The organism is Butyricimonas sp., from assembly GCF_019423355.1.
GTDB classification, from domain to species: Bacteria; Bacteroidota; Bacteroidia; order Bacteroidales; family Marinifilaceae; genus Butyricimonas; species Butyricimonas faecihominis.
Genome location: NZ_JAHZBP010000004.1, coordinates 57672 through 115342 on the forward strand (window position 1 = coordinate 57672; position 57671 = coordinate 115342).

The following is a 57671-nucleotide window of genomic DNA, read 5'->3' on the forward strand; positions in this document are numbered from 1 at the left end:
ACATAGTCGTTCCATCATTACCGCTAATATTGAAGTATTTTTGAATCATTGTGTCCGCTTTTACGATCGGCAATTTATAACTCGTAAGGATGTGAATAAGGATATTCTTACCCGGTTTGAAGATTTGTTGAACGGTTATTTCGAGTCGGATGCCCCGGTTTCTTACGGATTGCCTTCTGTTGCTTTTTGTGCTGATAAACTTAATCTTTCTGCGAATTATTTCGGAGATCTGATAAAAAAGGAAACAGGTAAATCCGCTCAAGAGTATATTCAGTTTACCATTATCGATAAGGTCAAAGAACGTTTTACCGATACTTCCAAGTCCGTGAGTGAGATTGCTTACGAGATGGGTTTCAAATACCCTCATCATTTGAGCCGCTTGTTTAAGAAAATGGAGGGGTGTTCTCCTAACGAGTACAGGGTGACATTGAATTAATCATGCCGCCTTGTTATTCTAGATTTTTAATGATCTCAGTAAAGTGTTTTCAATATCTACGATAATCCCCTCGTACCAAGCATCTAATCCTGTTAAGTCGGGGGATACTTTTACTCTTTCACCAACTTTCATAAAGATATTTTTTACCGCATAAAGATACGGAGATCAGGAATATAAACAAAGAAGCATATAAAAAGATGAGGTATTTGTGGGATAATTCTTGTATGGTTAAGAGATTTTGTCAATGGTTATATGAAGAGTGGTCGGAAAATTTTATTTTTGTTTGCCAAGAAGAAATGGTAAAGGGTACTTATGTTAGATTTGAATATAAATTGAGATTTATGCGGGAAGTCATGGTTCAATATCTGCAACATCGTTTGTTGAAGTGGTTTGACGAGAACCAGAGGATATTCCCGTGGCGGGAAGATCGGGCGACGAAGTACCAGCAAATTGTTTCTGAGATCTTGTTACAGCGCACGAAAGCGGAGACGGTGGCAAAGTATTACGATACTTTTTTCTCTAAATTTCCCGATTGGAACACTTTGGCTAATGCTTCGCTTGAAGAGTTGGAAGAGATTATGAAACCTTTGGGATTATATCGTCACCGGGCTCGACGGCTGTATAAGCTGGGGGAAGATATTCGCCGACGGGGTGGGAGGATCCCGGGAAACGAGAACGAGTTGAGGGATTCCGGTTTTATCGGGTTGTACGTGACCAATGCGTTCGAATTGTTTATCTTGAGGAATCGTAAACCGCTTTTAGACGTGAACATGTCCCGGTTGCTGAAACGTTATTTTAAACCGGGAGATTTTATTGACGTGCGGCATGATAAGGAGATTCAGGAGTTGGCAAATGATATTATCGAGGTACGTCGATGCAAGGAATTGAACTGGGCTATTCTGGATTACGCGGCATTGGTGTGTAAAACTCGGAATCCGTTATGTGGGGAGTGCGTTCTTAATAAGCATTGTAAGTATTATGAGTTATCCCAAGGTGATGTAACCGAAGAGTCGGAGTAATAATCTCCTGCCATCTTTGTAACAAGTTTCCTTCGCTCTTGTTCGTATATTGGCGAAGGGCGATGAAAGGGCGATGAAAGGGAGGTGAAAGGGTAATGGGAGATGATTACTCTGATAAAAAGCAGGCTTTACACTAGCTTTAGGCTATGTCAACCTAGCATTCTCTTGATATTTTCTTGATAGTTCATTTAGATCAAGGAGCATTCAACAAGCATTCATCTTGCATTTATCTTCGATAAAATTGATTTTTGATACGATTATATTTGCAAGTTAGGTGTGTCGTGTAGTATTTTAGCTATCGGGTGGGATATGCTCTTGTTTGAAAAAAGGGATGGGGAGTGACGAGGGAGTTCAAGAGAGGGATTAGATCGGTAATAAAGCTAAAGAGACTTTAGAATGTATCAGAAGTCTCTTTAGTTTTATAATGGAACTTATTGTTTGATTAGTTCGCTGTCGTTACGATTTCCTGTCATGTTTTCGTACCAGTCTTTATGTTGTTCCCCGCCTGAAGTAGCCCAGTCTTTGAAATGGGGATAAGCTTTCAAAAAGTCTGCTTTTTCATGAGTATGAGGAATGTCGGTAGGGATATTGATCGCCCATACTAGGTTAGTGTTGGAATTGTAGTAGATCCCGCTTTTCCCGATATAGGAATTCCCTTCTTTCGTTTGTTCGTATGTGCTTTGTCCGAATTCTTCTGTCGGAGCGTAACCTCTCGTGTGGATTTCTTGCCATTGAGAGGCTCCTTCCTTTACAGGTTTAGCAATGAAAAAGTCAAATGCGTCAAGGGTAAGATCTGCTTGAGGAATTGAATTGCGGAATGCAATATAAAAGGTGATGTTTACCATATCGCCTTTTTGTATTCGTGCTTTGTTATCCGGATCTGTGTTAAGGAAAGCGAAACCTTTAGGAGCCTTCGTGTTGGTTCGGATGTTATCGAACCTGAATATAGGTGTATTTTTCACGCTATTACCCGGATTGAGTAACTTCATATCGGCCTCTTCCAAGGCATTGTAGGATTCTTGTTTTTCGCATTCTTCTATTTCCCCGGCTTTTATACCTTTTATAGCAAGACATAAGTCATAAGGTAGAGAGCCTCCAATGGCTTTGACGCGGATTCCGAGGATCATTTCCTTTACCATGTTTTTGTTATTGGGGTAAAGTTGCATCTTATAATTGACAACAAAGTCGTTAAAGTCATAATCCCCATAGGCCGGCCAAAGATCTTCGAACATCAAGGTCCCCCAACCGTTTTCTTGGGCAGGATAAAAAATAACTGCTTGACCATTTGCTCGGCTTAAGTTTGTTTTTGCTGAGTAGGCAAGAGGCGTTTCCATTTCTTTACTATCAGCGGGAACTGTATAAGTCACGGTATTATTGGTTATATCAAGAGATTTAGCTGCTGATAATCCTGCTTCCGTTTCGTATTTAACGTAAAGCGTGTTGATGTAGGTCGGTACGTTCAATTTGACTTGATCTATATCCTGTCCGACATAGAACGAGGCAAAAGGAGCCGTGTTTGCTCCAGTGGAAACGTACACTTTAGAGGCATGTTCCGAAGTGAAATTACAGGTCACATTTTCGGACATTTTCCATTCGAAATCAGCAGGAACGACTAATTCCGTGAATCCTGTTGTTTCTTTTTCCTTATGCTCGATATCTTTCTTGACACAACTGCTTACAATTGCAGATAAGAAGAATAAGGCCAAAATTAAGACTTTTGTTCTCATGATTAAATTTTTTGTTATTGCAACTAGACGCCGATATTGCATTATATTGCTATAATGTTGGTGTAAAGGTATGGTCTATTTTTCGAAATTCAAACTATTTAGCAATAAAAGTGCTGGATTTGTGCTTTTTTATCTGATCGTGATGAGTAATTTCAAATAAATGCAGGTGTTTGGCATGGAGAGGGGAAGGGAAAATAAAAAAACAGTTTGAGATTGCTCCCAAACTGTTTTGTATGATGTAGGTGTTATCTTCTTATTTGATAACGCCCAATTGTTTACCGATCTTGATGAAGGCAGCCAATGCGCGATCCAGTTGTTCACGCGTGTGAGCGGCAGACAATTGGATACGAATACGGGCTTGTCCTTTCGGTACAACCGGGTAGTAGAATCCGGTAACATAGATGTTTTCTTTCTGTAATTCGGCAGCGAATTGTTGAGAAAGAACTGCATCGTAAAGCATCAAGGCACAGATAGCTGATTCTGACGGTTTCAGATCGAATCCGGCCTCGGTTAATTTTGCACGGAAATAGTTGGCATTATCCATGACACGGTCTCTTAATTCGGTACTCTTTGACAACATATCGAACACGGCGATAGATGCACCGCAGATTGCCGGAGACAAGGAGTTGGAGAACAAGTAAGGTCTTGAACGTTGACGCAACATGTCGATGATTTCTTTTTTACCGGTAGTGTAACCACCCATAGCCCCACCAAGAGCTTTACCTAGGGTACCCGTGAAGATGTCTACACGATCCATGCAGTGATGGTGTTCTGCAGAACCACGGCCTGTTTTGCCGATAAAGCCGGCAGCGTGACTATCGTCAACCATTACCAATGCGTTGTATTTTTCTGCCAAGTCGCAGATTTCGTTCATCTTGGCAATATCCCCGTCCATAGAGAACACACCATCGGTAACGATAATCCGGTAACGTTGAGCTTGAGAAATCTTCAATTGTTCTTCGAGGTCAGCCATGTTGGCGTGTTTGTATCTGTAGCGTACGGCTTTACAAAGACGAACACCGTCAATGATAGAAGCGTGGTTCAATTCATCAGAGATGATGGCATCTTCCTGACCGAATAACGGTTCGAATACACCACCGTTAGCATCGAAACAAGCGGCGTAAAGAATGGTATCTTCCGTTCCGAAGAATTGAGAGATTTTAGCTTCCAGTTCTTTGTGAATATCTTGGGTTCCGCAGATGAAACGAACTGAAGACATCCCGTATCCACGGCTGTCCAATGCTTTCTTTGCTCCTTCGATCACCGTCGGGTTAGAAGAAAGTCCTAAGTAGTTGTTTGCACAAAAGTTTAATACAGTTTCTCCCGTGGCAAGTTTGATTTCAGCATCTTGCGGGGTAACGATAATTCTTTCGCTCTTGTATAAGCCGGCGTCTTTTATGGACTGCAATTCAGTCTTTAAAAAGTCTTGAAATTTTCCGTACATATAACTAATTTTTTTGTTTGTTTTAATGGCCTCAAAAGTAATGAATTTTTGATTATGGCGTACTCGAAAATGAATATATCGTGTTTTATTTGGTAAATAAGTTTTGAAGTATTATTATTCGGGGATAAAAACTTAGAATTCTTTATAAATTGGGGTTATCTAAAAAGTCTTTTTTCAAACTCCCTCCCCCCTTCGGGGTACTCCCTCTATAAACAGAGGGAGAGCTGAAATACTCCCTGTCTTCGGGAAGAGTCACCAGCTCCTCCTCTGTTTATAGAGGAGGTGGCACGAAGTGACGGAGGAGTTTCTGAAATAAATGACTTTTTAGATAGCCCCTCGTCGATTAATTTCTAATGGCGGCAATCTCTTTCACGGCCTCGATGGCGGTGTTGACGTCTTCTTCTGTCGTGAAAGCACCGATGCTCATGCGGACGGTTCCATGAATGTCGAAGGTACCGATGACCTCGTGTACTTTCGGAGCGCATTGTAGTCCCGTACGTACGGCGATGTTGTAATCCACGTCAAGCATGGTTCCCACGTCTCCGGAATCGAATCCGTTGATGTTGAAACTTAATACCGGATTCTGGTTTTCGATGCTATGGGCGCAATAGGTAGTTACACCTTCGATGTTTTGTAAAGCTTTGCGAAGTTTATCCCAAAGTAGGATTTCCCGGTGATGGATGTTCATGATTCCTTGTTCTTGAATCCATTTTACCCCGGCATTCAGTCCGGCAACTCCTAGCAAGTTAAGGGTTCCGTATTCCAAGCGGTAAGGATATTCATCCAGATGTACGGGATAAGCGGAGCGAACCCCGGTACCCCCGGCACGGGTATGTTTGATTTCGATACCTTTGCGTACATACGAACCACCGATTCCTGTCGGTCCCATGAGGCATTTGTGACCAGTGAAACAATACACGTCGATACCGGAGGCTTGCATGTCGAGATCAACGGCCCCGGCACCTTGACTACCGTCAACCACGAAGATAACGCCTTTCTCTTTACAGATTTTCCCGATTTCGGTCAACGGCTGAATCGTTCCCAGCACGTTGGAACAATGGGTTACGACAACAAATTTCGTGTTCGGACGGATGGCGTTCTTTATGTCGTCGGGATGTACATAGCCGTGTGCATCAAAAGGCACGTAAGTTAAATCGATGGTTCCGTTTTGGTGGTGCATGTTAAGCGGGCGCAACACGGAGTTGTGTTCCAACATGGTAGATACCACGTGAATGCCTTTCTCCACCAAACCGTTAATGATCAGATTCAAGGAGTCCGTGGCGTTATAACTGAACGTTAGCCTGTTATGATCATTCCCGCCGTTGAATAGCTTGGTTAGCATTTTGCGGGTCGAGTTCACGACTTCCTCTGTCTCGACGGCAGCATCAAACCCGGAACGCCCGGGATTTACACCATGTTTGCGATAAAAGTCGTTCATGAAATCATAAACTACATCCGGCTTCGGAAAGCTGGTTGCTGAATTGTCTAGGTAGATTAATTTGCTCATAAGATTTATAAATTTTAGGTTTTAAATTTTAAATTGAAAAATCAAGTGAATTGTTTTTTTCATTTTCAATTCTCCATTTTCAATTTTCAATTACTAGGGCATCAGCGACCAATTCCGCCACTGTCTTTATGGTGATACCCAGTTTGTACGTGTGATTAATTTGAGTTAGCTGGTCCACGCAATTGTGGCACGGGGTCACGACGATCTCGGCTTTCGTTGCGGTGATTTGGTCGGCTTTGATTTTGCCGATTTTGAGACGACGTTCGTTGTATTCGCTCATTGCGAGGGCTCCGCCACCGCCACCACAACAGAAGTTGTCCGTGCCGTAGGGTGTCATTTCCACCACATTTGCTGCCGCAGCATTGACCACGAAACGGATTTCATTGAGAAGTCCCCCGTTTCGAACCAAGTTGCACGGGTCATGTATGGTGACAACCTTGCTATTCAGCGTTTTGTCGAGTTTTATTCTTCCACTCCGGATATATTCCCCGATGAGTTCAACCACCGTGAGAGTGTCAAAATCATACTGTGTTTTGAGATAATTGGGGCCTTCCCAGCGCATGGCTCTCGAACCGTGGCCACATTCACCGAGTACGAGGCGTTTGCCGTGCAGGCGGTGAATCTCGTCGTAAAGATTCCGGGCAATTTGAGTTGCCTCTTCATTATTACCGTTGAAATACCCGTAGTTGGTCACGTCGTAGTATTTAGACGAGAGGGTCCACTCTTCTCCTGCGGCGTAGAATACTTTTGCCATGGCAGAGATGGAAAGCGGGAAGAATTTCGGTTCCCGGGGGTTCAAGGTGTAAAAAACGTTCTTGTCGGGCTGATCCAGAAAGATTCCGGCTTTCTCGTCTTCCAGTTCGTCTTGGAGTTCCTCTTCCATCCATTGGATCGTGTCAACAAACTCTTCCGTGGGAATACCCATGTTGTTCCCTGTGTTGACCGCCGCGTCGACAGTTGCTTGGAGGGTTTTGGGTACGAGTCCCATGACCGCAAGCATTTCACGTCCTTTTTTCACGAGGAAGGGAATGTCCACCCCGATAGAACAGTGTTTCACGCAGCGTCCGCACATGGTACAAGCCCCGAACAGGGAGTCGACCATCTCGTCGCATGTCTCTTGGTTCAGTTCCCGGGCATGGAATAACGACGGGAACATGGCCCCTTGCCAAGTCTTGTAGCGTCGGTAAATGGAACTGACGAGGTCAACCTTTCGTGCCGGGATGTATTTGCCCTCTTTCATCGTGAGGTAGTACATACAACTCGATGCACACAAACCACAACGTACACAAGCGTTTAGATGGGTCTCCAGCTTGCTGTCATTCGTGTTTGAAATGATGGCGAGGGCTTTGGCTTTTTGTTCGTTCGTGATATTATTTGTCATATTGAATCGCTTTTTTAGGAGGCCATGTTCCACGCCAGCCGTAGAAAAAGCCCAAATGATACCTTGCAAAGAAAAAGTAAAGCACGTGTTTGATTTTGCCCAAGGGCATCCACACGAAAAGAAGTGCCATTATAACATAATACGCTGCCCCGAATTGTAAGGTCAGCAGGGAGTAGGTCGTCAGGAAGAGCATGATGGTGCAGAGAAGATTAGAAATGTAATCATCTGCGCACGATAGGTCTCTCAGCTCTTTTTTGGCTAGTCGCTTGATGAATAAAGCCAACCCGCAAACGGCAGCAATAAAGATGATTGCAGCCAAGATCATGACGATGAGGTTTGTTGTGCTTTCAATAGGAATCTGAAAGTTGAAAATAACCGCAAGCGTGAAAAGAAGGTACACGGCTATTGTCAGGAAGTTTCCTATATGAAAAAATATACCTGCCGTGTAAGTGGGCAGGTGTAAGTATGCTGATTCTTTTTGCATAGGTGACATAGCTCCGATACAAGAGTAACAGACTGCCTGGGTAATATTCCCTGACTTTTGCGAAAGGTCCTTGGGAGAACCGTGTTTTAAAAGTCGTACAAAATATCCCCCCAGTAGTACTACACAAAAAAGAAGTGCAGCTAACGAGGTCCAAATATACCAAGACATGGTCGTGGGTATTAGACGCACCCGTCGGGTTTCGGTAACCCGGCCACCCGACACGCTCCTCGGGCTGGTCCTAATGGGAACAATTCATAAATGTCTTTCAATTTTAATCCGGTCTCTTTACAGATGGTACGAACCATCGGGGCATTCCCCTTTTCTTCAAAATTATCACGAATGATTTTGATAATTGCCCAATGTTTGTCATTTAATTCTGTGATTCCATCTGCCTCGGCAAAGAGTTTTGCCACGTCTTCATTCCAGATTGAAGGATCGGTGAGGAAACCGTCTCCGTCCACTTCGAACGTCTTTCCTTGAATTTCTAGTGTTGCCATAATGTTTATTGGTTTTAGATTGATTTGCAATATAATAAATATTTGAAACAACAACAATGATTTTTATCGGAGTTTGACGAAATTATGCGTGGTAGTAGTTTTTCTTGCATGGCGATGAGAATTTGCGGATGAATATTGGAAAATAGTAATTGAATATTGGATGATTTTAAGGTGTAAATGTAGCAAAATAGTAAAATTTATGTCTTGTTTTGTGGCAAAAGTATTATCTTTACAATCTATAACGTATGTTTGGTTGCGAAAAATACATGAGTGTATGAAAGTCTTGCAAATTCTTATATTGCTTTTTTTGAGTGGAATGTTGGGATGTGTTCGAAATGCTAGGAGTGAGACGGCTGCACCCCCGGAAATCAAACAAGTTTTGTTTGTCAGCTCCTATCATTCCGAACAGATTTGGGGACGAAAGGTGTTGAATGGAGTGAGAAAGCAGTTGGAAAAGATGCGCTATAACGTGGATCTAAGGGTGATTTATTTGGATTCCAAGCGTTTGACGAATTTGGAGGTGAGAGAATCTTTACTGGAAACGCAATTACGGGAAATACAGGGTAAATTGGATTTGATTATCGTTTCGGATGAGGAGGCGAATAATGCACTTTTTGCGTTGGATATGCCCTTGCTGGAAGAGACTCCTATCGTGTTTTGTGGGGTAATGGCGTATACAGGAAGACCCGGTCGTGACAACGTTACGGGAGTTATTTGTGATATTGATTACGAGAAAGTATTTTTACTAGGGCGGAAGTTGTTCCCGGAAGCTCGTCAGGCATACGTGTTATCGGATCAAACGGGAGCTGGTCAGGCACATCAGGCTTTGGCCCGGAGACAATTAGCCGGGTATGCAGACCGTTTCCCGATCGTTTTCAGTGGAGATACGGCTTTTAGCGTGAATGATTTTTTGGATGAACTTCGGAACGTGTACCCGCTTTCTTTCGTGATCTTGACCACGTGGCAGCAGGAGAAACAGGGAACGTATCTTGATCCGGATATTTACTATTCTATATATGCCAGTGAATGTCCCGTGCCGATTCTCACGGTTATTGATAACGGTTTGGGAAAGGGGATATTCGGGGGGATCGTCACGTTTGCCGACCAGATGGGGAGGCATGCCGGTAGTATTGCGGTTCGGATTCTGAATGGCGAACGGGTGGAATCAATACCTGTTGATACTGTTTGTCCCGAGCCCGTGTTTGACGATAATCAGTTAAAAAGATGGAGGGTTGACCGGGCAGAACTCCCTGCCGGATGTTTGATTTTGAACGAGCATGTGTCGTTCTGGCGTGTTTATGTGAATTACATTATTATTGTCGGGATCGCGTTTGTCCTGTTATTGTTGTTGGTAACATTTTTGATTTTGTCGCATTTGAGATACAGGAGGATGCTCCATAAAAGTGTTTACTTGGAGAAAGCAACGCAGCAGATTGCGGATATGTTGAAGAAGAAAACGGAATTATTGACCAACACGCTGTCTTCTATGAGCGAGGGGATTTTAGTTGTGGACCGGGATTTGCGGATTGTCGAGTTGAATTATGCCTCCTTGGTTGGCTTGGGATGTGGAAGTGACGTTATCGGTAAGCCTTTGAAGGATGTTTGTGAAATAAACCGGAATGGCACGGGGGAGGGAATAGAAGAATTGGCATGGAAGGTTATACAGGATGGGAAAAGGCAGGAGTTGGCGTTAAATACGGTGCTAATCCCGTGTGGTGCCCCCGTGCAACAGGTGGCGGGGAGTATTTCTCCTTTGCTGAACGAGGGGAATGATGTGAATGGGGCCGTGATCATGATTCGGGATATATCTCGTGAGTGGCGGCAACAAACATTTTTAAGAATTTCGATAAATGCTTTGCAGGCATATTCATGGTATTACGATGTTGAACAAGACGTGTTGAGAATGGGGGAAGGTTTCTGGGAGGATGAATCCTTGAAGGAGGGATTGAACACGATTGATAAGCTGATTGATCATATTCACCCGGATGATCGGGATGAGTTGCGTTCGTGTTTGGAAAAGATTAAGAGTCATGATCTTCGGGAATTTGTTGGCGTGTTCCGGGTAGATTATCATCGTACGGGACGGTATCGTTGGTTGGAGAGCCGTGGCATTGTCGAGACGGTGGAGATGAGTAACGGGCGAAAAGCCATGTACGTGTATGGCATGGGGATAGATATTAGTCGTTACAAGGAAACGGAGGAAAAGATGGCATTGGCCATGCGTAAGGCCGAAGAGTCCGATCGATTGAAATCGGCGTTTGTTGCGAATATCTCGCATGAGATACGTACTCCTTTAAATAATATCGTGGGATTTGCCAATTTAATGACGGAAGAAGGGTTTCTGGCGGAAGAAAAGAAAGTATTCAGTGACACGATTGCCCATAATAGCCGGGCATTATTGGGGTTGCTGGATGACGTGCTGGATCTTTCTCGATTGGAAGCCGGGATGGATAAAGTGTTTTTCCGTGTTTGCGATATGTATTTCTTGGTACATTCCATGGTGGATGTGGGGCATTTGAACGTGGCGGAGGGCGTTGAGCTGGTGAACAAGGGGCCGGAAAAGGAGCTGTTGGTCGTTACGGATGAGGTGAAGTTAACGAAGGTGTTTATGAATCTGGTCGGAAATGCCAAGAAGTTTACCACGAAAGGGCATATTGCTATCGGGGCCCGGGTGTCCGAAGATGAAAAATGGATTGAGTGCGTGGTGGAAGATTCCGGGATCGGTATTTCTCCCGAAAATCTGGAACATATTTTCGATCGTTTTTATAAAGTGAACGAGTTTAAACAAGGTACCGGGTTAGGGCTTTCCATTTGCGAGGCTATTATAGAACTTCTGGGCGGTCAGATCCGGGTGGAATCAACTTTAGGCGAAGGCACGACGTTTTACTTTAAAATTCCTTACCGAAAGCCGGAAGAGGAGGATATATGATTGTCCCTGTGAGAATTGTGGTGGTAAGGTTGTGGTTTCGCTTTTATTTCGGCTTCTTTGCCTGTCACTTCCGTATCAAAGACACTCGCTGAACGTTTTTGATACGTCTTTGATACGAGAATGATACGTCATTGATCCCTGTCTTCTACCTGAATTCAACGGGTTTTGTTGGTTTGTTTATACTGAATTCCAGTCGACCTGTTTATGATGTTCGTATTTAAAGAGCTTAAATACAATGATTTATTTTTTAAGATAAAGTGACCACTTTTTGAAGGAGAGGTGACCACTTTGGTGACCAGTTGGTAGCAAATGAAGTGTAAATGATAGCAAATATGATATTTTTATACCTTGTTTGTCTGAATATGCTTATGATTTGAGATGGCGTGTCTAAGTCGTTTTAAAACAAGTGTTTATTTAATAGAAGGCTTAAGTTTTTGCATGAAAATCGAAACTTGCGGGTATGAAAAAAGCCAGTATTTCTACTGGCTTTCAGCTTCTTGGCTCCTCAGGTAGGACTTGAACCTACGACCTACGGATTAACAGTCCGCCGCTCTAACCAACTGAGCTACTAAGGAATTTTCTCAAAAGCGATGCAAATATAGAGGTTTTGTGGAATTCCACAAAATAAAAAGGAAGAAAAAATGGGATAATTGGCTAAAAAAATACGGCGGTAAATGGACATTTTGAAAATCAGAGAATTGGATTTGGTGGCGTAAAGAGAGGATCCGCATTTTGTTTTTTGGAGAGGTGTGAAAAGTGTTGAGTTTTTTAATATATTTGTAAAACATAGAAACGGAAGTGATGGTAGATATAGAATCAAATATACTTCAAAATTTGAACAAGGGTAAAGAAAGTGCGTTGAAAGAGGTTTACCGTTTGTTCTTTCATGCGTTATGTGCGTTTGGAACCCGTTTCGTGAAAGATGATGCGGTGGTGGCGGATATAGTGCAGGAGGTATTTATAAAAGTGTGGGCTAGGAGGACTGATTTTCAGGCTATTTATTCATTACGTTCGTTCATGTATCTTTCTGTTCGCAATGCTTGTTTGAATTATAATCGGGATTGTGCGAGGAAGAGGAAAATTTCTTTTAATGATGCGGAGTCGGAAAAGTTTGCGGAGGAGCGGGAGGACGTTTTTATGATAGAGGAGGACGTGCATCGTCAGATTCGTAACGAAGTGGAGCGTCTGCCGGAGGCGATGCGGAAAGTTTTTAATTTGACATTACTAGATATGTCTATTCCCGAAATTGCAGAGGCCTTGGATATTTCGGAAAATACGGTGCGTAATCAACGGGCACGGGCCAGGGAAATTTTACGGGCTAGGTTGAAGGACAAAATATTCTTTTTGTTCTTGTTATGTGATATTTATTAATCACGATACTCGGAATTGCATTTTTATGGTGGGTTATGTAATTAGCTTCTTTGGCCTACCATAAGGATTTGTCGGTGTTGCAGAATAACAAAATGCTTTTTTTCTCGAAAAAAACTGCATCGGGACTAGTATGCTTTGACAGTTTTCGTGTTATAGGGACAAAAAGAAGTAGATTATGTCAGAAGAAAATTTAAAGATAGCGGATATTATTTTTGCTTATATCAAGGGAACGATCACCGAGAGCGAGCTGGGAGAGCTAACCGAGTGGATGGATGCCGCAGAGGATCATCGGGAATTGTTTCAGCAAATCATAACTTCTGTGTCTTATCAGAATAAGGAAGCCGTGTACCGTCGTTTTGATTCGTATTATGATTTTGACCGTTTGCGGGGTGCTATTCGGGAGAGGAAGCGGAATATGTGGAAATATGTTGCCGCGGCAGCTGTTATAGCATTACCGTTACTGGTCACGCTTTTACTACAGATTAGGCAGGAGGGGATTTTCCCGGAAGGGCGTATGCGGGAAATTTCTTTACTACCGGGTAAATCAATGGCAACATTGACCTTGTCGGACGGGAGTTCTAAGGCGTTGAGCCCGGAGAATTTTGATTTGATGGATGGTTCGAAACGGATCGTAAATGATTCCGGCGGGCTGAATTATCAGGTTGAAGATACGAGTTCGAGTGTAGAGACTGCGTATAATGAGATAACGGTTCCTCGTGGTGGCGAGTATAAGGTGACGTTGGATGACGGAACACGAATATGGGTGAACTCGGAAAGTTACATCCGTTTTCCGGTTGTGTTTCATGGTGACGAGCGTCGGATCTGGGTTTCCGGGGAAATTTTTCTGGAAGTCACAAAAGATGCAAAACGTCCGTTTATTGTAAACACGGACAAGTTGGATATTAAAGTTTTGGGAACGCAATTTAATGTCCGGGCTTATCCGGATGAGAAATGTATTCAGACGACTCTTGTGGAGGGATGTGTACGGGTGGATAACTCATTGGGGAAAGTGGCAGTGTTGGCTCCTTCCGAACAATTGTTGTATAATGCCCAGAATGGAAAACACGAGGTACGGGAGGTTGATACCGAATTGTATGTATCTTGGAAAGATGGGGTGTACGTGTTTGTTTCTCAACGATTGGAGGATATTATGTTGCTAATATCGAAATGGTATGATGTTGATGTATTTTACCAGAATTCCACCGTGAAAGATATTATATTTTCAGGGCGCTTGAAACGTTACGAGAATGCGGAAACTTTGTTAAAAGTGTTCGAACGCTTGGGGGGAGTGAGATTCTCCATTCAAGGTAAGACCGTTATTGTCGAAGACGAGTAAAAATTGAATGGAAAGAAGGTGCAACTGCTTTCCATTCATGTACGAACCTCGACCGGGTGCAACCGGACGAGTATTGTTTAATCATATAATAGTACAAATGTATGAAAAAAATTCGAGGATGTTATCCCCGTTCGTCGGGGGTGCGAAAAATCTTATTGACTATGCGTTTTCTAGCTCTTTTTCTTTTTTGTACGGCCATGCATTTATCTGCATCAGTACATTCGCAAAATGTCGTGTTTAGTTTTAACTTGAAAAATGCCACGTTTGAGGATCTCATGAAGGAGATTCGTCAACACAGCGACTATTATTTTATCTATAAGGATAGCGAGGTGGCTCAGGTGACAAAACTAAATAAACGGTTTAAATCTGTGAGTATCGATGAGGTGCTTAAAGAGTGTCTGAAAGGTACCGGTTTAACTTATTCTGTCGAAGATCAGTTGATTATCATTAAAAAGAATCAGGTTACGACGCCACAAGATACCACGGCGAGAAACGAGGTCCGGTTGATTAAAGGTCGGGTTGTGGATGAGATGGGGAAACCGTTACCGGGCGTGACGGTTGTGCTGAAAGGGACTAACACGGGAGTGGCGACGAGTGCGGAGGGACTTTTTAGCGTGGCTTTGCCTGCCGATACAGCCACGCTGGTGTTTACTTTCGTGGGGATGGAGACACGGGAGGTTAAAATATTACCGTTGAAAACGGGGGAGGCGCATAAAGATTTGCGTGTCGTGATGAAGGAGGATAAGATCGCTTTGGAAGATGTGGTGGTGACCGGCTACGCGAATATCAAGAAATCGAGTTTCACGGGTACGGCCACACAGGTGAAGCGGGAGGATATATTGAAGGTGTCGGGGCGGAACGTGATCGATGCCTTGCAGGTGTTTGACCCTTCCTTGCGAATTATGAAGAATAACCTGATGGGATCGGATCCGAATACCTTGCCGGAGTTCTACGTGCGGGGACGTTCGGGGATTACTGGGGTGAAGGAGTTGGATGCATTGGAGGCTTCCGATGTATCGCAATTCGCAATAACCAATAACCCAAATACTCCGATATTTATTCTGGATGGGTTTGAGGTGTCCGTGGAGAAAGTGTATGACTTTGACGTGAACAGGATCAAGGATATTACAATATTGAAGGATGCTGCCGCCACGGCCATGTATGGTTCTAGGGCTTCTAACGGGGTTGTCGTGATCGAGACAGTTGCTCCCCGTCCCGGGCGCTTCGTGGTGAGTTATAATGGTAATTACGAGATCACGGCTCCGGATTTAAGTAGTTACAATATGATGAATGCTCGCCAGAATCTGGACACGGAATGGGCGGCCGGAATCTATGCAAGCGATCCAGAGAAAAGTAATTATGAGCGAGATAAGGCATACCAGTATGGCATTTACTTGGATAAGAAGAATGTGATTCTGGCGGGAGGAGATTATTACTGGTTGTCACAGCCGTTAACGACGATGTTTAACCACAAGCATAGTGTTTATATCGAAGGAGGGTCTGATGCGATCCGGTTTGGTATCGAGTTGCGCTATGATAACCAGAACGGTGTGATGAAGAAATCTTTACGAGATCGCATCGGTGCCGGCCTGACACTGGAATATCGTTACAAGGGTTTCCAGATGCAAAATAAGATTTCCTATGACATCATGACTTCGAAGGCTTCGCCTTATGGTTCTTTCGGGGATTATACGAATAAACATCCTTATGAATCATGGAAGGATAAAAACGGGAAGTTGATCAAGAAATTGCCACAACGTAATTATGGTGAAAGTTTTATCAATCCTTTGTACGAGGCAACGTTGGGAAATTTCAACAAAAGTAATTACAAGGAGTGGACAGATAATCTAGCATTAAACTGGTACGTGAATGATTATTTACTGGTGAAGGGGCAGTTCGCGATCAGTTATAAATTGGATAAGACCAAGGTGTTTACGGATCCGGAATCGGCCAAGTATGGAGATGGAGTGACAGCATTTTTGCGGGGAGAGTTGACAGAAGCTTCAACAACAACGACCCGGTGGAACACGAATGTGTTTGCCGCTTATAACCGATTGTTCGGGTTGCACAATCTGAATTTCTCTTTAGGATTCAACGCGACGTATTCTAATATCTCGTATTCCTATTCTCATTATCGAGGTTTCCCGGATGCTCATCGGCATTCTCCGGCGTATGCTTACGAAATCGTGACGAAACCAACGTTTACCGACAATAAGACCCGATTGTTTGGAGTGTTCTTAATGTTGAATTATAGCTATAATGATATTTACTTGGCCGATTTCTCGTTCCGTTACGATGGGTCTTCCGAGTTCGGAACAGAAAATAAATGGGCTCCTTTCTGGTCGGTCGGGGCCGGTATAAATGTGCATAATTACGATTTCTTAAAGGGAAACGAGTGGATCAACCAGTTCCGGATAAAGGGAAACGTGGGACAGACCGGTAAATCGAATTTCCAGCCTTATATGGCACGGAATACTTACGAGGTGTTGTTGGATGACTGGTACCAGACGGGTATCGGGGCGAATTTGATTTACATGGGAAATGATGACCTGACTTGGGAAAAGCAATTATCATGGAATATCGGTACGGATATTATCACGTGGAATAACCGGGTGACTTTGGGATTTGATTATTATTATAAAAAGACGATCGATTTGGTGACGGAGGTTTCTCTTCCGACGTCTTCCGGCTTTACGAAGTACACGGATAATATGGGAGAAATCTTGAATGAAGGGGTTGAACTTGATTTGAACGTCCGGGCTTATAGTGATAAGGATTGGGATGTTATCGTGTTCGGTAACTTGGCTCATAATAAGAACAAGATACTGAAGATTTCGGAGTCATTGAAACAGTATAACGAACGGATAGACGAATATTTTCAGGATTATTACTCGATATACGGTACGCCTTCAGAAGACTCGAAGTATGCCAAACCGTTTATGAAATACGAGGAGGGGAGTTCCCTGACAGCGATTTACGGGATGAAATCCATGGGAATTAATCCGGCTAACGGTCAGGAGGTTTACGTGAAACGGGACGGTACGCTAACGTACACGTGGGAGTCGAATGAACAGCAAAAGATCGGGGATACCGAGCCGAAGATTCAAGGGGCTTTCGGGTTGAATGTCCGCTATCGGAACTTTACATTTTACACGACCTTCCTCTATGAATATGGTGGTGACGAGTATAACACGACTTTGGTGAATAACGTGGAGAATGCCAACCTGATCAAGTATAACGCGGATAAGCGAGTGAGTTCGGATCGTTGGCAGAATATCGGGGATGTTGCTCCTTTGAAAGATATAAAAGACCGTTTGTACGTGACCCGTGCAACTTCCCGTTTCGTGCAGAAGAATAATAATGTGGTCTTTAATTCTCTCTCGGTCGGTTATGATGTTGATCCTGTATGGTTGCGGAAGATACACCTGAGTTCGTTGAGGTTGCAGTTCAATATGAAGGATATTGCCACGATGTCAACGATCAAGCGGGAAATGGGGTTGAACTATCCGTTTGCCAGGACATTTACGTTTACTTTGAATGCTAGTTTCTAATACTGAAGATTATGAGAAAGTTATATTTAATATTATTGTTGCCGGTCTTTTGGCTGACATCGTGTAACAGTTTTCTAGATGTTTCGGCAGATAATGAATTGTTACAAAAAGAGATTTTTGGAGATTATAAAGGGGTGAGAATGGCGGTGAACGGGGTGTATCGAAATCTCTCATCGACGAGTTTGTACGGGCAGAATCTGACTTGGGGGTTTGCCAGTGCCATTGGGCATAATTATCAATCCGGTAGTATGTACTATTTGCCTTACGGGTTGTACGAAGCGGCTTCCTTTAATTGGGAAAGTGCCGATGCTCAAAGTTTTGCAGAGGATATTTGGTCGAAGGGGTACAACGTGATAGCCAGTTGTAACGATATTATTCAACAGGTGATCACGAAAGATACTAGCTTTTTCGGCGAGGGGAAGATGGAGAAAGATATGATTTTGGGCGAGATGTACGGCGTGCGTGCGTTAGTACATTTTGATCTGTTTCGTTTGTTCTGTCCGGCCCCGGTGACAGGTAACACGGGACGGGCCATTCCTTACGTGACGAGGTATCCCGATCTGCAACCGAGTTACCAGAATGCCCCGGTTTTTATGGATTCGGTGATTATGGACATGACGCGTGCCCAAAGTTTACTGGCAGTTGTGGACACCGTGTTTAATCGGCGACAGAATACGAGTATATATTCTAGGGTACGTAGTCAAGATCGCGGTTTGGTTGATTCTCCGGATGACTTTTTCCTGTACCGGGCTACCCGAATGAATTACTTTGCGGCAAATGCTTTACTTGCCCGGATGTATATGTATGAAGGGGATGAGGAAAAGGCTTACGAGAATGCCTGTCTGGCTTATAGTTTTCATTTGAAGTGGTTCCGCTGGACGGGGAGTTCTTATCAAGGAGGGGTTTCCAACATAAACTTCCTGTATCCAAAACGTTATAATGAACTTTTCCTTTGTTTCTCGAATAATGATGTGGTTGATAACATGGAAAATATATTGAAAGGTTATTCAAGTGCCTTACGGATGAAGAATATGGATGTTCTTTTTGCCGGGGATATGGATGATTATCGTTACACGGGCTTCTACAATAAGACCACCCTTGCGTATGGGGCGCAACGGTATGCCACGTGGTTGAGGCTATCGGGTGCTACTTTTAAGGAAGTGCTGGACCAGTTGCCTTTGTTACCCGTGATTCGGGCTTCGGAGATGTACCACATACAGATAGAATATTTGTTGAACAGGGAGCGGAAAAACGAGGCGATAGAGTTATTTAACACCTTGAGAACAAACCGCGGGGCCAAGACGAGGTTAACTGCCGATATGTCAATTGACGATCTGAAGTTGAAGTTGGTGTACGATATAATCCGGGAAACACTGACCGAGGGACAGACATTCTTCATGTTCAAGCGTTTGAATCGCGATATTTTTAACGGTAGCGATGATATTAAGATGACTCCGGAAAAGTGGGTGGTTCCTATTCCTTATAGTGAATCGGCATATCAATAATTAAAAATCGAATGGTTATGAGAAAGATATATTTGTTTTTAGGAATTATGCTTGTGCTGGGGGCCTGTTCGAAAGATGATATAAAAACATACAAAGGTGATAATTATCTTCAGTTCGTGAAGGTGGTAACGGATTCATCGGTTTGTTCGTTTTTGGCTTACCCGAATGATAATGAATTGGAATTTCCCGTGGAAGTGGAGGTGATCGGTTTACCTTCCGAGGGAGAACAGGAGTATAAAATCAGCGTGGATCAAGAGAGATCAAATGCCACGACTGCGAATTACAGGTTACCGGAGAAGTTCACGATGAAGCCCGGTAAAGTTCGGGATACTTGTCGGATCACGTTTATTAAAACGGCAGAAATATCGACCGTGGCGTTACGATTGACCTTAAAGCTGGAACCTACCGCTGATTTCTTGCTGGGACAAACCGAATGCCGCTCGGCAATTATCTACGTCTCTAACGTGGTAGCCAAGCCGAATTGGTGGACTGATAATGTGACGCGGAATTATCTGGGTGCGTATTCGGATAAGAAATACCGGTTGTTTATTCAAGAGACGGGTAAAGCGGATATAGATAGTGATAACATAGAAGAACTTCGTTATAACACGATTATATTCAAACATTACCTGCAAAAGAAGAAAGATGCGAACGAGATGGTTCGTGAAGACGACGGAACGGAAATGACCGTGGCATTAGTAGTCGGATAATTAAAATTGAATGTTTATGAAAAGATTTATATTGTTCTCCCTGTTCGTGAGCTTTTGGTTTAGCGCGTGTTACGAGGATAAAGGTAAATATGGCCTGATTGATTATAACGATGTTACGCTGGATGTCGTGGCTTCTTTGACGAAAAAGACGATTATTCTGGGAGATACAGTGCGTATTGTACCGAAGATGACGTGGAAATATCCCGATCGGGACACGTTGGCATACGATTATCGTTGGGAGATGGGATTGGGTAATGTCGTTTCGACGGATCGGAATTTCGAGTATATCCCGACGAGTTGCGGGCAGTTCGATGTGAATTTCTATATGACGGATCGGAGTACTGGGATCGAGTTCCATGATAGCCATACGACGATAGAGGTGAGATCACCGTATAAGGTCGGATGGCTTATCTTGGCGGAAAAGGACAACCGGACAAGTTTGAGTTACATCCGGCGGGATAGCTGGCAGGATGAGGATAAAAAGACGCATTACGAGTGGGTGGCCTATCCGGATGTATATGCGACGTTGTACCCTGATAATCCGTTAGGAACAGGACCGTTGAAGTTGGAAAACGTGATGACGGGAGGCGAGGCGGACGAAGTGATGGTTGTGCAGCGTACCGGAGGTTCTTATTATTTGAGCGGGATGGATTTCACGAAGGTGATGGCTCTTCACGAGGAATTTCCCGGAAGTGCATATCCTACCGGGCTTGATCCCGTGGAGGTACGTAACGGAGGGTGGCAAGATTTCGTGTTGAGTGCTAATGGTGAAGTTTACTGGAGGAGGAATACGGGTTCCGAGATTCAGCACGTGACGGCTTTTATCGATATTCCTCTTTATTTTTCGGGAGCGACGGATGGAGGGCGAATCACCCAATTCTTTGATTTGGATACGAAAGATTGTGGTGCCGTGCTGATGTATGACGAGGGTAATAATCGTGTGGTGGGACGATTGACCAGCTTTAATAGTAATTCGGATAGTGGACCTGTCGAGTTTGTTTATACTCCGGATGATCCGAGTGTGGTAAAACTGACGGATCTGACCGGATATAAGATTATGCACGTGGGTGATTATGGTGATGGAAGTGGACTTAACATTATCTTGAAAGAGGAAAGTACTGGAAATTACTACTATCAGAATATGGAGATTGATAATTGGGACGGGTTCAATATTTTTGATTGTACGCAGGAGCTTTTTGCCGGTAGTAGTGTTGTTTCTGATAATACGGTGTATTTCCGGATTCGTCCCAGTTCCTATCTTTTCATGGGCGAGGGGAGTAAGTTGTACTTCTATGATGTGAACACGAAGATCGTGAAGTTATTCACTGATTATACAAGTGGTAATATCGTGGAAATATTGCAGGATGCAAATGCCGGAGAGATTGGCGTGGCTCTGGATGATGGGAACTTCTATATCTATAAATTGAGTACGGAAGTGCTGGCGGATGCGAATCCGGGTGAGAAAGGGCTGTTATTCCATGTTTCCGGTTTGGGACGGATTGTGGATATTGAATGGAAATGGGGAGGCTCTTATAATTGGGCGTTCAAGCGTTACGAGTAAAAGTTTTCTTAGGCTTGAGTGTTATGTTTTCTTGAAAAGAGGCTGGCTGAAAAGTCCTTTTTTAAACTCCCTCCCCCCTTCGGGGTACTCCCTCTATAAACAGAGGGAGAGCTAAGTTACTCACTACCTTTGGGAAGAGTTACAGCTCCTCCTCTGTTTATAGAGGAGGTGGCCGAAGGCCGGAGGAGTTTTTAAACAACAAGTAGGATTTTGAGGATGCCCTCTTGGGAAAACCATGTCAAAAGTGAAGGGTGTGTAGCTATTATATGTAAATTAAAATGAGAAGATTATGAGAAAATTATCAGTGAGTTTTTTCTTCGTCATGCTGTTCCTGTTTACCTGTGGCGTGCAGGACGGGTTCGCTCGGAAAAAGAAAAAAGGCGTGAAAGAGGTGGAAAAAGAGACACCTTATCAGAAATTATTCAAAGGCAAGATCTGCGAAACGGTGAAAGGATTACTGACCATTCATAAGATGGATGGGAAAGTATATTTTGAGATTCCCCGGAACCTGTTGGAGAAGGATATGCTATTAGGATCAACGATTTCCGAAACGACCAATAATTTGTTCGGGAGCGTGGGAGAGAAACCGACCGATCCCTTGTGCGTGCAGTTTACACAGACGGATACGATCATCAGCCTGCGGCAAGTGAATCATGGTTACACGACGGAGTTGGCAAACGTGGCACAACGGATTCGGGAGAGTATGAAACCTGCCGTGATGTACAATAGCGGAATATTGGCCTATAACCCGGATAGCACGGCAGTAGTTGTTGAGATGACTGAATTCTTCCTGCGGGATGACGAGCAGTTGACGCCTTTCTCTGCATACGCTCCGGCAACTTGGGGCGGGAGATGGATCGTGAAAGAGTTTAAAAAGGATAATTCCCAGTTGGGTAGGATAAAAGCGTTTGAGGATAACGTGAGTGTACAGGCGTCTTTGAGTTACGAGGTCAATCTGCGGGACGGGAGGTATTATTACATCTATAAACTTCCGTTCACCTCTTTGATGACACGCAGTTTTATCCTCTTGCCGGAGGAACCGATGCGTCCCCGGATGGCGGACCCCCGTATCGGGATATTTTATCAGGGAGTGTCGGATTTTCGGAATGGGGATTCCGGATTGAAGAATATATATTATGCTCAACGCTGGCGGTTGGAGCCGTCGGATGAAACGGCTTTCCGGATGGGGCGGCTTGTGGAACCAAAGAAACCGATTGTTTTTTACGTGGATAATGCTTTTCCGGAAAGCTGGAAAAAGTATATCAAGGCCGGGGTAGAGGAGTGGAAGGATGCATTCGAGAAGATCGGTTTTAAGAATGCAATCGTGGCAAGAGATTTCCCGGTGAATGATCCGGAATTTGACCCGGATAACGTGAAGTATTCTTGCGTGCGTTATTCTCCTTCGCAGGTGGCGAATGCCATGGGGCCTTCATGGACGGACCCGAGGACCGGGGAGATTCTGAATGCCTCTGTTTATTTGTATCACAATTTGATCCAGTTGGTGCATGATTGGCGCTTCCTGCAGACTTCTCCTGCAGACCCGGATGCACGTAAGGTAATTCTGGATGAGGACGTGTTGGGGGATTGTATCCGTTACGTGGTGTCCCATGAGGTGGGTCATTGTCTGGCGTTAATGCATAATATGTCCGGGTCCGCGGCGATCCCGACAGATTCGTTGCGTTCGCCTTCGTTTACTCAAAAATACGGGACGACGTATTCGATCATGGATTATGCCCGGAATAATTATGTCGCTCAACCGGGGGACAAGGAACGAGGAGTGAAACTGACCCCGCCTAAATTAGGTTTGTACGATTATTTCACGATTCAGTGGCTGTACACTCCTCTGTTAGATGCCAAGAGTTCGAAAGAGGAAGTTCCGACATTAAGCCGTTGGATTACGGAGAAGTCGGGAGATCCGGTTTATCGTTACGGGAAACAACAGATCTCGTCAAGACTGGACCCCAGTTCGGTAGAGGAAGATTTGGGTGACGATGCGGTTAAATCGGCTACTTACGGGGTGAAGAATTTAAAGTACGTGTTGGCGAATATGGGCGACTGGGTGGCACGGGATGATCCAGATTACACGTTCCAGCAGAATATGTACAATGAAATCGTGTTCCAGTACGTGCGTTACGTGAATCACGTGTTGCTGAATATCGGGGGAATATATTTGAACGAGCGGTATGATGGGGATGAATTGCCGAGTTACGCAGTGGTTCCGAAAGAGAGACAGAGACAAGCCGTCGATTTCCTGTTGGGGCAAATGAAAGACTTGGCATGGTTGAATGCTCCCGATATGCAGCAGAAGTTGCCCTTGATGAGTAATATCTCGACCGAGTTGGAAGAGAAAATATTCGGGGCGTTATTATCCCGGAGATGGGCGGTGGCTTTGAGTGCGGTGAAGGATGATAACAAGGACACCTATTCCACGAGAGAGTTTTTGACGCACGTGCAGGACTTCGCTTTTGCTCCTACCCGTCAGGGAAAGACGCTGACCACGCAAGATAAAAAGATGCAGATGGAGATTTTAAGGCAGATACTACTCTTTACGGACTTGGGGAAAAAGGGGATGTCCGGGGATCCGTTGTCGCTGGCTGACGGGTGCAAGATGATCGAGGTGCCGGAGCAAGTGAAGTTGATGAGCCGGGAGCGGTATGGCGAGTTGCCGTTGGAAGTGCTGGGAGGTTTCTCGAACGCGGAGGCGGTACAGCCTTGCGCTGAGGCCCCCGTGACAAAGTTGCCGTTGAATATGTCGGAAAGACAAGGTTTCGGCTATTGGGTGAACGTGAATTCCAATATGGTGGTCGAACCGTTGGATCATCTGTATTTCGATATGTTGAAACGGATTCAGGCGTTACTAAAGAGCAAGGCAAACACGGGATCGGAAGATACCCGCCAGCACTATCGGTTGTTGTTGTACAAGATAGAACAAGCATTGAAATAGGTTTGATTTTCTAATACGCGAAAGGATATGAGAAATATATTATATATCTGTTTTCTTTCTTTTTTCCTGTTCGGTTGGGGTGTACAAGGACAAGCGAAGAAAAAGGATAAGGAGAAGAAAGAGACATTGACGGCTTACCAGAAATTATTCAAGGGCAAGCAGGTGAAAACGGCTCATGGACTGATGACGGTTCACAAGATCGGGGATAAAGTGCTGGTCGAGTTTCCGATAAGGTTGCTGGGTAAAGATATGATGCTGACCTCTTCCATCGAGAATATCAGTGACAATGGGGAAGGGGTGGTCGGACAGTTTGCCGGATATGGCTTACCGTTCTGTTTTACCCGTTTGGATTCGACCTTGCAGGCCCGGATATTCCTGATCGATAAACCTCTGAATAATAGTTTGGAGACAAATTGGAACGAGGCCATCGAGCGATCGAATGCCGGGGGCGTGTATGGCACGTTTAAAATAAAGGCTTATACCCCGGATAGCACGGCAGTTGTGGTGGATATGACCCCATTGTTCATGGAGTATTCCCCGTACACGACCCCGTTTACGGCTATCGGGGGAAATTCTTTCTTTGGACTGATTTCCCGGGAGCATGAGTATAAAAAGGAGTGTTCGATGTTGAAAGACGTTGACGCTTTCGATAACAATATCATGGTGACGTGTGAGCTGGGATTTGTCGAGAACCAGTATCTGTTCGGGGCTTTTAAGGTGATTCCCGGGGACGTGAAAGTTTCCGTGACGACGAATAAGATGTTGATGTTGTTGCCGGAAGAACCTATGCGTCCCCGCTTGGCCGATCCCCGTTTGGGAGTCTCTTTCATGGAGGTTTCGCAGGTCGAGAATGACCGGAAGGGGGTGAAGTCCACGTTTTACACGAAACGTTGGCGGGTGGAACCGGTAGATGAGGTCGCTCATCGCCGGGGAGAAATGGTCGAGGTGAAGAAACCGATTGTGTTTTACATGGACACGCTGATGCCCAAGGAGTGGCAGCCTTACATTAAAGAGGGGATCGAGGCATGGAATGAGGCTTTCGAGAAGATTGGTTTTAAGGATGTGGTACGGGTGATGGATTTCCCGAAAGATGATCCGGATTTTAATGCCAATAATATAAAGTATTCCACGATCAGGTATGCCCCGTTGTGGCTTGATATGCAGAACTCGATGCACGTGGACCCTCGTACGGGGGAGATACTGAATGCCTCTCTTTATATTTATGACGGGTTGGTGTCCGGTTTGAAGACGAACCGGATGTTGACGACGATGGCGACTGATCCGAGTGTCCGGACAACTCGTTTCTCTGAAGAAATGATCGGGGAGCTGATTCGTGTGGAGATCATGCGGGAGGCGGGAATTAATCTGGGTCTGGTCTATAACGCGGGAGCATCTGCCGTGTATCCGGTTGATTCGTTACGTTCTCCGTCTTTCACGCGGGAACATGGTTTGAGTCCTTCTGTGATGGATTACGTGCCGTGTAATTATATTGCCCAGCCGGGGGACGTGGAAAAGGGTGTAAGAATGGTTCCCGGGGGATTGGGAGAATACGATTATTACGTGATCAGGTGGTTGTATGAACCGATTCCGACAGTCTCTACGCCGAAGGATGAGTTTGCGACCTTGGATTGTTGGATTCGGGAGGGGCGGACAAATCCGAAGTATCGTTTCGGGAAGGTGCCTTATTATTACTATGATCCCCGTTGTTTTACCGGAGACTTGGGAGATGATCATTTGAAGGCTTTGGAGTATGCCGTGAATAATTTGAAGATAGCGGTTCGGAATTTCTATGACTGGTATGCCGAGGGGGATGAAGACCTGAGCTTGAGAAGTCAGTTGTATAACTCGTTACGCGGTCAGTTGCAAAAACGGATTAACGATGTGTCCGTGAATCTGGGTGGTTTCTACCAGATGGAGGCTTTCTCCACGGAGAAAGAGCCGAGTTACGTGGTTGTACCCGGTACGATACAGAAAGCGGCTGTGAAATGTATGATCGATATGGCGAAAGACCTTGCTTGGCTGGAAAACAAGGCGGTCGAGAAGAAGTTGGAGATTCGAAACTCCAATGTGGACCAAATTCGGAGTTTTATCCTAGGGACCTTAACGTTCCGGTTGAAGTACGTGGCTCTTGGGGCTGAGAAGGGCGGGGATTATTCGTTGGCCGAGTATGTCGAGGATATTTACAGGAACGTGTGGGACGGGACGTTGAAGAATCGTCCTTTGGAGAAGTACGAGATGGATTTGCAGAAGGAGTTCTTGGGTAGCGTGGTCGCATCCTCTACGATCGCGACAACGGCGGGTAATTTCACTCCGAGAAGAGGGATTGCAATGGCTGGTCATGAAGGGGCGATTTCTCCGGAGACGATCGATCGAAAACAGTTGAATTTGATACGGGAACAACTTGCTGTTTTGCCGGAGAAAGGGATGAGTCCGGAAGAACGGAGTGGGTTTTATCCCACGATGCAAGTGGTGATGCCGGGTGATTATATCCCGGTGAATTACTATTTCGATATGTTGTTCAAGATTCAGGACTTGTTGAAAGGAGCCGTGACGAAGAGTTCCGGGGAAACAAAATTACATTACGAGTATTTGCTGTATAAGATTAATAAGATGTTAGCTAACAAGTAAAAGAAAAGGGGGCTGAAAAGTCGTTTTTTAACTCCCTCCCCCCTTCGGGGTGCTCCCTCTATAAACAGAGGGAGAGTTAAAATACTCTCTATCTTCGGGAAGAGTCACCAGCTCCTCCTCTGTTTATAGAGGAGGTGGTCGAAGGCCGGAGGAGTTTCTTGAAATTAAATGACTTTCGGGCAACCCCGTGGTTTGTGTGTATTGTATGAATTTAAAATAAATGTATGGAAGAATCTATTGTAAAAGTGGAGCATTTATCTCATCGTTACAGTATTCAATGGGCGATTCGGGATATTAATATTGAAATTACGCGAAATGGCATTTACGGGTTACTAGGCTCCAACGGGGCAGGAAAGTCAACCACGATGAACATTATTTGTGGCGTGTTGAAACAGACGGAGGGGGAGGTGTATATTAAGGGAATTAATTTACGGGAGAATCCGGTAGAGGCCAAAAAGCATTTGGGCTTTTTACCGCAGAAACCACCCCTGCATATGGATTTGACGGTGGAGGAGTATTTGGTACATTGTGCCAATATGCGCCTGATCCCCGCTCATGAGGTTCAAGGGGCCGTGAAAGACGTGATGGGGCGTTGTGGAATTTCCCATTTCAGTCGGCGATTGATCCGGAACTTATCGGGAGGGTATCAACAACGATTGGGTATAGCGCAGGCCATCATTCATAATCCGGATTTCGTGGTACTGGATGAGCCGACAAACGGGCTTGACCCGAACCAGATCGTGGAGATCCGGGAGTTGATCCGGGAGATTGCGGTGGACCGAACCGTGATTCTATCCACGCATATCCTTTCTGAAGTGCAGGCGACTTGTGATTATATCCGGATGATCGAGGAGGGGCAAGTGGTCTTTTCCGGTACGGTGGATGAGTTTGATAATTATATTGTTCCCAATACGTTATTTGTGTCGTTAATCGCTGCGCCACCGGCAGAAGTGATCCGGGAAATTCCGGGCGTGGTTGCCGTGGAAGAACTGGGCGGATCGAAGTTCCGGATTCAGTTTTCGGATGCGCTGGAAGCAACGGAACGTTTGGTCGAGGCCAGCGTGACAAAAGGGTGGCGATTAGTCGAAATCCGTCAGGAAAAGAGTTCCTTGGATGAGATTTTTGCTGAATTATCAAAGAAATAATGACTAAAAACAGATAACGAGATGAAGACAATATATAAAATAGCCCGCACGGAGTTGCAAACCTTGTTTTACTCTCCGATTGCGTGGTTGATTCTGGTGATATTCACCTTTCAAGCGAGTATGGCGTTTACGAACGGCTTGGCGGGTAACGTGAGAAGTCAGGAATTGGGGTACGGGCTTTACAACGTGACGATGGGCGTCTTTGCCGGATGGCGGGGGATGTTTATCGCGATGCAGCAATACTTGTATCTTTATATTCCGTTGTTGACCATGGGGTTGATGAGCCGGGAATTGAGTAGCGGATCGATCAAGTTGCTGTACTCTTCTCCGGTTACCAATACGCAGATTATTTTGGGAAAATATCTTTCTATGATGATATACAACTTGGTGTTGATGTGTATTCTGGCCGTGTACCTTGTATTTGCCGCTATTACTATAAAATCGGCAGACGTTCCCTTGATTCTTTCCGGTATGCTCGGGCTTTACTTGCTCGTGTGCGCGTACGCCGCAATCGGGTTATTCATGTCGAGTATTACTTCTTATCAGGTCGTGGCGGCCATGGGAACCTTGGCGGTGTTGGCGGTGCTGAACTTCGTGGGGGATATGTGGCAGGATATTGATTTCGTGCGTGATATAACGTATTGGCTGGCGATTAACGGTCGGGCGCAGGAGTTTATTAACGGTTTGATTTGTAGCGAGGATGTGCTCTATTTTGTGATCGTGGTGGCGTTGTTCCTTTTCCTTTCAATTATCCGCTTGCAGTCCCGGAGGCAGAAGACGACGTGGATGACGACCGTCGGGAAATACGGGAGTGTTATCGTGATCGCGATGTTGTTGGGATATATGACTTCCCGTCCGAAGCTGATGTGTTTTTATGACACGACAGCCACGAAACAACGGACGCTGACTCCTAATAGTCAGAGTATCGTGGTCCGGATGGATGGGGGATTGACGATGACGACTTTCGTGAATATATTGGAGGAGAACTATTGGGCCGGCTTACCCCGTAGCGTGAACGATGATCTAAGGCGTTTCAAGATGTACACCCGGTTTAAGCCGGAAATCAAAATGAAATACGTCTATTATTACGATAAGGCGAAGAATCCGGAACTGGATAAGGCTTATCCCAATTTGTCCGACCGGGAGCGAATGTTGAAACGGGCTGAAATCTGGAATTTGGATTCCAATATGTTTATGCGCCCGGAAGAGGTGAGAAAGATAGCTGATCTCGGACCGGAAGGGAATCGTTTCGTACGGTTACTGGAACGAGACAACGGGGAGAAGACATTCTTGCGGATATTCGATGACATTCAACGTTTTCCCTTCGAGACGGAAATCTCTGCCGCCTTCAAGCGGTTGGTGATGGAATTACCTCTTGTCGGTTTCGTGAAAGGACACGGAGAAAGGGATTGTATTCGGGAAGGAGACCGGGACTACAATCGTTTCGCTCAAGATAAACCGTTCCGCTATTCTTTGGTTAATCAAGGTTTTGACTTTACAGAAGTGACATTGGATAAGCCGATCCCGGAACAGGTGGATATTATCGTGATCGCGGACATGAGAACCCCGATGACGGTGGGTGAACGAGCAAATTTGGATGCTTATATCGCCCGCGGGGGGAATCTGTTGATCGCCGGGGAACCTCGTCGTCAGGAGTTTATGAACCCGTTGGTGGAATCTTTCGGCGTGCGGTTTATGCCGGGGCGCTTGGTGAAGAAGAGCGAGCATTTCCAGCCCGATTTTATTATCGCCACGCCGACCAAGGAGGCCGGAGAGTTTTCCTATATCTTTAACCAGATGATTCGCCGGGAATACGTGGTGACCATGCCGGGTACGACAGGATTGGAGTGTTTCGAGGATAAAGGATTTTCTATCACGCCTTTATTCGTGAGTGACACGATCGACAGTTGGAATGAATTGGAAACGGTTGATTTCTTAGATGATACGGTTTCTCTTAATCCTTCGATAGGAGAAGTTGAGCGTTCGTATGTCACGGCTTTGGCGATGTCCCGTCCGATGGGAGGGAAAGAACAACGCATTATTATCTTGGGTGATGCGGATTGCCTGAGTAACGGGGAAATCAGTATCGGGCGTAAGGATGTTGCCGCAGCAAACTACTCTTTAATATCCGGTTCTTTCTTCTGGTTATCCAATGAAGAGGTGCCGATTGACGTGCGCCGTCCTACCCCGCCTGATAATAAAGTGTACGTGAGCATGGATTGGATGTATTTCTGGAAAGTGGTACTCATGGGTGTTTGGCCCGGTCTGTTAGCTTTCTGGGCGATCTTTATATGGATTAGGAGACGAGGGCGATAAATAGAAGTGAAAATTTAGTATGGGGTAGATGTGTTATCTCATGTGAGTTTTCCTGTTGTGTTGGGATATCCCGGTTCTTTCCGGGGTATCCCTTAATTTTTTACTATTAATTTTATGTCATAAATTGAGTCGGATCGTGAATAATTTGTAGGTTAATGGGCTTTAAAAACATCAATAAATGCTATATTTACGACCTCTATTTTGTGTAAAGTGTTTAAATTGTAAAAGTGTTTATTATGTTATTACGCGGATGTTTAGTTATTTTGTTGTTAGGCGTGCAATTCGCTTTTGGACAACAGAAACCCAATCCGGATTGGGTGAATCAGAAGTTTTCCATGTTTATTCACTGGGGATTGTATTCGGAGTTGGGGGGAGTTTGGAAGGGACAACCGGTTCGTGCCGGGTATAGCGAGCAGATACAGTCTTTTGCCAAGATCCCGAAGGCGGAGTACGAGGCGGTGGCGAAAGAATTTGATCCGGAGAAATGGAATGCTGATTCCGTGGTGGCTTTGGCAAAGGCAGCGGGGATGAAGTCCATCGTGTTCACGTCGAAACATCATGACGGTTTTTGTATGTATCATTCCAAGTACACGAAGTATAATATCGTGGATGCAACCCCTTTCAAGCGGGACGTGATGAAAGAATTGTCGGATGCTTGCCGTCGGCAGGGGGTGAAGTTTGCGGTTTATTATTCGTTGATTGATTGGAATTTCCCCGGAAATGGTATTACCCCTCATAATGCGGATGCCATCTCGAAGGAACACCATGCGTTCAGTATGCATCAAGTGGAAGAGATCATGACAAATTACGGTCCGATTTCTGAAATTTGGTTTGACATGGGGTCTTTGAGCGGGCAACAGAGTAAAGAGTTGTATGACCTTGTGAGTCGTCTGCAACCGCAGTGTATGGTGAGTGGGCGTTTGGGAAATGACCGGGGAGACTTTGCCGTGATGGCGGATAATGCTTACCCGGATTACAAGATTGGAGTGCCTTGGCAGACGCCGGCCTCGTTTTTCGACGAGACATGGAGTTATCGCTCTTGGCAGGAACGGGGGAGTTTGGATAAAAAGATTGATGAGAAGTTACGTAGTTTAGTGAAGGTGGTAAGCCGTGGCGGTAATTTTTTACTGAACATTGGTCCGAGGGGAGATGGTTCCGTGGTAGAGTTTGAACGGGATGCCTTGTTAGCAATGGGGAAATGGATGAAACGTTACGGGGAAGGAATTTATAATACGACAGCTAATCCTTTTGATCATGCAGTTGAATGGGGGGACATTACTTGTAAGGGGACTAATCTCTACTTGTTTGTTGAGAAGATCCCGGCTAACCGGGAGATCATTTTGAACGGGTTGATCGGGAAAGCGAAAAAAGCAAGTTTGTTAGCTGACGGGAAGGCCTTGAACTTGAAACAGGATGGGCAGTCCGTGTCGGTAAATATTCCCGGGGATGTGAAACCGGACCGGGGCATGATTGTGGTGAAATTGGAATTTGCCGGAGCCTTCCGGGTTGTTCCCGACCAGATCCTTGAAACGAGTGAATTGTCGGCTGTGAATGCAATTCCCGTGTATGCTTATTCCAGCATGGATTATTATTCCAGTTTCCGGAGTACGGTTGGGTTTAGCTGGCATTTCAGAAAATCCGGAAAGACCATTACCCCGACAATTGTTTACACGGCAGGAGAGCAGGGAAAAGAACTCCGTTTGGTCATTGACGGGAAGGAGCAGGATGTGACTTTGGTTGGCGGGGAAGTACAGAAGTTGAATAACCACCCGGAGGGGATCACGTGGGGTAAGGTGTATATGTTCGATCCTCAAGAGGAACGCTTTAATGGTACGATTCTTGATCCGAAAGTAAATGCGGTAGCTTGGCGTTTGTGGGATGATTTTAAACCGGGAAAAGCCTTAAATATCCCAATGCAGGAGAAACAGTCGGTGCATATATTACACGAATTAACGAGTGATCGGGAGCAGGATGTACTGGTTGAATTAGGGGTTGCCGACGGGGTGCAGGTAGCCTTGAATGGTAAGGATGTGTTGTTGCGTACATATGTTGGCGGAATACCCCGGACAAATGAGGTGATAAAACTACATTTGAAGAAGGGAAATAATCAGTTGGTCGTGAAGTTACACAATCGTTACGGGACAGAAGTAACCTATTTGATGAATCCGAACGTGAAACAAGAAGAGTATAAACTTCGTTTGAAATCAATGAAGCTTTACTCCGAGGAAATTCACGATTGCAGTCTTGGAATGGCTCATCCTGCCAACAAGAATAGCGATATGGGATTACGGGATATACGAGTAGAATTAGAATAATAAAATATAGATATGAAAAAGAGATTACGTAAGAAATTACATAGGGGAGAGTTCCGGGAACTGGGATTTTCTTTTGATGCCAAATTCAAGGTAGATACGGAAATGCAAGTGGTTGAAGCATGGTTACAGGAGTTAGCAAGCTTGTTGAATTCTCATTCTTTGGAAATGGGGGGAGGTTGGAATTCCAATGTTTGTGGGGGATTCATTACCCGTGAACGAGGTAGTGTTACTCCGGAAGAACAGGACATCGTACGGAAATGGTTTGATGAACACGGGCAGAATTTGGAATCCGTTACTGTCGGTGAGTTGAAAGATGCCTGGTACGGGTGGTAAAAAAACACCGATCAGTTTTCATTTCATTATAAAATATTATATTTTTGTCTGCGCTTGGGGCTGTATTTACAGCCCCAAGTTTGTAAGGTTCTCGTGGGTTGTTTATGCTCAACTTCTTTTCAGGGTTAACATGAATCGTGTATGTGATTTTATTGGTTGAAAGAACTTTACGGGTATTTTCCGTTATGGCGAGATGACTAGAAAACTGATTATATGAGAACAAAATTTTATTTACCTTTTATTGCTTTAGCATTGATAGCTACAAGTTGCAATAGTAAAAAAGAGGCGACCAAGGAAAGTGGAATCCGCCTCGCGAATCTGGATCAAACGATTAATCCGAGAAATGATTTTTACCAGTATGCGTGTGGAGGCTGGATGAAAGCGAACCCGCTCACGGATGAGTATTCAAGTTTCGGTTCATTCGATCAATTGGCCGAAAATAATCGTACCCAGATCAAAGGATTGATCGAGGAATTGGCTAAAAAACAATCTCAGCCGGGCAGTATCACCCAGAAAATCGGGGATTTGTATAATATCGCCATGGATAGTGCTAAGTTGAATGCGGACGGGGTTGCCCCGATTAAAGAATACTTGGATAAATTGGCGGCAATCAAAGATAGAAATGGTTTATCTCAGGAGATAGCAACTATGCACCGGGATGGTTTCGGACCTTTCTTCGGTTTGTACGTGGGGGCTGACGACATGAACAGTTCTATGAACATGGCCCAGTTGTATCAAGGAGGTTTAAGCTTGGGGGAACGTGAATATTATTTGGATGATGATGACCATACAAAGGAAATTCGCACGAAGTTTGAAGAACACGTGGGTAAGATGTTCCAATTGGCCGGGTTTACTGCGGAAGAAGCTCAAAAAGCGGCAAAGAATGTGATGAAGGTCGAGACTCGTTTGGCTGAAGCTTCTAAGTCTGCCGTGGAATTGCGTGACCCGTACGCGAATTACAATAAAATTACAGTGGCACAATTGAAGAAAGAAGTTCCGTCAATAGATTGGGATGCTTATTTCACGACGATCGGGTTGAAAGATTTGCAGGATGTGAACGTGGGACAAATGAATGAGATCAAAACGGTTGCCGATTTATTGAAAAAAGAAGATTTGGATGTATTGAAGGCTTATTTACAGTGGAATGTGATTAATACGGCATCTTCTTATTTGAGTGATAACTTTGTTGCACAGAACTTTGATTTTTATGGAAGAACTCTTTCCGGAACGAAAGAGATGCAACCTCGATGGAAACGTGCCGTTAGCGCTGTGAATGGCGTGCTGGGAGAGGCCGTCGGACAAATGTATACCGAAAAATATTTCCCTGCCGCGGCTAAAGAGCGTATGATTAAGTTGGTTGGAAACTTGCAGAAAGCTTTGGGAGAACGGATTCAAGGATTGGAATGGATGAGTGAAGAGACAAAAGCGAAAGCTTTGGAAAAATTGGCCGCATTCCATGTAAAAGTGGGTTATCCTGATAAATGGAGAGATTATTCCAATCTGGAAATAAAGAATGATTCTTACTGGGCGAATATTATTCGTTCCAATCATTTCGATCATGATAAAATGATTGCCAAGGCAGGTAAACCGGTCGATAAGGACGAATGGTTGATGACCCCGCAAACTGTAAATGCTTATTATAATCCGACGACGAACGAAATTTGTTTCCCGGCAGCTATTCTTCAGTATCCGTTCTTTGACATGAACGCGGATGATGCTTGTAATTATGGTGCTATTGGAGTTGTTATCGGTCACGAAATGACTCATGGTTTTGATGATCAAGGGCGTCAATATGATAAGGATGGAAACTTGAAAGACTGGTGGACTCCGGAGGATGCCAAGAATTTCAAGGAAAGAGCCCAAGTGTTAGTAGACTATTTTGGAAATATCGAGGTGTTACCGGGCTTGAAAGCGAATGGAGAACTGACGTTAGGTGAAAATATCGCTGACCATGGTGGTTTGCAGGTGTCATTCTTGGCATTACAGAAAGCGATGGCTGAAAACCCGCTTGGAAAAGACGAGCATGGTTTCACCCCAGAACAACGTTTCTTCTTGTCATACGCTAATGTTTGGGCAGATAACACCCGTGATGAACAAATCCGTTTGCAAACGAAATCCGATCCTCACTCTTTGGGACGGTGGCGTGTGAATGCAGCACTTCCTCACATCAGTATGTGGTATGACGCGTTTGGCGTGAAAGAAGGTGATGCATTGTATTTGCCGGTTGAAAAGAGAGCTTCTATCTGGTAATAGGTGGTTTTTATGATATTGATTCCCCGGGTTGGCTATGCTGATTCGGGGAATGTTTTTTAGGGGTATCTCGCCTGTATTACAGTATACTTGCGTCGGTGTCTCGTTAGTAGGTTAACGAAAGGTTAACGAAAGGTCAACGATAGGTTAACGGTGTGGACTATCAATTTATGGGCGATATTTTCTTCATATATCATGTATATATACAGGAGACACCGAGGAGTGTACGGCGAGACTACTAAGCGTGTCTAAGGAAGGTATAAATCGGGAAGGGGCTAGGAACTAGGATTGTTGCCTGCATGGATTTGTTTTTAACCAAAAAATAATTTATATTTGCTTGATACTAAAATTAAAAGGGTTATGGACATAGTTAAGCGAGATCAGTTTATTGCTCTTTGGAAGAAATATTTCAATGATGCGGAACTTCCTGTTGCATTTTATTATTCAAAGGAAAATAATAACGCCACGATCGTGAAGAAGGCGATGGGGCATACTTGTATCATAGCCCAGCTTGGGCGAGTTCGTAAAGGTGAATCGCTTTGTTTTTTACCGGATTCGGTGGGATGTGGCGGGGGAAAGTTTTACTTGGGATTCAGTAAAAGTATGAGGGAGGGATTCGAATATTTCCTGTCTCACGGGGAAAACACGCCTCACTGCGAGCGCTATAAACGGACCCCAGAACAGGTGAATGCTTTCTTGAAGACGATCCATGAACTTCCGAGAAAAGGTGATTGTCTGGTGTTTAAACGTTGGGATCACTTGACGGAGCAAGACGAGCCGGAGGCTGTGTTTTTCTTTGCCCCGGCGGATGTTATCTCTGGGCTTTTCACCTTAGCCGGTTTTGACAGTTCGAAACAGGAGGCAGTGATTTCTCCTTTTGGGGCCGGCTGTACCTCTATTATTTACTATCCTTACCGGGAACAAATAGAGGGTACGAAAAGAGCGGTGCTTGGGATGTTCGACCCGTCGGCAAGGTTATGTACGGGTAGTAATCTATTGTCTTTTGCCGTGCCGATCTCGAAATTCATGGAGATGATTGACCAGATGGAGGAGAGTTTCCTGATCACGAACACGTGGAAGATGATGCAAAAACGGATGTGATGGATGTGAAACGGGGAGCCCGGTTATGCGTCTCGTTTTATGAGATGTTTGCGGCTTCCGCTCTTGCCGTGTCCTTTGCCTGCGGGCTGATTATGTTCATTTACCGGATGAAATCATCGGCCGTAGTGGCGGTGATCATTGTGGCTACCTTTTGGTTCAAGGTAGCCACGATGGTATTCATCCGGTTTACTACAAAACGGAAATCAGGACGTTTTTTCTATTATTACAAGAACGTGGGGATGTCGATCCGGTGGCTTTGGGGTATGGCTTTGGTGTTTGATTTCCTGACGTACGTGGTCTGTATGTTAATCGCTTATCAATTGTAATCATGCATACGCTTGATGTAAGTAATCTCCACTTGGAATACGGGTTTAAGCGTGTCCTGTGGGATACTTGCCTGCACTGTGAAACGGGGCAGGTCGTCGGTATTCTTGGCCGGAACGGGGGTGGAAAAAGTTGTCTGATGCAAGTTATTTACGGGGGATTGAGATTGAAGGATCAATATGTGGCTATTGACGGAAGGGTTTTGTTGACAAGAGAAAGGCGCCCGGAGGATATGCGTTATCTTTTACAACAGAGTTTCGTGCTACCGGGTTTGTCTGTAAAACAGGTGTTTGATGATTTCGGGGTGGCGTTCGAGAGTTTCGTGGAGGACTTTCCCGATTTTGTAGGGACAGCCCGAAAGCGAATGAAGACTTTTTCCACGGGGGAGCGAAGGATGATTGAGGTGTACGCGGTTCTGGCCTCGGATTCGAAATTTTGTTTGTTGGATGAGCCGTTCTCTTTTATGATGCCCCTGCACGTGCAGAAAATGAAAGAGGTGATCCGGCGGGAGAAAGAACGGAAAGGGATTGTAATTACCGACCACTATTTCGAGGACGTGATAGATATTAGTGACGAGTTATTTATATTGAGAAGTGGTAAAACTTGGCGGGTCAATGGACGTGAGGATCTCGAATTGTTAGGATATATAAGGAATACAGATGGAATTCAAGATAGATGAACAGACGTTGAACGATCTGGAGTTGTTCAATCAAGCTTTGGACGGGAAAAGTATTTTCTCTTGTTTCAATACCGCTTGCTCTGACGGGGGTAAGGCTTGTATAAGAAAGATGTTAGAAAGGCCGTTGACAGATGTCAATAAAATTCGGGGTCGAGTAGAGGCGATTCGCTATCTGGGGCAATTGCCATTCTTTCTGGATATTCGTCGGGAAGAATTGAGTTTTATCGAGGTTTACCTGCAACAGGAGGATGTGCCTCAACGCAGTATGTATCATTTAACGAGTCGGGCGGTGAAAGGATGGTTGAAACCGGATAACGATTGTTATCTGCGCCAACGTGCAGTCCCGTATCTTGGGCGGCTTATCCGTGAGTTGGGGACTTTTATGGACGAGTTGCCAGCGGGGAGAGTGCCGGAGGTGGTAAGGGATATGCAACAGAGGGTGAAAGAAACGCTTGCCCGTGAAGGGATGCAATACTTGGTGAACCAGAAAAAAGATTCTTTTTGGACACGAGAAAGTCTGGACCTTTATTTTCGAGGGAAGGAACTTGATGGGGTTCGTGTTGTGCTGGATACCTTATATATGCTGGATGCTTTACGATCGTTGGGGATTATGACTAAAGGGAAGGAGTTGACGTTTCCGATTTTCACGGAAAGTGGGAGAATGGTGAGGATCGAGGGATTGTATCACTTGTTTTTGGAGAATCCGGTAAAGAATGATGTTTTGCTTGACGAACGGCAACATCTATGTTTCCTGACAGGGCCGAATATGGCGGGAAAATCAACTTGCATGAAGGCTTTCGGGGTGGCGGTTTATCTGGCTCATTGCGGCTTTCCCGTACCGGCAGATCGGATGGAATTGTCCGTGTTTAAAGGGTTATTTACCACGATTAATTTGTCGGATAATCTGTCATTGGGATACAGTCATTATTATAATGAGGTTGCCCGGGTAAAATATATCGTGGAACAGGTGCGGGATTTACAGGAAGTGGTGGTGGTTTTTGATGAACTATTCCGGGGAACTAACGTGAAGGATGCGTATGATGCCTCTTGTGCGGTGATTGGTGGATTGGCCCGGTTGGCATATGGGGTGTTTATGATTTCCACGCATATTGTCGAGGTGGCGGAATTTTTGAAACCGTTTCCTTCGGTATGTTTCCGTTTCTTTGAAATAGACATGACGACGGGAGAACCCCGTTACACCTATCGCTTGCGGGAAGGAGTTTCCGACGAACGGATCGGGATGTATATTTTGAAGAAAGCGGGGGTGGTGGATTTGATAGAATCGTTATGAACAAGTGAATACAGAAAAAAATCATGAATTATTCTTTACTTGTTTGTTATCATTAGAATTATTTCTATTTTTGTGTTTGTAAAATGTTTCTTCGGGGCAGGGTGCAACTCCCTACCGGCGGTTATAGTCCGCGACTCCCTTTCGAGGGACTGATTCAGTGAAATTCTGAAACCGACGGTTAAAGTCCGGATGATAGAGGAGATATTTAGTTGTAATTGATATTATATTAATACAATATAAATTTATGCCCCGAATGTGTATGCATTCGGGGCATTTTTGTTTAAAGGAGGTTTTGAACATGGTGAGACAGGAAGACATTGAATACATGCGACGGGCGATGGAGCTTGCCGAACGGGGAGTAGGATTCACGAATCCGAATCCGATGGTGGGAGCCGTGATCGTGAAAGGGGGAAAGGTAATCGGGGAAGGATGGCACGAGAGATGCGGAGAATGGCACGCGGAGAGGAATGCTTTCAAGAATTGTACGGCTCCCGCGGAGGGAGCCACGATGTACGTGACATTGGAACCTTGTTGCCATTATGGAAAGACCCCGCCTTGCACGGAGGCCATTATTGAACACGGGATTGCCCGGGTGGTGGTCGGGATGGAAGATCCGAACCCGTTGGTGGCAGGGAAAGGTATTGCTTTGTTAAGAGAGGCTGGGATAGAGGTGGTTTGCGGGGTTGAGGAAGAGGCTTTGCGGGAACAGAATCGAGTATTTTTGAAATATATATCGACAAAGTTGCCTTGGGTGGCAATGAAGACCGCGATGACGCTGGACGGGAAGATTGCGACCCGGACGGGAGATTCGAAATGGATCACGGGAGCGGAAGCGCGAGCTTACGTGCATGAATTGCGGCATCGTTTTATGGCAATCGTAGTGGGAATCGGGACGGCCGTGGCGGACGATCCTTTATTGAATTGCCGGATTGAGGGGCGTGGTGTCAGACAGCCAATACGAGTGGTGGTAGATAGTAATGCCCGTTTGTCTTTGGATAGCCAGCTCGTGAAAACGGCCGGAGAGTATCGTACTATCGTGGCTCATACCCGTTTCGCTCCGGAAGAGAGAGTGAAAGCTTTGCGAGAGACGGGTGTGGAGATGTTACTTTGCAAGGAGAAGGAAGGACTTGTGGATGTCAGGAACTTGTTGGAATTGTTGGGGCAGTCTGGAATTGATTCCATCTTGTTAGAAGGAGGAGGAAGTTTGAATTACACGTTTTTGGCGGAGGGGCTTGCGGATGAATTGTATGCTTTTATTGCCCCGAAGATCGTGGGGGGAATGAATGCCAAGACTCCGGTAGAAGGTGCAGGGATGGAGAAAATGGCTGATGCTATTAACCTTGAATTGGAAAACGTACTGAACATCGGTCATGATGTCCTTTTAAAACTAAAAGTTAAAAACTAAAAGATAATAGATTTCGTGATTAAAAAAGTGAGGGCATTGAGCGAGGAAATCTAAAATCATAAATTGTAAATCTAAAATTAAGATGTTTACAGGTATAATCGAAGAAATAGGAACCATACGGGGTATCAAGCGGGGAAACCGGAGCGTGGTGCTGGAGGTGCAGGCAAAGAAGGTGTTGGAGGATTTACACGTGGGAGATAGTATTGCCACGAATGGGGTTTGCCTGACCGTGATCTCTTTTGCTAACGGGAGTTTCTGTGCAGATGTGATGCCGGAGACGATGCAGCGTAGCAATTTAGGAGAGCTGCACGTAGGGGACCGGGTGAATCTGGAGAGAGCATTGACGTTGAACGGGCGTTTGGGGGGACATATCGTGTCGGGCCATGTTGACGGGTTGGGGAAGATTGTCGGGAGAGAGAAAGACGAGAATGCCATTTGGATCATGATTTCAGCCCCGGCAGAGCTGTTGCGGTATATCGTGGACAAAGGTTCTATCACGATTGACGGGATAAGCCTAACGGTCGTGGCCGTGACGGATACGGGTTTTACGGTTTCTATTATTCCTCACACGCAGGATGAAACGACGTTAGTGAAGAAAAAGATTGGTGACGTGGTGAACCTTGAAAATGACGTGATTGCCAAATACGTGGAGAAGTTAATGCGTCCGGCAGCCCCGGTAGAGCCTAAAGGCGGGTTGACGTTGGATTTCTTGTTAGCGAATGGATTCTAGGGAAGTTAAAAGGTAAAAACTAAAAGATATAAAATAAAGAAAACTAGATATGGAAGAATTTAAATTTAGTACGATTGAAGAGGCTGTTGCAGATTTGAGAGCCGGAAAGATGATTATCGCCGTGGATGACCCGGATCGGGAGAACGAGGGAGATTTGATTTGTGCGGCCGAGTTTGCGACGTTGGAGAACGTGAACTTCATGGCTTCTTATGCTAAAGGATTGATTTGTATGCCGATGAGCAAGGCTTTGACCACGAAGTTGGGGTTGGAACAGATGGTTGCCACGAACACGGATAACCATTGCACGGCGTTCACGGTGTCAATCGATCACGTGGACACGACCACGGGTATTTCCGCGTTGGAGCGTTCCGTGACCGCGATGAAAGCGGTAGAGGATAATGCGAAACCGGAAGATTTCCGTCGTCCGGGACACATGTTCCCGTTGGAGGCAAAGAAGGGGGGCGTGCTGGAGCGTATGGGACACACGGAGGCCACGGTGGACTTGATGCGAATTGCTGGGTTGAAAGAGTGTGGCTTATGTTGCGAGATTATGCGAGAGGATGGAACGATGATGCGTACACCGGAGTTGAAGGAGTTTGCTAAAGCGCATGGAATGAAAATGATTACAGTGTCGGACTTGATTACCTATCGTCGGAAAACAGAAATTTTGGTGGAACGGGTAACCGAGGCTGATATGCCAACAAAATACGGGGACTTCAAAGCCTACGGGTATGTGAACAAGATTAACGGGGAACATCATATCGCTTTGGTGAAAGGTGACGTGACAGATGGGGAACCGGTATTGTGTCGGGTACATTCGGAGTGTTTGACGGGAGACGTGTTTGGTTCTTTGCGTTGTGATTGTGGAGACCAGTTGGCTGAGGCTATGCGTCGAATCGGAGAGAGAGGCCGGGGAGTATTGTTGTACATGCGTCAGGAAGGCCGGGGTATCGGTTTGATTAATAAATTGAAGGCTTATCATTTGCAGGATGAGGGGATGGATACCGTGGAGGCGAATATCGCTCTTGGGTTTAAGGCCGATTTGCGTGAATACGGTACCGGGGCAGAGATTTTGGCAGATCTGGGTGTGAAAAAAATGATCTTGATGACGAATAACCCGTTAAAAATTAATGGTTTGACCGGATACGGTATTGAAATCGTGGGACGTGAGCCGATTGAAATGACTTGTAACGAGAAGAACGAGTTTTATATGTACACGAAGTACAAGAAGATGGGACACATGATCCACGTGCGTCAACGGGAAGAGATCGAGAAATTGAAAGAAGGATTAGAAAACAAATAAATATAAAGACTATGAATTTACTGGAAGGGAAATTACTGGCAGAAGGCCAACGAATTGGTATCGTTGCAGGACGTTTTAATGAGTTTATCACGAGTAAATTGTTGGGTGGAGCGTTGGATGCTTTCAAACGTCATGGCGGAGATGAGGCAAATATTGACTTGGCTTGGGTTCCGGGTGCTTTTGAAATTCCGTTAGTGGCTAAGAAGATGGCCGAGACGAAAAAGTATGATGCCGTTGTTTGCTTGGGTGCCGTGATTCGTGGGGCAACTCCTCATTTCGATATGGTGGCTAACGAGGCAACCAAGGGGATTGCTAATGTCGGGCTGCAAACGGGAACCCCGATTATCTTCGGTGTCCTGACTACCGACACGATCGAACAAGCTGTTGAAAGAGCCGGAACAAAAGCCGGAAATAAAGGTTTCGAGGCGGTAACTACGGCTATCGAAATGATTAATTTGTTGAAACAGATTTGATTTTTATAAATTGGAAAGAGGTTACCGTCTCGGATTTAATCCGAGACGGTTTTTTAGTTTTTGGGTCATTCATATATCTAAGAGTTCTCTAATTTCATTGATGGTGTATGTTTTCGCGTCACCATTTTGGGACTGATGCCATATAAATAGTAAAATTGTTCTTGTTTATTATTTTTACTCCTTTTCTATGGGCATTCTAACGGATGAATATCCCAATTCTCAGCTGGTTGGCAGACTGTTGGGCGACTGTTAGGCGCCATCGCCCGATTGTCGCCCGATCATCGCCCGATTATCGCCGCCATTTTAACAGGATATAAGTAAAAATAACATTGTCGGGATTCGGACGATGGAAAGCAATCGGGTGGCAACAGGGGAGCAACGATAAATTTTCGTGGCTACGTTGCCATAGGAATTTCCATAGATTAGGGTATATAGTTGCATTTTGATGAATTTATTCTCATGTTGCTGTTTGCTTTGTTTAAAAATGTTGTATATTTGTGATGCATATCATATTCGAGGGAGCAGTAAACCTGCTTCAATTTCAGTGGCAGGCATTTTTTTGTCTGCTGCTGTTGCCGATATTCGGTTCCGTACCCCCGTGGGGAGCATTAATGTGTCCCCAGCTTCCTCGAAGTGATATGCAACGGGTCAGGCGGGACCGTTCTTTTTGGAATACCCGTCTAAATTAATACATATTATTATGGAAGAAGATGTAAACCGTGTGTCTGCGGTAGACATGGAAGCACCCGGACGGGTAGCCAATCAGTTATCAATTGAGGAGAAACAAAAATTGATGGAGTATTATTCGAAACAACTCGAAATGATGTATCCGATTGCATCACCGGGAATGACGGATAAAGCGGGACTTGTGACTCTCCAGAAAAGAAACACGAGATTGATTGAAATGTTGACATTATTCGATCGGTCGTGGGCAGATGAAATTTCGGTGATTCAAAAAGCTGTTCTGCAATATTTGGCTACCGAGGGTATTTCTAAAAAGGAGCGGTTACGGATTGTAGAAGTATGGGGTGATTGGACTACTTTTTTGTTAGATAATTCTCGCTTTCGGGTGTTGCTTGGTCGATTTTTACAATATCATCAGCGTCAAGCGTGTGAATTGAATGAGTTATTGAAAACGGAGAATATGTCGTTGAATATAGACGGACAATCAATTAATAATCAGGATTATGGGGAATAGTGATTTTATCCCAGCATCGAATGTGTCGGAAAAATTTACAGGTGATGAATGTCTTTCCGATTCCTTAACCGAGAATCGTTTTTACCGACAAATGGTCGAGGATCTTAAAAAATGTAGCGTGGATTTGGTTTCTGAAGATCCGTTGGCAACGATCTATAATTGTATTTGTCATCTCAATAATCTTTTCCGGGTACTTCGTCGTCCATGGAGTATCGAGTGTGGAAAAATACAAAAAGCTTGTGCCTATTATGTCGCTAACGCTAAACAGTCAAAGCAAGAGAATGAGGCTGTTATTGATGCGTCAAATGGCTTTATATCTTCGATCTGTTATTTCACGGAATGGTATGATTTTATCTGTCAGATGCAACAATTCCTTTGTCATCAGGAAAAAGAACTGAAGCGGGTGTTTAAGCAACAGAAGCAAAAAGTTGTCAGTAATGATAAACCTGCCATGGAAGCCACGACTTATTGTATGACTGTGGGGAATAGTGAAATCTACGGTGTGACGTACGAGCAACTCGAAGAACTTTACAAGACGGTCGGTTTATTCATCAAGCGAGAAAAAGCTCCTTTTGATTGCAATATTAAAGGGTATAACAGATATCCGATTAGTATTGATAAGAGTATAAATTTTGATGCACGTAAGGAAGTGTTTTTTGTTGAATATGGTCTTGACACGTTTGAATCCAGTTTGAATTGTATGTCGGCAGATCAATTGAAAAGGGTGGCGGATATTATTTATGAATTCTTGAAAACGTATGGAGAGAATGGAGATCGGAAGGTTTGTTGGGATGTTGCGGATTATTCTCCTGTTGTGTCTGGTCGGGAAATTTATTTTAGAGTGAATGAAGATTCCCGAGCTTCACATTTCATGACACCACCTTATGTTCGAAAGCGTATTGATAAGGTGGAAGATCGGGGAGTAGAGATCAGTTACGATATTAATGTGAACGAATTGGAATCTGTAAATTTGTCTTTTGAGGAATTCATATCGTTTTATCGACAATTGGGGAGTTTTTTGAATTAGTGAGTCTATAAAACGAGGCTGTCCAAAAAGTCATTTTTCAAACTCCCTCCCGGCTTCGCCGTACTCCCTCTATAAACAGAGGGAGAGTTGAAATACTCCCTGTCTTCGGGAAGAGTCACCAGCTCCTCCTCTGTTTATAGAGGAGGTGGCACGAAGTGACGGAGGAGTTTTTTGAAATAAAATGACTTTTTGGACAGCCTCGTTAATGTTATTTGTAGTACCTTATTTCTTTTTCGGCATTTGTTTCATCCGTTGTTCCTGCATCCGTTGCATTTCTTCCAATTTCTGTTGGAATTTGGATTTCTTCACGGGTTTTGTTTTGGCGAGTTCTATTTGTTTCAATAATTTCTCGTCGTTTACGAATTTCCGGATAGCCCAAGTCTGAACAATCGTGATCAACGTGGCGATGAAGTAGTAGTAACTCAAACCGGATGAATAGCTGTTGAAGATGAACAGGAACATGATCGGCATGATATACATCATCGTCTGCATTCCTTTCATCTGGTCATTCTGCGGTTGGTTCTTACTGTTGTACCACATGTACAAGATGTTCGTGATCGTCATTAACAAACAGAACAGGCTGACATGGTTCCCGTAGAACGGAATGGTGAAGGGCAGCGTGGCGATGGAATCGTATGATGCCAAGTCGGTGGCCCACAGGAAACTCTTCTGGCGCAGTTCGATGGCTCCGGGGAAGAAGTAGAAGAGGGCAATCAAGATCGGCATCTGCAAAAGCATCGGTAAACATCCTCCCATGGGGTTCACTCCTGCCTTTTTGTACAATTTCATGACAGCTTGCTGGCGTTCCATGGCCTTATCGGCAGGGATTTTCTTGTTGATCTCGTCAATTTGCGGTTTCAAAACTCGCATCTTGGCCTGTGACATATACGATTTGTAAGTCAGCGGGAAAAGAACAAGTTTAATGATCAGGGTCAACAGTAAAATGATAAGACCGTAGTTCAAGGTCACGTGCGATTCCAAGAAGTTGAAGATTGGAATTACGACGTAACGGTTAAACCAAGCGATCCATTTCCAACCCAAGTTAATCAACTGGGGAAGTTCAATATCTTTGCCGTATTCTCTTAGGACCGGATAGGAGTTCGGACCGAAAAAGAAACGCATATCGTATTTTTCAATGGCTTTCCCGGAGTAAGGTAATGAAATTTCAGCATCTGCCGTTTTCAAAAAGCCCGGGTTCGTGTTGTTGGCCGTGGAGACCAACACGTTCGGGAATGACTCTTTTGCGATAAGTACGGAGGAAAAGAATTGTTGTTTGTAAGCCACCCATTTCACGCTCGTAGGCAGGTCTACTTTCTCGTCTCCAGTCAGGGAAAGATGTTCTACATCATTGTTTGAGAAGTTATAGTATACCCCGGTATAACGGCTTTCAAAGTCTCTACTTTTTTCAAGTTGAGGCATATCCACTCCCCAGTATAGCGTGAGGAAGTTCGTGTTCGAGGCAATAACGTCATTCAGATTGTACGTGTTGATGTTGAAATCAACCATGTAAGAATCCGGGGCTAATTTGTACTCGAATTCGAGGTATTTATTTTCATCCACGTAAGCACGCATCGTGAGTACTTGTTCGGCCGCCTCGGCATTCAGTTCTTTTTGACTCGTGTTGGGAACGAAAATCAGATCTGCCGTGTTGATTTGCTTGTTCCGGGCGTAGAAATTCAGGCCCATGGAACTCTTGTGGTCTTTCCACAGAATCAACGGGAGAGAGTCGTGTGTGCGATATCCTTTCAAGTCCACGTAGTCAATGCATCCCCCTTTGGTGTTGATGTGTAATTTGATTTTGTTGTTTTCTAGAGTGTATTGTTCTACCGGCAGTGAATCTTGTTTGAATATGGCCTCTGTTCCGGCTTGCTGTGCTTCTGTATTTTGTTGTTGTGCTGCAAAATCTGCCTGACGTTCTTTCTCCAATGCAGCGGCCCGTTGGGCTTCAACCCGTGCAATGGAGTCCCGGACATGCATGGCTTTCAGTTCCTCTTTGGAAGGACTCATGAAATAAGAGTAGCCGATTAGTATGAGCGCGATGACTACTAAACCGGTTATTGTATTTCTATCCATATTTTAATTTTAGGTTTTTAATTTTTAACTGTTATCTTTTAGTTTTTATCTTTTAACTTTTATGATAGACAGGCTTTCACAAACGCCACGAATAGAGGATGCGGGTTGGTTACCGTACTCTTGTATTCGGGGTGGAACTGTGTACCCACGAACCATTTATGGGTCGGGATTTCCACGATCTCAGTTAATCCCGTGTCCGGATTAACTCCTGTCGTGATCATTCCGGCCTGTTCGAATTGTTCGGTGTATTTGCCGTTGAATTCGTAACGATGGCGGTGTCTTTCCTCAATATCTTTTGTCCCGTAGGCCTCGATAGCTTTAGATCCTTCTTTCAGCACGCATTTGTATGCTCCCAGACGCATGGTTCCCCCTTTGTCTGTAACTTCTTTCTGAGACTCCATCAAGTCGATAACCGGGTATTTGGTTTTCGGGGCCATTTCCGTGGAATCGGCTCCCTCCAAGTGAAGCACGTTACGAGCGTATTCGATAACGGCCATTTGCATACCCAAGCATATTCCTAGGAAAGGGATATTGTTGGTACGGGCGTATTCGATAGCAAGAAGTTTTCCTTCAATTCCTCGTTGTCCGAATCCGGGAGCCACGAGAATACCGTCAACATCTTTGAATATGTCACACACGTTTTCCACGTTGATGTCGTGAGCGCTGTGTACCCATTTAATATTTACCTTACAATCGTTAGCCGCCCCGGCGTGGATGAATGATTCCACGATAGATTTATAGGCATCGTGTAACTCCACGTATTTTCCGACGAGAGCGATGGTGACTTTGCGATTATAGTTTTTGAATTTGTACAGGAAACGTTCCCATGATTCCAAATCCGGCTCGTGTTTTAAAGGTAATCCAAGCTGGGAAAGAACGATTTCATCCAGTTTTTCTTCCCGCATTTTGATCGGTACCTTGTAAATAGTGTCAACGTCTATGGATTGGATAACGGCTTTCGGGTCAACATTACAGAAAAGAGCAACTTTTCTTCTCAGATCAGAGCCCAGTTCATGTTCGGTGCGCAACACGATGATGTCCGGCTGTACCCCGTTTTCGAGAAGGGCTTTAACCGAGTGCTGCGTGGGTTTGGTTTTCAACTCGCCTGAGGCACTCAAGTAGGGAACCAAAGTCAAATGGATGAACACGGATTTTTCGCCCAGCTCCCAGCGTAACTGGCGAACGGCCTCGATGAACGGTAAGGATTCGATGTCTCCTACCGTACCCCCGATTTCCGTGATTACCACGTCGTAATCCCCTTTTGCCCCGAGGAGTTTTATATTTCGTTTGATTTCATCCGTGATGTGCGGGATGATTTGTACCGTTTTCCCGAGATAATCACCGCGACGTTCTTTCGTGATCACGTTTTGGTAGATACGTCCAGTCGTGATGTTGTTCGCTTGGGACGTCGGGATATTCGTGAACCTTTCGTAGTGTCCCAAGTCCAGATCGGTTTCTGCCCCGTCATTGGTCACGTAACATTCGCCGTGTTCATAAGGATTCAAGGTTCCGGGATCGACATTGATATACGGGTCCAATTTCTGGTTTGCAACTTTATAACCTCTTGATTGAAGCAGTTTTGCTAATGAGGAAGCAATAATTCCTTTTCCTAAAGAAGAAGCAACTCCACCCGTAACGAAAACATATTTTGTTGACACGATATAAATATTTTATAGTTATTTCTATATTATACATCCAACGGTTTGAAAATACTTGAACTTTTTGTTATTCAATGAATAACAATCAAATGGAACAAGTATGTTGAAACTTAACGACAAAAGTAAGAAAAAATATCATACAAACATAAAAAGAGGCACTTTTGAAATGCCTCTTTTTATGTTTGATGGTCTCAACTTAAATCATGCCATCGATGAGTCTCAGCTTTTCTTGCATTAATGCCAGTTTGTGGCGAGCGCTCTCGATCTTGTTGGAGAATTCTTTGACCAGACTCTCGGAATTGCTTGATTTGGAGAAGAATCCAATATTGTTTTCCCAAGCGTGAAGGTCTGTTTCCAGTTGCTTGATCTTGTTGACTAATTTTTCTCTTTCTTGAATGATCTTGCTGTCCTTGTCATCACTGTTGTCGAACGTGTTGATTTTGGACTTGAATCGTTCGATGTTTTTCTCGAATTCGTCGATGTCAAGCTGATCAAAATGATCGTTGATTAGTTTACGGAATTCGTTTTGAACGGTTTCTTTTTCTTTGATCGGAACAAATCCGATTTCTGCCCAGCGGGTTTGAAAGGCTTTCAATGCCTCGATGTCATCATCGTTATTACCGGTTAATTTGAAATTGCGTACTTCTTCGATCAGTTCTCGTTTCAGTTCAAGATTCTTTTCTTGATCGGAAGAGACATGTTTGAATTGAGCTGATTTTCGATCGAAGAAATGATCACAGGCAGACCGGAAACGGTTCCATATCTTGTTGGATACTTTTTTGGATACGGGGCCGATTGTTTTCCATTCTTTTTGGTACTCGATGATTTTCTTCGTGGTCGTACCCCAATCCGTGCTATCCTTTAACGCCTCGACTTTCTCGCAAAGTTCTATTTTCTTGGCTAGGTTTTTATTCTGCAAGGTTTGTATTTCTTGGAAGTATTGACGTTTCCTCTCGAAGAAAGCATCGCAAGCAGCCCGGTAACGTTTATACAGGCGATTGCGCTCCTTGATCGGAATTGTCCCGGCATGTTTCCATTCGGTTTGCAGGGCAAGAACGGTATCCGTGGCCACGTTCCATTCGGAGAGTTTTTCGAAGGAAACAGATGCGTAATTTTCCAGTTTCACGCAAATCTCTTCTTTGATTTTCAAGTTGTTGTCCTGTTCTTCCCGGAGGTTGTCAAAGAAACGGTGGTAAGCGCTGTTGATCTTGTCCGTCACTTCTTTGAATCGGTTCCAAGTTTCTTCTTGAACTTCTTTGGCAACTGGTCCGATCTCTTTCCATTGCGAATGGAGAGATTGCAGTTGTCGAAAGGCATTCCCGATGTTATTGTCTTCGAGTAAAGCGTTGGCTTGTTCAATCAAGGCATTCTTGGCATCTAGATTTTTTTTCAGATCAAGATCCCGCAACTCTTTGTTAATTTTAATATAATTGAAGAAGTTCTCCACGTGATGGTGATACGTTTCCAGCAAATCACTTGCTTGAGCTTGCGGAACCATACCCGTGTTTCTCCATCTGTCTTGCAAATTCCTGAAATCTTGGTATGTTTTGTTCAGTGATTCCTCGTGTTGAATCAGATCCTTTAATTCCTCGATAATCTGGAGCTTTTCCTTCAAGTTCTGTTCTTTCTCGCCTTCCAGCTTTTTGTAATATTCCGATTTTTTCTCCCGGTAGGTTCTGTACACGCTATAAAAGCGTTCTTTGGAATTGTCCTGATAGTCGAATGCCTCAGCCGGACTCCCGTCTTTGGTAAAATCGGCTAATGCTTTATCGTATTCTTTTTGATACTGGGCCTCGAAAACTTGGGGTAGGGAATCCAGCACCTTCAGGCGTTGCACGGGGAAATCGTCGATTAAAGACTTCATGTGAGAAATAATCTCGTCCGTGTTAAAACTGGAGAAATCCCATACCGGAACTTCCTTTTCGGGGGCTTTCTCTATCGGTGTAGGTTGACCCTGAACTGAAACCTCTTCTTGTGTTTCATCATTTAAAGTATCCGGAGAAATTGGCTCGTTGTTATTCAACTCTTCGGCTTGTTGTAAGTTTTCTTGCTCCATAACTGTTCGTATTTTTACGCATTCAACTCACGAAATTAATGATTAATTCTGATAATGCCAATTTATAATGAGTAAAAAAAGCGAGAGAAAGTTCTTTTTGGATTTCAATTGCAAAGCACGTATCTTTGACATTTATAATTGATGCTTATGTTTTCGTATATTCTGTATGGTTTTGTATGGTTGATTAGTTTCCTTCCGTTCCGAGTCCTTTATCTGGTGGCGGATTTGAACTATTTGTTGCTTTACTACGTGATTCATTATCGGCGTAAGGTTGTGAGGACGAATTTATGTAATTCTTTCCCGGAGAAAAGCTTGCGGGAGATCAAGGCGATTGAACGGAAATATTACAAGCATTTGGCTGATTTGTCTATCGAATTATATAAACTGTGGCATATGTCCGAGGGTTCGATCCGGAAACGTTGCGTGTTTAAAAACACGGAGTTACCGCAGTCGTATTTTGACGAGGGAAAGAGCGTGATCGGGGTGTTAGGGCATTATGGTAACTGGGAGTGGATGTCTTCATACAGTTTGTGGGAAACGGGGGCGGATTTTTTGGCCTTGTATAAACCGATTCGTGATAAAGTGACGGATCGCATGATGAAACAAATCCGTTCAAGGTTCGGGGCGGTACTCGTGGCAAAGGATGACACGTTAAGGGTTATCGCTCGTTATCGTTCGGAAAATCGTTTGTTTTTGGCTGGTTTTATCGGTGACCAGACTCCTAACGGGCGTAATTTGAATTTCTGGACGCGCTTTTTAAATCAAGATACCCCGGTTTTACTCGGCACGGAGCGGATTGCCCGGAAGTATAATATTCCGGTGGTTTCGGTGCATATGCGTAAGGTGAAACGTGGGTATTACGAGGTCGAGTTCGTGGATGTGTGTGCCAACCCGTCCGAGTTACCCCAAGGGAAATTGACGGAAATGCATACTCGATTGTTGGAATCTTTTATACAAGAAGAGCCGGAGTTTTGGTTGTGGTCGCATAAAAGATGGAAACATAAGAAGAAGTTTTGAATTTAAAATTTAGAATGAAATCAAAAAGCGTTGGGCTTGTGTGGCTGGTATCTAAAATCATAAATCTAAAATTAGAATGGCGAAACGGGTAGCTGTTATTATATTGAATTGGAACGGGGAGAAGTTGTTACGGGAGTTTTTACCTTCGGTCGTGAAGAACACGAATACTGATTTGGGGCGTGTTGTCGTGGTGGATAACCATTCGACGGATGGTTCTTGGATATGTCTGGAACAAGAGTTTCCGGACGTGGAACGGGTGTTGTTCGAGGATAATTTCGGGTTCGCCGGGGGATATAATCGGGCAATCGAGATGATCAAGGCGGAATACGTGGTTCTTTTAAATAGTGACGTGGAGGTCGCCCCCGGTTGGTTGGAACCGTTGGTCGCCGTGTTGGACCGGGACGAGAGGGTGGCAGCCGTGCAACCGAAGATATTAGCATACCGGGATAAAAAGATGTTCGAGTACGCCGGAGCAGCTGGGGGATACATTGATTATTTAGGATTCCCGTTTTGCCGCGGGCGTGTGATGGATACCACGGAACAGGATGATGGGCAGTATGATGATGAGGTCGATGTTTTTTGGGCAACGGGGGCCTCTCTATGTATTCGGCGGGACGTGTACCGTGCGGCAGGAGGGTTGGACGAGGCTTTTTTCGCGCACATGGAAGAGATTGATCTTTGCTGGCGATTGAAAAATGGAGGGTATACTTTAAAGGTGGTTCCTTCTTCTGTCGTCTACCATTTGGGGGGAGGCTCGTTGCCGATGAATCATCCGAGAAAGTTGTTTTTGAATTACCGGAATAATTTATTGATGTTGCATAAGAATCTGTGTGCTAAACAGCGTAAGAAAATCTTTTTTGCACGAGTTTTGCTGGACACGATGGCGGGAGGGCTTTTTCTGTTGAAAGGTCAATGGTCCAACACCCGTTCGGTAATCCGGGCATACAAGGCTTTCCGGGAGATGAGGAAAGCCTATCCGGTTCCTGAAAGTTCTATAAGTCTTTCGGGAATATATCCCCGGAGTATCGTGTTGGAATATTTCTTGCGGGGTAAAAAGAAGTTCTCGGATTTAAATTTTAAATGATGGTAAATAAACCTTTGACATAAAATGTTGTCATAGGGGTGTAGGCTTTAATGATATGATTAGAAAGCATGAACGAGATAAGTGATGAAGATATTGTAAGAATGTTTCATTCCGGAAATGGAGAGGAAAAAGCTTTTCGGTTACTTGTAGGAAAGTATAGCGAGAGGCTTTACTGGCATATCCGTAAAATCGTGATAGGGCATGAAGATAGCGATGATGTGTTGCAGAATACCTTTATCAAGATTTGGAAGGGGCTGAGGGAGTTTCGTTACGAGGCGAAATTGTTTACATGGATGTACCGGGTGGCGACGAATGAGGCGATTAATTTTTTGAGTGAAAAGCGTCGGAAGACTTATGGGAACTCGCAGGAGATTACTCCCATGCTGGAAAATCAGCTGGAAAGTGATAGTTTTTTTTGTGGGGATTCGATCCAGCGGGAATTGCAGAAAGCCGTGTTGAAATTGCCGGAGCGTCAACGTCTGGTATTTAATATGAAGTATTTTGATGACATGAAATATGAGGATATTGCCGAGGTACTGGATGTCGCCGTGGGAACGCTGAAGGCAACTTATCACAATGCGGTAAAGAAAATAGAGGAAAGTTTGAAGATTTCGGATACTTTACCCTCGTTCGAATAGTTATTGGATAATAGAAAATGGAAGGTTATGGATAATTTGGATGAGAAATATAAATCAAAGAACCCGTTCACGGTGCCTGACCGTTATTTTGACACGTTGGGCGACCGGGTGATGGACCGGATAAAGGATGAGGAAGGGAAGACACGGAAAACGAGTTTGTTTCAGACGTTAAAACCTTATCTCGGTTTAGCGGGATTATTCGCTTTCGCGATGATCGTCATACAGTTGCTGGTTCCTAATCTGGTGGATGAAAATCGGATGCTGTTAAAGAATGGAGAGCAGGCGAACGTGACGGCACAAGCAGAAGATGAGAATATTTTCGATGCGGATTTTAACCCTTCTCGTGAAGAGATCATCGAGTATCTGTCACAAGAGACTGATCCGATTGAGTTTTTATACGCGGAGCGTAGGTAGAATTGAATGTACAAGCAAGATATATGAAAAAGATAAGTTTGATTATATTGATGGTGGGGTTTGGTTTTTCTTTATTTGCCCAAAGCGGGAAATTGAGTGAAGACAAACGGAAAGAGTTCGAGGCTCAAAAAGTAGCCTTTTTTACTCAAGAGATGGATTTGACCCCGGAAGAGGCCACTAAGTTCTGGCCTTTATATAACGAGATGCAGCAGAAAATTCGTGTCGAGAATGATAAAATACGAGATTTAACCTGCCGGAAAGATAAAAAAGAGGTTCCGGAAGTGACGGAACAACAAGCATTGAAGAATTTGGAGATCATGTTATCTGCCGAACAGGCTGTACGAGATATTAAGAAAGAATATATCGAGAAGTTGACCAAGGCTCTGTCCGCCAAGAAAGTGTGGATGATGATTCAGGCCGAGCAGAAATTCCATCATCAATTGTGGAAGAAGATGGGGAAATATCCTGCACCCGCGCAGAAATAGTTGATCGCATGGGGAAATTCGTGGCTGGACGTGAAAAAAAAGAAAAAAATCACGTCAAAAGCTTGCAAGAACAATAAAAAGCACTACTTTTGTCAGCGCAATTGGAGAGATGGGTGAGTGGCTGAAACCAACAGTTTGCTAAACTGTCGTACGGGATACTGTACCGGGGGTTCGAATCCCCCTCTCTCCGCCACCAATTTTGAAGCTCATTTTCGGGGCGTAGCGCAGTCCGGTAGCGCATCTGCTTTGGGAGCAGAGGGTCGCAGGTTCGAATCCTGTCACCCCGACAGATAGACAGCCACGAGAGTGACTGTTTTTTTATTTAAATAAAATACCTATCTTTGTCCTTATAAATTTAATACTTACACGAATGAAGATGTCTAAATAAACAAGTCGGTTGTAAAACCGGTAAAGTCTCCAAAGTCTACGTGATAGGAGCATCGGGTTTTATTAATTGTTTTATGTGCAGCATACAATTGTCTTGAAGTTGTAGTGAGCCGACTTTTAATTTAGGAATCATGTGTACCATCCAAGGTATTCATTTGTTATTCCGAACAGGTTACGTGAAAACAAGTTTTTAAAAGAATTTGTGAGAGATTCATGTACATGTTTCCGCCCGAAATAAGTCAATCCGGTATTCATTTTTTTTATTTGAAGTTTTATGAGTGAGATTATAGTGAAACAGGTTATGTATAGCCATGCAGATAAGGAACTTTTGTTTCAGAATATCAGTTTTCGGGTTCCGGACGGGAGTAAGGTTGCGTTGATTGGGAATAATGGTTCGGGGAAGTCAACGCTGTTGCGGATGATTGCGGGTGATTTGCAACCCGTCTCGGGAGAGATCATTGTCTCGGAGAAGCCTTATTATATCCCGCAGCACATGGGACAATTCGATTCGTGGACCGTGGCTGAGGCATTGCGGGTGGAGCGGAAAATAGAAGCATTGCACGCAATACTTGGCGGGAGTGTTGATGTAGAGTCTTTCACGATTCTAGGAGATGACTGGGATATAGAGGAGCGGAGTCGTTCGGCGTTGGAGTATTGGGGATTACTGAACGTGAAACTTGATCAAAAGATGTCTTCACTAAGTGGGGGAGAGAAAACGAAGGTTTTTCTGGCAGGGATTCAAGTACATTCACCGGGGGTAATTTTGTTGGACGAACCGACGAATCATTTGGATAGAGGGAGTCGAGAGAAATTGTATGATTTGATTTGTCGGGGAAGTGCAACCGTACTCGTGGTGAGTCATGACCGGGTTTTATTGAATTTACTGTCGACGATGTTGGAGTTGGAACGTAAAGGGATAATGCTTTATGGTGGAAATTATGATTTTTATAAAGAGCAGAAAGAGATACATTTGAATGCACTGCGTGAGCAGGTCGAGGAGAAACAGAAAGAGCTACGTCTGGCTAAAAAGATTGCCAAGGATGCGGCAGAACGACAGCAGAAACGGGAAGTTCGGGGAGAAAAGCAAAGTTTGAAGAAAGGAATTCCCCGGATTATGATGAATACGTTGAAGAATAAGGCGGAAAAGTGTACTTCCCATTTGAGAGATGTGCATGAGGGAAAAATAGATGCGATTTCCATGACTCTTTCGGAAAGCCGGGCGGCCTTGCCGGGTGTGGAACAGATGAAAGTAGATTTCAACCCGTCGCGATTACACGAGGGAAAAACCTTGGTCACGGCTCGTGGCGTTAATTTCAGCTATGGCATGGAATTATTGTGGGCACAGGCGCTTTGTTTCGAGATCAAGAGCGGAGAACGTGTCGGTCTGGATGGAAAAAACGGTTCGGGAAAGACGACGTTATTAAAATTACTACTCGGACAATTGGAACCGACGGAAGGCGTGTTGAGCCGGGGGGATTTTAAATATGTATATGTGGACCAAGAGTGTTCTTTGTTGCGGGACAATTTGACGGTCTATGAGCAGGCAGAATGTTTTAACGAGCAGAATATCCCGGAGCATGAGTTGAAGATACGATTGAATCGTTTCTTGTTTCCCCGGGAGGTCTGGGATAAACCTTGTTGTAAATTGAGTGGAGGAGAGCGGATGCGTCTCGTGTTGTGTTGTCTGATGATCGGTAATAACACGCCTGACGTATTTGTGTTGGATGAACCTACGAATAATCTGGATATATTGAATATTGAAATTATAACTTCGACTATTAAGGATTACCGGGGAACAGTGATTGCCGTCTCGCATGATCGGAGTTTTATGGATGAAATTGGGGTGAGCAGGTATATAGAAGTATAAATGTTTTTTATCATCTTATAAAAAATGATCTGTTGAAAATCCATCAAAGGCACTTTTGAACAAATTCATTTTGTTTAGCCTTCCAGTTTATGTAGAGAACCAAGTGTAATCTAACCGTGAAGTAATGGAGAAACTACCTCTCGTTCGTTGTTTATTCTGAGCTTAAGCGGAGCTTATTCTATCCGGGCTACATGAGCCACGAGTAAGCTCTGAATCAGTTTCGAAAAAGAGGTACCTTCTCTCTTAATTCTCGGTAGGATTACTATTACTTCTTTTATTTTAACGCACACACGAGGAGCCGGATAATGATTGGGTTTACATCTTGGTTTACACGGGGGGGTATTTTGCTTACATCATTGCTTACATGAGGGGGTAAAAACCATGAAAATGGCCTGAAATGAAAAAAGCACCTACAATCGTAAGTGCTTTAAAATGAGAGCGGAAAACGGGACTCAAACCCGCGACCCCCAGCTTGGAAGGCTAGTGCTCTATCGACTGAGCTATTTCCGCGAATAAGTGGGGAGAGCAGGATTCGAACCTACGAAGACGATGTCAGCTGAGTTACAGTCAGCCCCAGTTGGCCACTTTGGTATCTCCCCTTTGTTCAAAGAACAGTTGCTTGTTTTAAGCGGGTACAAAGATAGGTAGTTTTGCGGAATTACCAAATATTACGTGGAAAAATCTTGAAAAAAATGTATTTCGTGGATAAAAGAATACGAGGAGCTTTCGGTACCGAAAACTCCTCGTTACATCTTATCGTCACTATGAGACCTATTTACGAGGACGATAAGTAATGTCAATGGTTCTTTCTTCCTCGAAACCTTTGTACTTGATGTGTAACTGTACGGAATCTGTTACCTCGTTAAATAATTCTTTTAGCGGGAAACTGACATAACCGTAAAGACTTTTGTTTTCCGGATCTCCGTATGCATTATGTCTGAATTCTAACAGGGTTTTCCCGTCCGCTGTTAATTCTTCATGCTTTGTCAGGTTGACCATGTGTTCTTTAGCGCCTCCGGCATAAAAGAATCGGAAGGTGATAAAGTCGTTGGCAATCCAGTATTCCGGTAAT

At 44.4% G+C, this 57671-nt stretch carries 42 protein-coding genes, 5 tRNA genes and 1 riboswitch (2 of these 48 cut by a window edge); of the genes, 34 read left to right on the top strand and 13 right to left on the bottom strand.

What is annotated here, in order from left to right:
• Both QVC79_RS06775 and QVC79_RS06780 read left to right on the top strand, forming a co-directional pair.
• Nucleotides 1-436, top strand: partial view of a helix-turn-helix domain-containing protein gene (locus tag QVC79_RS06775; protein ID WP_270592102.1) — the final stretch only. It extends 464 nt beyond the left edge of the window; the window shows 436 of its 900 coding nt (coding positions 465-900); the start codon falls outside the window, past its left edge; the stop codon is at nucleotides 434-436.
• Between the two features lie 224 nt (nucleotides 437-660).
• Nucleotides 661-1455, top strand: coding sequence for an HhH-GPD family protein (locus QVC79_RS06780; protein ID WP_270592104.1), 795 nt, complete (start codon nucleotides 661-663; stop codon nucleotides 1453-1455).
• A 431-nt stretch (nucleotides 1456-1886) separates the two neighbouring features.
• Here QVC79_RS06780 and QVC79_RS06785 read toward each other — a convergent pair whose 3' ends face one another.
• The 6 genes from QVC79_RS06785 to QVC79_RS06810 form a co-directional block, all read right to left on the bottom strand.
• Nucleotides 1887-3182, bottom strand: coding sequence for an LruC domain-containing protein (locus tag QVC79_RS06785; protein WP_164719874.1), 1296 nt, complete (start codon nucleotides 3180-3182; stop codon nucleotides 1887-1889).
• Between the two features lie 253 nt (nucleotides 3183-3435).
• Nucleotides 3436-4626, bottom strand: a complete 1191-nt coding sequence (gene kbl / locus QVC79_RS06790; protein ID WP_124317900.1) for a glycine C-acetyltransferase — start codon at nucleotides 4624-4626, stop codon at nucleotides 3436-3438.
• A 343-nt stretch (nucleotides 4627-4969) separates the two neighbouring features.
• The gene (locus tag QVC79_RS06795; protein WP_270592112.1) at nucleotides 4970-6133 is read right to left on the bottom strand and encodes an aminotransferase class V-fold PLP-dependent enzyme; all 1164 of its coding nucleotides are present in this window, start codon (nucleotides 6131-6133) and stop codon (nucleotides 4970-4972) included.
• 79 nt (nucleotides 6134-6212) lie between these two features.
• On the bottom strand, nucleotides 6213-7514 hold the full coding sequence (locus QVC79_RS06800) for a (Fe-S)-binding protein (protein ID WP_087420734.1): 1302 nt from the start codon (nucleotides 7512-7514) through the stop codon (nucleotides 6213-6215).
• Nucleotides 7504-7998, bottom strand: a complete 495-nt coding sequence (locus tag QVC79_RS06805; protein WP_270592115.1) for a hypothetical protein — start codon at nucleotides 7996-7998, stop codon at nucleotides 7504-7506. The genes QVC79_RS06800 and QVC79_RS06805 overlap by 11 nt, the downstream gene beginning before the upstream one ends.
• A gap of 179 nt (nucleotides 7999-8177) precedes the next feature.
• Nucleotides 8178-8495 (bottom strand): TusE/DsrC/DsvC family sulfur relay protein, encoded by a 318-nt coding sequence (locus QVC79_RS06810; protein WP_087420736.1) that lies wholly within the window; start codon nucleotides 8493-8495, stop codon nucleotides 8178-8180.
• 274 nt (nucleotides 8496-8769) lie between these two features.
• On the opposite strand from QVC79_RS06810, the gene QVC79_RS06815 reads away from it, so the two are divergent.
• Complete coding sequence (locus QVC79_RS06815; RefSeq protein WP_270592117.1) at nucleotides 8770-11424, top strand: ATP-binding protein; 2655 nt, start codon at nucleotides 8770-8772, stop codon at nucleotides 11422-11424.
• 498 nt (nucleotides 11425-11922) lie between these two features.
• Here QVC79_RS06815 and QVC79_RS06820 read toward each other — a convergent pair.
• A tRNA-Asn gene (locus QVC79_RS06820) sits at nucleotides 11923-11999 on the bottom strand.
• Nucleotides 12000-12225: 226 nt separating this feature from the next.
• On the opposite strand from QVC79_RS06820, the gene QVC79_RS06825 reads away from it, so the two are divergent.
• From QVC79_RS06825 to QVC79_RS06935, 23 genes are all read left to right on the top strand, one after another.
• Nucleotides 12226-12795 carry an RNA polymerase sigma factor gene (locus tag QVC79_RS06825; protein ID WP_270592118.1) on the top strand — a complete coding sequence of 190 codons (570 nt, stop codon included), beginning with the start codon at nucleotides 12226-12228 and terminating at the stop codon, nucleotides 12793-12795.
• A 175-nt stretch (nucleotides 12796-12970) separates the two neighbouring features.
• On the top strand, nucleotides 12971-14131 hold the full coding sequence (locus tag QVC79_RS06830) for a FecR family protein (RefSeq protein WP_270592119.1): 1161 nt from the start codon (nucleotides 12971-12973) through the stop codon (nucleotides 14129-14131).
• A 101-nt stretch (nucleotides 14132-14232) separates the two neighbouring features.
• A complete protein-coding gene (locus QVC79_RS06835; RefSeq protein WP_270592120.1) occupies nucleotides 14233-17682 on the top strand; it encodes a SusC/RagA family TonB-linked outer membrane protein in 3450 nt (1149 codons plus the stop codon).
• An 11-nt stretch (nucleotides 17683-17693) separates the two neighbouring features.
• Nucleotides 17694-19187 carry a RagB/SusD family nutrient uptake outer membrane protein gene (locus QVC79_RS06840; RefSeq protein WP_270592122.1) on the top strand — a complete coding sequence of 498 codons (1494 nt, stop codon included), beginning with the start codon at nucleotides 17694-17696 and terminating at the stop codon, nucleotides 19185-19187.
• Nucleotides 19188-19204: 17 nt separating this feature from the next.
• Nucleotides 19205-19897 carry a DUF4843 domain-containing protein gene (locus QVC79_RS06845; RefSeq protein ID WP_270592123.1) on the top strand — a complete coding sequence of 231 codons (693 nt, stop codon included), beginning with the start codon at nucleotides 19205-19207 and terminating at the stop codon, nucleotides 19895-19897.
• A 16-nt stretch (nucleotides 19898-19913) separates the two neighbouring features.
• Entirely contained in the window at nucleotides 19914-21458 is a 1545-nt protein-coding gene (locus tag QVC79_RS06850; protein ID WP_270592125.1) for a PKD-like family lipoprotein, read from the top strand.
• 289 nt (nucleotides 21459-21747) lie between these two features.
• Nucleotides 21748-24402 carry a zinc-dependent metalloprotease gene (locus QVC79_RS06855; RefSeq protein ID WP_270592127.1) on the top strand — a complete coding sequence of 885 codons (2655 nt, stop codon included), beginning with the start codon at nucleotides 21748-21750 and terminating at the stop codon, nucleotides 24400-24402.
• A 27-nt stretch (nucleotides 24403-24429) separates the two neighbouring features.
• Nucleotides 24430-27030, top strand: coding sequence for a zinc-dependent metalloprotease (locus QVC79_RS06860; protein WP_270592128.1), 2601 nt, complete (start codon nucleotides 24430-24432; stop codon nucleotides 27028-27030).
• Nucleotides 27031-27254: 224 nt separating this feature from the next.
• Nucleotides 27255-28175: an ABC transporter ATP-binding protein gene (locus tag QVC79_RS06865; protein ID WP_270592130.1), complete on the top strand. Its 921-nt coding sequence runs from the start codon at nucleotides 27255-27257 to the stop codon at nucleotides 28173-28175.
• Between the two features lie 21 nt (nucleotides 28176-28196).
• Complete coding sequence (locus QVC79_RS06870) at nucleotides 28197-30491, top strand: Gldg family protein (protein ID WP_270592131.1); 2295 nt, start codon at nucleotides 28197-28199, stop codon at nucleotides 30489-30491.
• Between the two features lie 236 nt (nucleotides 30492-30727).
• Entirely contained in the window at nucleotides 30728-32806 is a 2079-nt protein-coding gene (locus QVC79_RS06875) for an alpha-L-fucosidase (RefSeq protein WP_270592133.1), read from the top strand.
• A 12-nt stretch (nucleotides 32807-32818) separates the two neighbouring features.
• Nucleotides 32819-33139, top strand: coding sequence for a 50S ribosome-binding protein YggL (locus QVC79_RS06880; RefSeq protein WP_270592137.1), 321 nt, complete (start codon nucleotides 32819-32821; stop codon nucleotides 33137-33139).
• Between the two features lie 213 nt (nucleotides 33140-33352).
• A complete protein-coding gene (locus QVC79_RS06885; RefSeq protein ID WP_270592139.1) occupies nucleotides 33353-35389 on the top strand; it encodes a M13 family metallopeptidase in 2037 nt (678 codons plus the stop codon).
• Between the two features lie 360 nt (nucleotides 35390-35749).
• Nucleotides 35750-36490 carry a DUF169 domain-containing protein gene (locus tag QVC79_RS06890; protein ID WP_124317789.1) on the top strand — a complete coding sequence of 247 codons (741 nt, stop codon included), beginning with the start codon at nucleotides 35750-35752 and terminating at the stop codon, nucleotides 36488-36490.
• On the top strand, nucleotides 36490-36816 hold the full coding sequence (locus tag QVC79_RS06895) for a hypothetical protein (protein WP_270592144.1): 327 nt from the start codon (nucleotides 36490-36492) through the stop codon (nucleotides 36814-36816). Before QVC79_RS06890 ends, QVC79_RS06895 begins: the two co-directional genes overlap by 1 nt.
• A 2-nt stretch (nucleotides 36817-36818) precedes the next feature.
• The gene (locus QVC79_RS06900) at nucleotides 36819-37493 is read left to right on the top strand and encodes an ATP-binding cassette domain-containing protein (RefSeq protein WP_124317791.1); all 675 of its coding nucleotides are present in this window, start codon (nucleotides 36819-36821) and stop codon (nucleotides 37491-37493) included.
• Nucleotides 37474-38784: a MutS-related protein gene (locus QVC79_RS06905; RefSeq protein WP_270592146.1), complete on the top strand. Its 1311-nt coding sequence runs from the start codon at nucleotides 37474-37476 to the stop codon at nucleotides 38782-38784. The genes QVC79_RS06900 and QVC79_RS06905 overlap by 20 nt, the downstream gene beginning before the upstream one ends.
• A gap of 83 nt (nucleotides 38785-38867) precedes the next feature.
• A riboswitch (FMN riboswitch) is annotated at nucleotides 38868-38989 on the top strand.
• Nucleotides 38990-39082: 93 nt separating this feature from the next.
• A complete protein-coding gene (gene ribD / locus QVC79_RS06910) occupies nucleotides 39083-40189 on the top strand; it encodes a bifunctional diaminohydroxyphosphoribosylaminopyrimidine deaminase/5-amino-6-(5-phosphoribosylamino)uracil reductase RibD (protein ID WP_270592147.1) in 1107 nt (368 codons plus the stop codon).
• A gap of 82 nt (nucleotides 40190-40271) precedes the next feature.
• Complete coding sequence (locus tag QVC79_RS06915) at nucleotides 40272-40919, top strand: riboflavin synthase (RefSeq protein ID WP_124317306.1); 648 nt, start codon at nucleotides 40272-40274, stop codon at nucleotides 40917-40919.
• A 49-nt stretch (nucleotides 40920-40968) separates the two neighbouring features.
• Nucleotides 40969-42222, top strand: a complete 1254-nt coding sequence (locus QVC79_RS06920; protein WP_270592151.1) for a bifunctional 3,4-dihydroxy-2-butanone-4-phosphate synthase/GTP cyclohydrolase II — start codon at nucleotides 40969-40971, stop codon at nucleotides 42220-42222.
• Between the two features lie 11 nt (nucleotides 42223-42233).
• Nucleotides 42234-42695 carry a 6,7-dimethyl-8-ribityllumazine synthase gene (gene ribH, locus QVC79_RS06925; protein ID WP_027202226.1) on the top strand — a complete coding sequence of 154 codons (462 nt, stop codon included), beginning with the start codon at nucleotides 42234-42236 and terminating at the stop codon, nucleotides 42693-42695.
• Nucleotides 42696-43395: 700 nt separating this feature from the next.
• Entirely contained in the window at nucleotides 43396-43893 is a 498-nt protein-coding gene (locus QVC79_RS06930; protein WP_270592154.1) for a hypothetical protein, read from the top strand.
• Nucleotides 43883-44920, top strand: coding sequence for a hypothetical protein (locus tag QVC79_RS06935; RefSeq protein ID WP_270592156.1), 1038 nt, complete (start codon nucleotides 43883-43885; stop codon nucleotides 44918-44920). The genes QVC79_RS06930 and QVC79_RS06935 overlap by 11 nt, the downstream gene beginning before the upstream one ends.
• Before the next feature lie 222 nt (nucleotides 44921-45142).
• Here QVC79_RS06935 and yidC read toward each other — a convergent pair whose 3' ends face one another.
• From yidC to QVC79_RS06950, 3 genes are all read right to left on the bottom strand, one after another.
• Entirely contained in the window at nucleotides 45143-46993 is a 1851-nt protein-coding gene (yidC, locus tag QVC79_RS06940; protein WP_124317302.1) for a membrane protein insertase YidC, read from the bottom strand.
• Between the two features lie 59 nt (nucleotides 46994-47052).
• Nucleotides 47053-48660, bottom strand: a complete 1608-nt coding sequence (gene pyrG, locus QVC79_RS06945; RefSeq protein ID WP_373289780.1) for a CTP synthase — start codon at nucleotides 48658-48660, stop codon at nucleotides 47053-47055.
• A gap of 187 nt (nucleotides 48661-48847) precedes the next feature.
• The gene (locus tag QVC79_RS06950; protein ID WP_124317212.1) at nucleotides 48848-50707 is read right to left on the bottom strand and encodes a DUF349 domain-containing protein; all 1860 of its coding nucleotides are present in this window, start codon (nucleotides 50705-50707) and stop codon (nucleotides 48848-48850) included.
• 147 nt (nucleotides 50708-50854) lie between these two features.
• Between QVC79_RS06950 and QVC79_RS06955 the strand changes: the two genes are divergently transcribed.
• The 8 genes from QVC79_RS06955 (at nucleotide 50855) to QVC79_RS06990 (ending at nucleotide 56599) form a co-directional block, all read left to right on the top strand.
• Entirely contained in the window at nucleotides 50855-51724 is an 870-nt protein-coding gene (locus tag QVC79_RS06955) for a lysophospholipid acyltransferase family protein (RefSeq protein WP_124317213.1), read from the top strand.
• Nucleotides 51725-51800: 76 nt separating this feature from the next.
• Nucleotides 51801-52808 (top strand): glycosyltransferase family 2 protein, encoded by a 1008-nt coding sequence (locus tag QVC79_RS06960; protein ID WP_270592159.1) that lies wholly within the window; start codon nucleotides 51801-51803, stop codon nucleotides 52806-52808.
• Nucleotides 52809-52876: 68 nt separating this feature from the next.
• A complete protein-coding gene (locus tag QVC79_RS06965; protein WP_027202215.1) occupies nucleotides 52877-53446 on the top strand; it encodes an RNA polymerase sigma factor in 570 nt (189 codons plus the stop codon).
• A 27-nt stretch (nucleotides 53447-53473) separates the two neighbouring features.
• On the top strand, nucleotides 53474-53860 hold the full coding sequence (locus tag QVC79_RS06970; RefSeq protein ID WP_270592160.1) for a hypothetical protein: 387 nt from the start codon (nucleotides 53474-53476) through the stop codon (nucleotides 53858-53860).
• A 23-nt stretch (nucleotides 53861-53883) separates the two neighbouring features.
• Nucleotides 53884-54345 carry a hypothetical protein gene (locus QVC79_RS06975; RefSeq protein WP_124317216.1) on the top strand — a complete coding sequence of 154 codons (462 nt, stop codon included), beginning with the start codon at nucleotides 53884-53886 and terminating at the stop codon, nucleotides 54343-54345.
• Nucleotides 54346-54448: 103 nt separating this feature from the next.
• A tRNA-Ser gene (locus tag QVC79_RS06980) sits at nucleotides 54449-54538 on the top strand.
• Between the two features lie 20 nt (nucleotides 54539-54558).
• A tRNA-Pro gene (locus QVC79_RS06985) sits at nucleotides 54559-54632 on the top strand.
• Nucleotides 54633-55006: 374 nt separating this feature from the next.
• Nucleotides 55007-56599 (top strand): ABC-F family ATP-binding cassette domain-containing protein, encoded by a 1593-nt coding sequence (locus QVC79_RS06990; protein ID WP_270592161.1) that lies wholly within the window; start codon nucleotides 55007-55009, stop codon nucleotides 56597-56599.
• 437 nt (nucleotides 56600-57036) lie between these two features.
• On the opposite strand, the gene QVC79_RS06995 is transcribed toward QVC79_RS06990, so the two are convergent.
• The 3 genes from QVC79_RS06995 to QVC79_RS07005 all read right to left on the bottom strand — a co-directional run.
• Nucleotides 57037-57109 (bottom strand) — tRNA-Gly (locus QVC79_RS06995).
• A 7-nt stretch (nucleotides 57110-57116) separates the two neighbouring features.
• Nucleotides 57117-57198, bottom strand: a tRNA-Tyr gene (locus QVC79_RS07000).
• Nucleotides 57199-57370: 172 nt separating this feature from the next.
• On the bottom strand, nucleotides 57371-57671 hold the 3' portion of the coding sequence (locus QVC79_RS07005; protein WP_270592163.1) for a NigD1/NigD2 family lipoprotein. The gene runs 377 nt beyond the window's last position; 301 of the gene's 678 nt are visible here — the last part of the coding sequence; the start codon falls outside the window, past its right edge — the gene reads right to left on this strand; its stop codon occupies nucleotides 57371-57373.

Bases quoted from the DNA above. Each gene is read 5' to 3' on its own strand.
- QVC79_RS06780 (WP_270592104.1), top strand. From the start codon at position 661: ATGGTTAAGAGATTTTGTCAATGGTTATATGAAGAGTGGTCGGAAAAT.
- QVC79_RS06785 (WP_164719874.1), bottom strand. From the start codon at position 3,182: ATGAGAACAAAAGTCTTAATTTTGGCCTTATTCTTCTTATCTGCAATT.
- kbl (WP_124317900.1), bottom strand. From the start codon at position 4,626: ATGTACGGAAAATTTCAAGACTTTTTAAAGACTGAATTGCAGTCCATA.
- QVC79_RS06795 (WP_270592112.1), bottom strand. From the start codon at position 6,133: ATGAGCAAATTAATCTACCTAGACAATTCAGCAACCAGCTTTCCGAAG.
- QVC79_RS06800 (WP_087420734.1), bottom strand. From the start codon at position 7,514: ATGACAAATAATATCACGAACGAACAAAAAGCCAAAGCCCTCGCCATC.
- QVC79_RS06805 (WP_270592115.1), bottom strand. From the start codon at position 7,998: ATGCAAAAAGAATCAGCATACTTACACCTGCCCACTTACACGGCAGGT.
- QVC79_RS06810 (WP_087420736.1), bottom strand. From the start codon at position 8,495: ATGGCAACACTAGAAATTCAAGGAAAGACGTTCGAAGTGGACGGAGAC.
- QVC79_RS06815 (WP_270592117.1), top strand. From the start codon at position 8,770: ATGAAAGTCTTGCAAATTCTTATATTGCTTTTTTTGAGTGGAATGTTG.
- QVC79_RS06825 (WP_270592118.1), top strand. From the start codon at position 12,226: ATGGTAGATATAGAATCAAATATACTTCAAAATTTGAACAAGGGTAAA.
- QVC79_RS06830 (WP_270592119.1), top strand. From the start codon at position 12,971: ATGTCAGAAGAAAATTTAAAGATAGCGGATATTATTTTTGCTTATATC.
- QVC79_RS06835 (WP_270592120.1), top strand. From the start codon at position 14,233: ATGAAAAAAATTCGAGGATGTTATCCCCGTTCGTCGGGGGTGCGAAAA.
- QVC79_RS06840 (WP_270592122.1), top strand. From the start codon at position 17,694: ATGAGAAAGTTATATTTAATATTATTGTTGCCGGTCTTTTGGCTGACA.
- QVC79_RS06845 (WP_270592123.1), top strand. From the start codon at position 19,205: ATGAGAAAGATATATTTGTTTTTAGGAATTATGCTTGTGCTGGGGGCC.
- QVC79_RS06850 (WP_270592125.1), top strand. From the start codon at position 19,914: ATGAAAAGATTTATATTGTTCTCCCTGTTCGTGAGCTTTTGGTTTAGC.
- QVC79_RS06855 (WP_270592127.1), top strand. From the start codon at position 21,748: ATGAGAAAATTATCAGTGAGTTTTTTCTTCGTCATGCTGTTCCTGTTT.
- QVC79_RS06860 (WP_270592128.1), top strand. From the start codon at position 24,430: ATGAGAAATATATTATATATCTGTTTTCTTTCTTTTTTCCTGTTCGGT.
- QVC79_RS06865 (WP_270592130.1), top strand. From the start codon at position 27,255: ATGGAAGAATCTATTGTAAAAGTGGAGCATTTATCTCATCGTTACAGT.
- QVC79_RS06870 (WP_270592131.1), top strand. From the start codon at position 28,197: ATGAAGACAATATATAAAATAGCCCGCACGGAGTTGCAAACCTTGTTT.
- QVC79_RS06875 (WP_270592133.1), top strand. From the start codon at position 30,728: ATGTTATTACGCGGATGTTTAGTTATTTTGTTGTTAGGCGTGCAATTC.
- QVC79_RS06880 (WP_270592137.1), top strand. From the start codon at position 32,819: ATGAAAAAGAGATTACGTAAGAAATTACATAGGGGAGAGTTCCGGGAA.
- QVC79_RS06885 (WP_270592139.1), top strand. From the start codon at position 33,353: ATGAGAACAAAATTTTATTTACCTTTTATTGCTTTAGCATTGATAGCT.
- QVC79_RS06890 (WP_124317789.1), top strand. From the start codon at position 35,750: ATGGACATAGTTAAGCGAGATCAGTTTATTGCTCTTTGGAAGAAATAT.
- QVC79_RS06895 (WP_270592144.1), top strand. From the start codon at position 36,490: ATGGATGTGAAACGGGGAGCCCGGTTATGCGTCTCGTTTTATGAGATG.
- QVC79_RS06900 (WP_124317791.1), top strand. From the start codon at position 36,819: ATGCATACGCTTGATGTAAGTAATCTCCACTTGGAATACGGGTTTAAG.
- QVC79_RS06905 (WP_270592146.1), top strand. From the start codon at position 37,474: ATGGAATTCAAGATAGATGAACAGACGTTGAACGATCTGGAGTTGTTC.
- ribD (WP_270592147.1), top strand. From the start codon at position 39,083: ATGGTGAGACAGGAAGACATTGAATACATGCGACGGGCGATGGAGCTT.
- QVC79_RS06915 (WP_124317306.1), top strand. From the start codon at position 40,272: ATGTTTACAGGTATAATCGAAGAAATAGGAACCATACGGGGTATCAAG.
- QVC79_RS06920 (WP_270592151.1), top strand. From the start codon at position 40,969: ATGGAAGAATTTAAATTTAGTACGATTGAAGAGGCTGTTGCAGATTTG.
- ribH (WP_027202226.1), top strand. From the start codon at position 42,234: ATGAATTTACTGGAAGGGAAATTACTGGCAGAAGGCCAACGAATTGGT.
- QVC79_RS06930 (WP_270592154.1), top strand. From the start codon at position 43,396: ATGGAAGAAGATGTAAACCGTGTGTCTGCGGTAGACATGGAAGCACCC.
- QVC79_RS06935 (WP_270592156.1), top strand. From the start codon at position 43,883: ATGGGGAATAGTGATTTTATCCCAGCATCGAATGTGTCGGAAAAATTT.
- yidC (WP_124317302.1), bottom strand. From the start codon at position 46,993: ATGGATAGAAATACAATAACCGGTTTAGTAGTCATCGCGCTCATACTA.
- QVC79_RS06950 (WP_124317212.1), bottom strand. From the start codon at position 50,707: ATGGAGCAAGAAAACTTACAACAAGCCGAAGAGTTGAATAACAACGAG.
- QVC79_RS06955 (WP_124317213.1), top strand. From the start codon at position 50,855: ATGTTTTCGTATATTCTGTATGGTTTTGTATGGTTGATTAGTTTCCTT.
- QVC79_RS06960 (WP_270592159.1), top strand. From the start codon at position 51,801: ATGGCGAAACGGGTAGCTGTTATTATATTGAATTGGAACGGGGAGAAG.
- QVC79_RS06965 (WP_027202215.1), top strand. From the start codon at position 52,877: ATGAACGAGATAAGTGATGAAGATATTGTAAGAATGTTTCATTCCGGA.
- QVC79_RS06970 (WP_270592160.1), top strand. From the start codon at position 53,474: ATGGATAATTTGGATGAGAAATATAAATCAAAGAACCCGTTCACGGTG.
- QVC79_RS06975 (WP_124317216.1), top strand. From the start codon at position 53,884: ATGAAAAAGATAAGTTTGATTATATTGATGGTGGGGTTTGGTTTTTCT.
- QVC79_RS06990 (WP_270592161.1), top strand. From the start codon at position 55,007: ATGAGTGAGATTATAGTGAAACAGGTTATGTATAGCCATGCAGATAAG.